General features: G+C 35.8%; 53 protein-coding genes and 1 pseudogene (2 of these 54 cut by a window edge). 27 read left to right on the top strand and 27 right to left on the bottom strand.

What is annotated here, in order from left to right; translation table 11 throughout:
* The 5 genes in view from citC to citX are tightly spaced (at most 21 nt apart) and all read left to right on the top strand, a layout consistent with a single transcriptional unit that may run on beyond the window.
* Positions 1 to 541 carry the 3' portion of a [citrate (pro-3S)-lyase] ligase gene (citC, locus tag GQ596_RS03575; RefSeq protein WP_160400313.1) on the top strand. The gene continues 494 nt to the left of window position 1, outside the view, so the window shows 541 of its 1035 coding nt (coding positions 495-1035); the start codon falls outside the window, past its left edge; the stop codon is at positions 539 to 541.
* Between the two features lie 21 nt (positions 542 to 562).
* The gene (citD, locus tag GQ596_RS03570; protein ID WP_160400312.1) at positions 563 to 853 is read left to right on the top strand and encodes a citrate lyase acyl carrier protein; all 291 of its coding nucleotides are present in this window, start codon (positions 563 to 565) and stop codon (positions 851 to 853) included.
* The gene (gene citE / locus GQ596_RS03565; RefSeq protein ID WP_160400311.1) at positions 850 to 1737 is read left to right on the top strand and encodes a citrate (pro-3S)-lyase subunit beta; all 888 of its coding nucleotides are present in this window, start codon (positions 850 to 852) and stop codon (positions 1735 to 1737) included. Before citD ends, citE begins: the two co-directional genes overlap by 4 nt.
* 10 nt (positions 1738 to 1747) lie before the next feature.
* Positions 1748 to 3277 carry a citrate lyase subunit alpha gene (gene citF / locus GQ596_RS03560; protein WP_237398354.1) on the top strand — a complete coding sequence of 510 codons (1530 nt, stop codon included), beginning with the start codon at positions 1748 to 1750 and terminating at the stop codon, positions 3275 to 3277.
* Positions 3278 to 3293: 16 nt separating this feature from the next.
* Positions 3294 to 3890 carry a citrate lyase holo-[acyl-carrier protein] synthase gene (gene citX, locus GQ596_RS03555; RefSeq protein ID WP_160400310.1) on the top strand — a complete coding sequence of 199 codons (597 nt, stop codon included), beginning with the start codon at positions 3294 to 3296 and terminating at the stop codon, positions 3888 to 3890.
* An 89-nt stretch (positions 3891 to 3979) separates the two neighbouring features.
* On the opposite strand, the gene metB is transcribed toward citX, so the two are convergent.
* Positions 3980 to 5146 carry a cystathionine gamma-synthase gene (gene metB, locus GQ596_RS03550; protein ID WP_160400309.1) on the bottom strand — a complete coding sequence of 389 codons (1167 nt, stop codon included), beginning with the start codon at positions 5144 to 5146 and terminating at the stop codon, positions 3980 to 3982.
* A gap of 177 nt (positions 5147 to 5323) precedes the next feature.
* On the opposite strand from metB, the gene metJ reads away from it, so the two are divergent.
* Positions 5324 to 5638: a met regulon transcriptional regulator MetJ gene (gene metJ, locus GQ596_RS03545; RefSeq protein ID WP_202112447.1), complete on the top strand. Its 315-nt coding sequence runs from the start codon at positions 5324 to 5326 to the stop codon at positions 5636 to 5638.
* Between the two features lie 80 nt (positions 5639 to 5718).
* Here metJ and rpmE read toward each other — a convergent pair whose 3' ends face one another.
* The 5 genes from rpmE to GQ596_RS03520 form a co-directional block, all read right to left on the bottom strand.
* On the bottom strand, positions 5719 to 5934 hold the full coding sequence (gene rpmE, locus GQ596_RS03540) for a 50S ribosomal protein L31 (protein WP_065636780.1): 216 nt from the start codon (positions 5932 to 5934) through the stop codon (positions 5719 to 5721).
* 141 nt (positions 5935 to 6075) lie between these two features.
* Positions 6076 to 7128: an outer membrane-stress sensor serine endopeptidase DegS gene (degS, locus tag GQ596_RS03535; protein ID WP_160400308.1), complete on the bottom strand. Its 1053-nt coding sequence runs from the start codon at positions 7126 to 7128 to the stop codon at positions 6076 to 6078.
* 112 nt (positions 7129 to 7240) lie between these two features.
* On the bottom strand, positions 7241 to 8614 hold the full coding sequence (locus GQ596_RS03530) for a Do family serine endopeptidase (protein ID WP_160400307.1): 1374 nt from the start codon (positions 8612 to 8614) through the stop codon (positions 7241 to 7243).
* A gap of 92 nt (positions 8615 to 8706) precedes the next feature.
* A complete protein-coding gene (locus GQ596_RS03525) occupies positions 8707 to 9111 on the bottom strand; it encodes a YhcB family protein (RefSeq protein WP_160400306.1) in 405 nt (134 codons plus the stop codon).
* Between the two features lie 62 nt (positions 9112 to 9173).
* A complete protein-coding gene (locus GQ596_RS03520) occupies positions 9174 to 9614 on the bottom strand; it encodes a DUF721 domain-containing protein (RefSeq protein WP_160400305.1) in 441 nt (146 codons plus the stop codon).
* Between the two features lie 372 nt (positions 9615 to 9986).
* Between GQ596_RS03520 and GQ596_RS03515 the strand changes: the two genes are divergently transcribed.
* On the top strand, positions 9987 to 10748 hold the full coding sequence (locus GQ596_RS03515) for an FCD domain-containing protein (RefSeq protein ID WP_160400304.1): 762 nt from the start codon (positions 9987 to 9989) through the stop codon (positions 10746 to 10748).
* Between the two features lie 140 nt (positions 10749 to 10888).
* On the opposite strand, the gene GQ596_RS03510 is transcribed toward GQ596_RS03515, so the two are convergent.
* From GQ596_RS03510 to GQ596_RS03500, 3 genes are read right to left on the bottom strand one after another with little or no spacing between them, the layout of a single operon-like run.
* Positions 10889 to 12169 carry an MFS transporter gene (locus tag GQ596_RS03510; protein ID WP_160400303.1) on the bottom strand — a complete coding sequence of 427 codons (1281 nt, stop codon included), beginning with the start codon at positions 12167 to 12169 and terminating at the stop codon, positions 10889 to 10891.
* A gap of 33 nt (positions 12170 to 12202) precedes the next feature.
* Positions 12203 to 13621, bottom strand: coding sequence for a glucuronate isomerase (uxaC, locus tag GQ596_RS03505; RefSeq protein ID WP_160400302.1), 1419 nt, complete (start codon positions 13619 to 13621; stop codon positions 12203 to 12205).
* 16 nt (positions 13622 to 13637) lie between these two features.
* The gene (locus GQ596_RS03500) at positions 13638 to 15113 is read right to left on the bottom strand and encodes a mannitol dehydrogenase family protein (RefSeq protein ID WP_370516481.1); all 1476 of its coding nucleotides are present in this window, start codon (positions 15111 to 15113) and stop codon (positions 13638 to 13640) included.
* A 220-nt stretch (positions 15114 to 15333) separates the two neighbouring features.
* On the opposite strand from GQ596_RS03500, the pseudogene GQ596_RS11160 reads away from it, so the two are divergent.
* The 3 genes and pseudogenes from GQ596_RS11160 to GQ596_RS03490 all read left to right on the top strand — a co-directional run.
* A pseudogene (locus tag GQ596_RS11160) lies at positions 15334 to 15501 on the top strand (GntR family transcriptional regulator); the annotation flags it as partial.
* A gap of 78 nt (positions 15502 to 15579) precedes the next feature.
* A complete protein-coding gene (gene uxuA / locus GQ596_RS03495) occupies positions 15580 to 16761 on the top strand; it encodes a mannonate dehydratase (RefSeq protein WP_160400300.1) in 1182 nt (393 codons plus the stop codon).
* Positions 16762 to 17019: 258 nt separating this feature from the next.
* On the top strand, positions 17020 to 17451 hold the full coding sequence (locus GQ596_RS03490) for a DUF3597 domain-containing protein (RefSeq protein WP_160400299.1): 432 nt from the start codon (positions 17020 to 17022) through the stop codon (positions 17449 to 17451).
* Between the two features lie 58 nt (positions 17452 to 17509).
* Here GQ596_RS03490 and pth read toward each other — a convergent pair whose 3' ends face one another.
* Positions 17510 to 18097, bottom strand: coding sequence for an aminoacyl-tRNA hydrolase (gene pth / locus GQ596_RS03485; protein WP_160400298.1), 588 nt, complete (start codon positions 18095 to 18097; stop codon positions 17510 to 17512).
* A gap of 75 nt (positions 18098 to 18172) precedes the next feature.
* Positions 18173 to 19120, bottom strand: coding sequence for a ribose-phosphate pyrophosphokinase (locus GQ596_RS03480; RefSeq protein ID WP_160400297.1), 948 nt, complete (start codon positions 19118 to 19120; stop codon positions 18173 to 18175).
* Positions 19121 to 19383: 263 nt separating this feature from the next.
* Between GQ596_RS03480 and trmB the strand changes: the two genes are divergently transcribed.
* The 7 genes from trmB to relA all read left to right on the top strand — a co-directional run bounded on the left by trmB (position 19384) and on the right by relA (position 27865).
* Complete coding sequence (trmB, locus tag GQ596_RS03475) at positions 19384 to 20085, top strand: tRNA (guanosine(46)-N7)-methyltransferase TrmB (protein WP_160400296.1); 702 nt, start codon at positions 19384 to 19386, stop codon at positions 20083 to 20085.
* 31 nt (positions 20086 to 20116) lie between these two features.
* Positions 20117 to 20842, top strand: coding sequence for an oxygen-insensitive NADPH nitroreductase (gene nfsA / locus GQ596_RS03470; protein WP_160400295.1), 726 nt, complete (start codon positions 20117 to 20119; stop codon positions 20840 to 20842).
* On the top strand, positions 20839 to 22002 hold the full coding sequence (locus GQ596_RS03465; RefSeq protein WP_160400294.1) for a histidine-type phosphatase: 1164 nt from the start codon (positions 20839 to 20841) through the stop codon (positions 22000 to 22002). The genes nfsA and GQ596_RS03465 overlap by 4 nt, the downstream gene beginning before the upstream one ends.
* 246 nt (positions 22003 to 22248) lie before the next feature.
* Positions 22249 to 23265: a UDP-glucose 4-epimerase GalE gene (gene galE / locus GQ596_RS03460; RefSeq protein ID WP_160400293.1), complete on the top strand. Its 1017-nt coding sequence runs from the start codon at positions 22249 to 22251 to the stop codon at positions 23263 to 23265.
* 493 nt (positions 23266 to 23758) lie between these two features.
* Positions 23759 to 24247: a pantetheine-phosphate adenylyltransferase gene (coaD, locus tag GQ596_RS03455; protein ID WP_160400292.1), complete on the top strand. Its 489-nt coding sequence runs from the start codon at positions 23759 to 23761 to the stop codon at positions 24245 to 24247.
* Positions 24248 to 24265: 18 nt separating this feature from the next.
* A complete protein-coding gene (rlmD, locus tag GQ596_RS03450; RefSeq protein ID WP_160400291.1) occupies positions 24266 to 25603 on the top strand; it encodes a 23S rRNA (uracil(1939)-C(5))-methyltransferase RlmD in 1338 nt (445 codons plus the stop codon).
* Between the two features lie 3 nt (positions 25604 to 25606).
* Positions 25607 to 27865, top strand: a complete 2259-nt coding sequence (gene relA / locus GQ596_RS03445) for a GTP diphosphokinase (protein WP_160400290.1) — start codon at positions 25607 to 25609, stop codon at positions 27863 to 27865.
* A gap of 48 nt (positions 27866 to 27913) precedes the next feature.
* Here relA and folA read toward each other — a convergent pair whose 3' ends face one another.
* Complete coding sequence (gene folA / locus GQ596_RS03440; RefSeq protein WP_160400289.1) at positions 27914 to 28423, bottom strand: type 3 dihydrofolate reductase; 510 nt, start codon at positions 28421 to 28423, stop codon at positions 27914 to 27916.
* 10 nt (positions 28424 to 28433) lie between these two features.
* Entirely contained in the window at positions 28434 to 29516 is a 1083-nt protein-coding gene (locus GQ596_RS03435) for an MJ1255/VC2487 family glycosyltransferase (protein WP_202113733.1), read from the bottom strand.
* A gap of 705 nt (positions 29517 to 30221) precedes the next feature.
* On the opposite strand from GQ596_RS03435, the gene GQ596_RS03430 reads away from it, so the two are divergent.
* From GQ596_RS03430 to mutT, 4 genes are all read left to right on the top strand, one after another.
* Entirely contained in the window at positions 30222 to 31760 is a 1539-nt protein-coding gene (locus GQ596_RS03430) for a multicopper oxidase family protein (RefSeq protein ID WP_160400288.1), read from the top strand.
* Between the two features lie 203 nt (positions 31761 to 31963).
* A complete protein-coding gene (locus GQ596_RS03425) occupies positions 31964 to 32308 on the top strand; it encodes a hypothetical protein (protein ID WP_160400287.1) in 345 nt (114 codons plus the stop codon).
* Positions 32309 to 32385: 77 nt separating this feature from the next.
* Positions 32386 to 35115, top strand: a complete 2730-nt coding sequence (gene secA, locus GQ596_RS03420) for a preprotein translocase subunit SecA (protein WP_160400286.1) — start codon at positions 32386 to 32388, stop codon at positions 35113 to 35115.
* Positions 35116 to 35232: 117 nt separating this feature from the next.
* Positions 35233 to 35637 carry an 8-oxo-dGTP diphosphatase MutT gene (mutT, locus tag GQ596_RS03415; protein ID WP_065635591.1) on the top strand — a complete coding sequence of 135 codons (405 nt, stop codon included), beginning with the start codon at positions 35233 to 35235 and terminating at the stop codon, positions 35635 to 35637.
* A gap of 1095 nt (positions 35638 to 36732) precedes the next feature.
* Here mutT and GQ596_RS03410 read toward each other — a convergent pair.
* Both GQ596_RS03410 and GQ596_RS03405 read right to left on the bottom strand, forming a co-directional pair.
* Positions 36733 to 37278 carry a hypothetical protein gene (locus GQ596_RS03410; RefSeq protein WP_160400285.1) on the bottom strand — a complete coding sequence of 182 codons (546 nt, stop codon included), beginning with the start codon at positions 37276 to 37278 and terminating at the stop codon, positions 36733 to 36735.
* Between the two features lie 235 nt (positions 37279 to 37513).
* The gene (locus GQ596_RS03405; protein WP_160400284.1) at positions 37514 to 39181 is read right to left on the bottom strand and encodes a hypothetical protein; all 1668 of its coding nucleotides are present in this window, start codon (positions 39179 to 39181) and stop codon (positions 37514 to 37516) included.
* A gap of 566 nt (positions 39182 to 39747) precedes the next feature.
* Between GQ596_RS03405 and GQ596_RS03400 the strand changes: the two genes are divergently transcribed.
* Positions 39748 to 39963 carry a DUF4177 domain-containing protein gene (locus GQ596_RS03400; RefSeq protein WP_160400283.1) on the top strand — a complete coding sequence of 72 codons (216 nt, stop codon included), beginning with the start codon at positions 39748 to 39750 and terminating at the stop codon, positions 39961 to 39963.
* 227 nt (positions 39964 to 40190) lie between these two features.
* Here the strand turns inward: GQ596_RS03400 and GQ596_RS03395 are convergent, their stop codons facing one another.
* The 5 genes from GQ596_RS03395 to GQ596_RS03375 are packed head-to-tail and all read right to left on the bottom strand — an operon-like array spanning position 40191 to position 42110.
* Positions 40191 to 40574, bottom strand: a complete 384-nt coding sequence (locus tag GQ596_RS03395; RefSeq protein WP_160400282.1) for a multidrug efflux SMR transporter — start codon at positions 40572 to 40574, stop codon at positions 40191 to 40193.
* Positions 40574 to 40930: an EamA family transporter gene (locus GQ596_RS03390; protein WP_160400281.1), complete on the bottom strand. Its 357-nt coding sequence runs from the start codon at positions 40928 to 40930 to the stop codon at positions 40574 to 40576. Before GQ596_RS03390 ends, GQ596_RS03395 begins: the two co-directional genes overlap by 1 nt.
* Positions 40918 to 41352, bottom strand: a complete 435-nt coding sequence (gene zur / locus GQ596_RS03385) for a zinc uptake transcriptional repressor Zur (RefSeq protein ID WP_160400280.1) — start codon at positions 41350 to 41352, stop codon at positions 40918 to 40920. The genes GQ596_RS03390 and zur overlap by 13 nt, the downstream gene beginning before the upstream one ends.
* 16 nt (positions 41353 to 41368) lie before the next feature.
* On the bottom strand, positions 41369 to 41647 hold the full coding sequence (locus tag GQ596_RS03380; RefSeq protein WP_160400279.1) for an RnfH family protein: 279 nt from the start codon (positions 41645 to 41647) through the stop codon (positions 41369 to 41371).
* A 1-nt stretch (position 41648) separates the two neighbouring features.
* Complete coding sequence (locus GQ596_RS03375) at positions 41649 to 42110, bottom strand: type II toxin-antitoxin system RatA family toxin (protein ID WP_160400278.1); 462 nt, start codon at positions 42108 to 42110, stop codon at positions 41649 to 41651.
* Positions 42111 to 42143: 33 nt separating this feature from the next.
* Between GQ596_RS03375 and smpB the strand changes: the two genes are divergently transcribed.
* A complete protein-coding gene (smpB, locus tag GQ596_RS03370; protein ID WP_160400277.1) occupies positions 42144 to 42626 on the top strand; it encodes an SsrA-binding protein SmpB in 483 nt (160 codons plus the stop codon).
* A 90-nt stretch (positions 42627 to 42716) separates the two neighbouring features.
* On the opposite strand, the gene GQ596_RS03365 is transcribed toward smpB, so the two are convergent.
* From GQ596_RS03365 to GQ596_RS03340, 6 genes are all read right to left on the bottom strand, one after another.
* The gene (locus tag GQ596_RS03365; protein ID WP_160400276.1) at positions 42717 to 44039 is read right to left on the bottom strand and encodes a glycoside hydrolase family 28 protein; all 1323 of its coding nucleotides are present in this window, start codon (positions 44037 to 44039) and stop codon (positions 42717 to 42719) included.
* Positions 44040 to 44166: 127 nt separating this feature from the next.
* Entirely contained in the window at positions 44167 to 45669 is a 1503-nt protein-coding gene (locus tag GQ596_RS03360; protein ID WP_160400275.1) for an MFS transporter, read from the bottom strand.
* A 95-nt stretch (positions 45670 to 45764) separates the two neighbouring features.
* Positions 45765 to 47264, bottom strand: a complete 1500-nt coding sequence (locus tag GQ596_RS03355; RefSeq protein ID WP_160400274.1) for a UxaA family hydrolase — start codon at positions 47262 to 47264, stop codon at positions 45765 to 45767.
* 13 nt (positions 47265 to 47277) lie between these two features.
* Entirely contained in the window at positions 47278 to 48741 is a 1464-nt protein-coding gene (locus GQ596_RS03350; RefSeq protein WP_160400273.1) for a tagaturonate reductase, read from the bottom strand.
* A 41-nt stretch (positions 48742 to 48782) separates the two neighbouring features.
* Complete coding sequence (gene uxaC / locus GQ596_RS03345; protein ID WP_160400272.1) at positions 48783 to 50195, bottom strand: glucuronate isomerase; 1413 nt, start codon at positions 50193 to 50195, stop codon at positions 48783 to 48785.
* 70 nt (positions 50196 to 50265) lie between these two features.
* Positions 50266 to 51531, bottom strand: a complete 1266-nt coding sequence (locus GQ596_RS03340) for an MFS transporter (protein WP_160400271.1) — start codon at positions 51529 to 51531, stop codon at positions 50266 to 50268.
* Between the two features lie 236 nt (positions 51532 to 51767).
* On the opposite strand from GQ596_RS03340, the gene exuR reads away from it, so the two are divergent.
* A complete protein-coding gene (gene exuR, locus GQ596_RS03335) occupies positions 51768 to 52547 on the top strand; it encodes a transcriptional regulator ExuR (RefSeq protein WP_160400270.1) in 780 nt (259 codons plus the stop codon).
* 134 nt (positions 52548 to 52681) lie between these two features.
* Here exuR and lolA read toward each other — a convergent pair whose 3' ends face one another.
* Positions 52682 to 53275: an outer membrane lipoprotein chaperone LolA gene (gene lolA, locus GQ596_RS03330; protein ID WP_160400269.1), complete on the bottom strand. Its 594-nt coding sequence runs from the start codon at positions 53273 to 53275 to the stop codon at positions 52682 to 52684.
* Positions 53276 to 53454: 179 nt separating this feature from the next.
* On the opposite strand from lolA, the gene GQ596_RS03325 reads away from it, so the two are divergent.
* The 3 genes from GQ596_RS03325 to nrdB all read left to right on the top strand — a co-directional run.
* Positions 53455 to 54783, top strand: coding sequence for a replication-associated recombination protein A (locus GQ596_RS03325; protein WP_370516480.1), 1329 nt, complete (start codon positions 53455 to 53457; stop codon positions 54781 to 54783).
* Between the two features lie 346 nt (positions 54784 to 55129).
* Positions 55130 to 57415, top strand: coding sequence for a class 1a ribonucleoside-diphosphate reductase subunit alpha (gene nrdA, locus GQ596_RS03320; RefSeq protein ID WP_160400267.1), 2286 nt, complete (start codon positions 55130 to 55132; stop codon positions 57413 to 57415).
* Positions 57416 to 57546: 131 nt separating this feature from the next.
* Positions 57547 to 57671, top strand: the start of a protein-coding gene (gene nrdB / locus GQ596_RS03315; RefSeq protein WP_160400464.1) for a class Ia ribonucleoside-diphosphate reductase subunit beta. 1006 nt of this gene lie beyond the right edge of the window; the window shows 125 of its 1131 coding nt (coding positions 1-125); the start codon lies at positions 57547 to 57549; its stop codon lies beyond the right edge, outside the window.

Here is a 57671-nt window from a genome sequence, read left to right as displayed (position 1 = left end):
TATACAGTACGCAGCTAGCCAGTGTGACTGGTTGCACGTTTTTGTTGTTAATGAAAATGCGTCGCTATTTTCGTTTGAGACTCGTTTACAATTAGTCAAAGATGGATCTAAACACATAAAAAATGTTACAGTACACGCAAGCTCGCCTTATATTATTTCAAGAGCAACGTTTCCTACTTATTTTCTAAAAGATAAGGCAAAAATAGATCGAGCTTATATGGGCATCGATCTGCTTATATTCCGAAACTATATCGCGCCAGCACTGAATATCACCTATCGCTTTGTTGGAACTGAACCATATGATGAAGTCACTAAAGCTTATAACGAAGCAATGTCTTATTGGCTTGAAGATAAAGCTATCAGTGTACAATCAGCGATTACTGTTGTTGAGGTTCCACGAATAACCGAAGGGGATACTATTGTATCAGCCTCATTAGTGAGGAAATTATTAGCATCTGAGCAATATGAACAGGTAAAAAAGCTAGTTCCACCAACAACGTGGAATTACCTTTCAGCTAATTTAGATAAATTTAAAATTTAATACATTTTAAAAGGTAAAAAAATGAAAATACAAAAAGAAGCCATGGCAGGGACTCTCGAATCAAGTGATTTGTTAGTCAAAGTCATGCCTAATACCGGGATTGAAATTGTTATTAATAGCGATGTTAATAAACAATTTGGTGATCAAATTCGCGCTGTGGTTGAGCAAACATTACAAGATCTGAACGTAACAGATGGCTTAATTATTATTGATGATAAAGGCGCACTTGATTGTGCTATCAAAGCAAGAATTCAATGTGCAGTATTACGTGGCGCAGAAGAAGAAAACTTAGATTGGAGTAAATTACTATGAAAAAATTACGTCGAAGTATGCTATTTCTTCCGGGCGCAAATGCGGCAATGCTATCAACCTCTTTTGTTTATAAACCCGATTCAATTATGTTTGACCTTGAAGATGCGGTTTCAATTAAAGAAAAAGATTCAGCTCGTTTATTAGTAGCACAAACGTTACGTCTTCCTGTTTATAAAGAGCATGGAATTGAAACAGTGGTACGAATCAATGCACTTAATACTCCATTTGGTTTAAAAGACCTTGAAGCCGTAGTAAGAGCTGGTGTTGATGTTATACGTTTACCAATGACCAACTGTGCTGAAGATATTCACGAACTAGAAGCACATGTAGAACGAATTGAAAAAGAGTGTGGACGTGAAGTAGGCAGCACTAAACTGATGGCCGCTGTTGAATCTGCTCAAGGCGTTGTGAATGCGGTTTCTATCGCTAAATCTTCACCTCGTTTAATTGGTATTGCTCTAGCTGCATTTGACTATCTTGTCGATATGCAAACTGAACGTGGCGATGGTACTGAGTTATTTTATGCTCGCTGTGCTGTTTTACATGCCGCGCGAGTGGCTGGCATTGATGCTTTTGATGTGGTGTATTCAAATGTTAATGACGATGAAGGCTTCTTAAAAGAAGTCAGCCTAATCAAGAAACTTGGATATAACGGTAAATCACTTATTAATCCAAGACAAATTGAACTGTTACACAATGCTTATGCACCAACCGCTGCTGAAGTTGAAAACGCCCAAAAAGTGGTTGAAGCTGCTGAAGAAGGTGAAAGAAAAGGCCTTGGTGTTATTTCTCTAAATGGCAAAATGATTGATGCACCGATTATTGCTCGTGCTAGAAAAGTGATTGAGTTAGCAAAATATTCCGGTGTACGTAAAGAAATTTGATAGGATTAAAATGATGACTTCTATAAATAAAAAAATTGATGATTTGCTTAAACAGCATCCAGATCTCAAGAATATCACGCCATTTATTGACGCTAACGCTACGACTCCTTATTTAAAAGATGAGTCTAAATATACGCGTAAATTGTGTGACTCTATTGAACAAGCGATTCATAAATGTGAATTGCGTGATGGTATGACAATTTCTTTCCATCATGCATTTCGTGAAGGCGATAAAGTTATCAATAAAGTCGTTGAAACAATTAGCAAATTAGGCATTAAAAACTTAACATTAGCATCAAGCTCACTATTAAGTTGTAATTCAGCACTTATCCCTCATATCGAATCGGGTGTGATTACAAAAATCTATACATCGGGTTTACGTGGTAAATTAGCTGATGCCATTTCACATGGTTTGATGGATAACCCTGTTCATATCCATTCTCACGGCGGACGTGTAAAATTGATTCAAAGTGGCGAAATTAATATTGATATTGCATTTTTGGCGGTTTCAACTGCTGATGAACAAGGTAATGCTAATGGTGTATCTGGTAAATCACAATGTGGTGCATTAGGTTATGCTATGGTTGATGCTCAATTTGCTAAGAAAGTCGTATTACTTACTGAAGATATTGTTGGTTACCCAAATCATCCAGCAAGTATTCGCCAAGATCAAGTTGACTATATTGTTAAAGTTGATGAGGTTGGTGATCCAACTAAGATCAGCGTTGGTGCTGCACGTATCACTAGTAACCCTCGTGAACTGATGATTGCGCGTTATGCAGCAGATGTTATTGAGTATTCAGGCTATTTTAAAGATGGTTTTTCTATTCAAACTGGTTCTGGTGCGTCTTCAACCGCAGCAACACGTTTCCTAGAAAATCGTATGCGTGCTAAAAATATCACCGCATCATTTGCTTTAGGTGGTATTACGGCTAGTATTGTTGATCTTCATGAAAAAGGTTTAGTAAAACGTTTACTTGATACTCAAAGCTTTGATGGTACAGCTGGACAATCTTTAGGTCGAAATAAAGATCATATTGAAGTTTCAACTAATGTCTATGCAAATCCAGCCTCTAAAGGTGCTAGTGTCGATGAGTTAGATATTGTGATCCTTAGTGCGTTAGAAATTGACCTTGATTATAACGTTAACGTGTTAACCGGTTCTGACGGTGTTATGCGTGGCGCATCAGGTGGTCACTGTGATACAGCTGCTGGTGCAAATTTAACTATTATTGTTGCGCCACTCATTCGTAGCCGAATCCCTACTGTAATTAAGAAAGTTACAACGGTTGTGACACCGGGTGAAAGTGTCGATGTTCTTGTTACTGACCATGGTATAGCGGTTAACCCTGCTCGTCCTGAAATTGCAGAACGATTAAAAGCGGCTAATTTACCAGTCATGAGTATTGAAGAGCTATATCAACGTGCTGTTTCGTTAACGGGTGAACCAAAACCAATTGAATTTAATGATAAAATCGTTGGTGTTGTTCATTTCCGTGATGGTTCAATCATTGATGTGGTTCGTCAAGTTAAGGACTAATTAACCACAAAGTAGCATGACATTAGCTGATGCCATGCTACTTATCTTTTTCATTATGAATGATATATTAATTAAATTTGATGATGGCACCCCTATCACACTTGAACAGATGTTATTGGCTAAAGAAAAACGTGTACAAAGCCAACAAGAAGCAATAAAACGTTATCATTATCCACTTATTTCGTTAAGTTTAGTTATCCCCGGACCAATAAAAAATAGTAGTGGCGCGAATCGATTATTTAAAGAGGCCATTGCCACTATACACAGTACCCTATCAAAAAATGATATTTCATTAATACATGAAACCCATTTTCATCACATTACTGGCTGTGAAGCCATTATTGTCGCAAAATGCTCAGCCGATATACTAAAGCAATGCTGTATTAATATAGAAGATAATCATCCTTTAGGTCGCCTATGGGATATTGATGTTATTGACCCAATAACCCAACAAAGTATTTCTCGCGCTAAATTTGATCACCACTCAAGGCAATGTTTAGTCTGCCAACAAATGGCCAAAGTATGTAGTCGAAGCAGAAAACATACTATTGATGAGGTCTTTTCTGCCATTAAAAAAATAACAAACGACTATTTTAGCTTGCCAATGTATTAAGGAATATAAAAACTAATAGGATTAACGAAATAAATCTATTTCATTAATCCAAATAGCTAAATCTAAATATAGATGCGCTAAAATAGACACTACACTTTTGCCAATGCTTGTTCTAAATCAGCAAGTAAATCGGCAATATCTTCCAAGCCGACAGAAATACGCAATAACTGATCTGAAATCCCTGCTGTTTTTCGAGCCTCAGCACTAATGCCTGAGTGAGTCATCGTTGCAGGATGGCATACAAGGCTTTCAACACCACCAAGTGATTGAGCTAAGGTGAAAATTTTAAGCGATTCTAAAAACGTTGGCATGGTATCAGCATCACCTACTAATTCAAAACTAAGTAATGAGCCAAAGCCTTTTTGCTGTTTTTGGGCGATATCGTGCCCAAGGTTTGACGGTAAAGATGGATGATAGACTTTAGCTATTTTTGGATGATTAGCTAAGTATTGAACAACTTTTTGTGCATTGTCCTGCTGTAATTTTACTCGCGCTGAAAGTGTTCTTAATCCACGCAACAGAAGATAGCTATCAAATGATGACGTCATCGTACCAATATTATTAGCCCACCATAAAACATCTGTAGCTAGTTGCTGATCTTTAAAGACTAAAATTCCCGCTAATAAATCTGAATGTCCGTTTAAAAATTTAGTACAAGAATGGCTAACAATATCGGCACCAAGTTCTAGCGGTTTTTGTAATATCGGGGTCATAAAGGTGTTATCAACTAAAACTAAAGCCCCAACTTGATGAGCTTGCTCTGCAATTTTTTGAATATCAACAACACGTAATAAAGGATTACTTGGTGTTTCAATTAATACTAATTTTGGGCGTAAACTAAGCGCTTCTTTTAATGCAACAGGATCGGATTGATCAACAAATTTGGCTTTAAAATAACCACGTTGACTTAAGCTATTAAAAAGGCGATAGCTACCTCCATAGCAATCATGTGGTGCAACAACTAAATCATTAGGAGCTAATAATGCAACACTGATCAAATGAATTGCCGACATACCACAATTAGTTAATATGGCATCAATGCCTCCTTCTAATTTAGCAATCGTTTGCTCTACCAAGCGACGGCTAGGATTGGCTTTTCGACCGTAGTCAAACTCTCTTGGTTTTGCAAAAGCCTCATAGCGATAACAAGTAGATGGTGTGATAACTGGAACAACACTGCCATATTGATCGTCGGTATTTAATCCACCGCGAACAGCAATCGTCCCTTGACTTAAGTTTTCAGTTTGAATAGTCATGATAATGCCCTCAAACAATATTTTATTTAATATAAGATTAGTCTTGTAAGCATAACATATAAAAAAAAGACGTCAACATGTCTAGACGTCTAACTGTCTTGATGTGTAGATTGCAGTAATATGAAAAAAAAGATAAAATTAACCACATTATTTGTGATGTAATTTTGGTGAACAATAATGGAATGGAACGGCGAATACATAAGCCCTTATGCAGAGCATGGTAAAAAAAGTGAGCAAGTAAAAAAAATCACAGTATCAATTCCACTTAAAGTATTAAAAATACTAACTGATGAGCGTACTCGCAGACAAGTGAATAATTTGCGTCATGCCACAAATAGTGAATTATTGTGCGAAGCTTTTCTTCATGCTTACACAGGTCAACCTTTACCATGTGATGAAGATTTGCAAAAAGACCGAGAAGATGGTATCCCAATAAAAACACAAAAAATGATGCGAAAATTAGGCATCGATCCAGATTTAATTGATGAGTAAAAAATTATTTTTCAATATTAATTTTTCTTAAATAATAAAAAGGCGCACTAAGCGCCTTTTTATTATTGCTTATCGCAATATTATTTTTTACCACCAACCATAGCAAAACGTTGTTTAAATTTATCTACACGTCCGCCAGTTGCAACATCACGTTGTTTACCTGTATAAAACGGATGGCATTCACCACATACGTCAAGATGAATATCATGGCCAATAGTTGAATGCGTTTTAATTACGTTACCGCAAGAGCAAGTTGCATTAATTGCAGTATATTCTGGATGGATACCTTCTTTCATAATAAACCTCTAAAGTTTGTTCGTATCGCTATATAAACGGCTATAAAAGCAAAATCTATACACCATACGAGTGTTAAAAAACATGATAAGGTTGCGAATTATATGCCTTAAAGCTTAAATAATCAAGCGACAAAAAACTAATTAAACAGGTAACAACCCTATTGTTACTTGTAACTCAACCTTTTCACCATTTCGCAATACAATAATGGGGACAGTCGTACCCGGTTTCAACTCAGCAATTTGATCCATTGTTTCAACTATTGATTTAACAGGCTTATTATTTACCATAATCAAGATATCATTAGTTTGTATGCCCGCCTGTAATGAAGGACCTTCAGTATTGGTAACTAAAATACCTAATACCACGGGTATATCACTTGGATTTTGAGTTGGCGCAAACTCTAAACCATCAATCCCAATATAACCACGAATAACTTTTCCATCCTGAATTAATTTATTCATAATTTTTACAGCCAAAGAAGTTGGAATTGCAAATCCAATGCCTTCAGGAACATCATTACCTAAATTTTTTGCAAAAGTGAGTGTATTAATTCCCATCAATTCACCTTTAGTATTAACGAGTGCTCCACCAGAATTACCATGATTTATTGATGCATCAGTTTGAATAAAATTTTGTCGTCGATAAGGACTTAACCCATCACGACCAGTAGCACTAATAATACCTTGTGTAATGGTTTGACCTATATTGTAAGGATTACCAATTGCTAAAACTACATCACCAATTTGGGGCTCACGATTTGGGTTTATGGATATAGTTGGAAGATTAGTTGCTTCAATTTTTAAGACTGCAATATCCACTAACTTATCAGAACCAACAGGCAGCGCTTCAAAAATCCGCCCGTCTTGTAATGCAACAATAATTTGTTCTGCACCGTCAACAACATGATAATTAGTAACAATATAACCTTGCTCACTCATAATTACTCCTGAACCAAGCGGAGTTATTGCGCTAGCTTGTGATTCTTTAGATAAAGAATTAATTGAGCGACTATAAATATTAACCACTGCAGGAGCTGCTATTTTAACTGCACTAGAATAACTTAATGGGTTATCACTAAAAATTGAACTTGGAAAATTTGATTGATTCCCTTTTTGCAAAGAAGGAAAAATAATCAATAAAACAATAGCTAAAACCGTACCAATTAATATTGGCCATAAAATTTTTTTAAGCATTAATTTTAGGATTATAATAAAAAGAATGGTTAAGATTTTAGCACATCTGTATAAAGGTTAAAATTGGAGTTTTTGCCGATGCCAAGGCATCGACAATATAAAGATAAACTAATTAACGTAATATTAGATATAAACGACTATCACCACGAATTATATTCAACGCAATTACTGATGGGCTACTATCAATAATTTTACGAAGATCTGTAATACTCGTTACTCGTTCTTTATTAACGCCTGTAATAAGATCGCCCTCTTGTAGGCTAAGTCTAGACGCAGGCGAATTTTTGGCAATATTTTCGATTAAAACACCTTTTTGTCCTTTTATTTCACCATTGATAAGCGTTGCCCCATCAAGAGCTGAATGCAATGATTTTGCATCAGTTGTTGTCTCATCACTATTTTTCAATTTAACATCGACGGTTATTTGTTTACCATCTCGAATTAACCCTAATTTTACTGTTCGTCCTGCACCCGTTGTTGCAATTTTAGCTCGTAGTTCAGCAAAACTATCTACTGGTTTACCATCCATTGAGATGATAACGTCTCCTGACTTAATTCCAGCCGCTTTTGCCGCAGAATCATCAAGCACTTCACTAACAAATGCACCTTTTTGAATATCTAAATCGAATGCTTTTGCAATATCAGAAGTTAACTCGTTACCCTTTATACCAAGCACACCGCGTTTAACTTCACCATATTCAATAAGTTGAGAAGTTAAGTTTTTTACCATATTACTTGGAATTGCAAAACCGATACCAACATTTCCTCCGCTAGGTGCAATAATTGCAGTATTTACACCGACTAATTCACCATTCAAATTAACCAGTGCCCCACCGGAGTTACCCTGATTAATTGATGCATCAGTTTGGATAAAATTCTCAAAACCATTCATATTAAGGCCAGTTCGAGCAAGTGCTGAAATAATTCCTGAAGTGACAGTTTGCCCAATGCCAAATGGATTTCCAATTGCAACCACATAATCACCAACACGTAGCTTATCTGAATCAGCAAGCTTAATTGCGGTTAATTTTTTTGCATCTTCGAGTTTAAGTAAAGCAATATCGCTTTGTGGATCTTTACCAATAAGTTTTGCTTTATACTCATGTCCGTCATTTAATGAAACCGTTATTTTATCAGCATTATCAATAACATGATTATTGGTGACAACATACCCTTTTTCAGCATCAATAATTACACCTGACCCCAAACCTGAAAAAGCTCTTGATTGACTATCAGGGTAACCAAAAAATCGCCTAAACTCTTCAGGCATATTGTTTTGCATTTGTGCAGTACCTTCAACTTTAATACTGACAACTGAAGGTAATACTGTTTCAAGCATAGGGGCTAAACTTGGTTGTTGTGTATTACTATCAGTTGGGATAGAAGGAAAAGAAGCATAAACTTTTGGAAAAGTAGATAAACTCAAACCTAAACTTAATGCTAAAATACTTAACAATTTTTTTTGTTTTTTTAATGAATCAATCATCTTATAACTCTCGCTTTTACAAAAAGTTAATTTCTATAAAAAAATTTGCCATTAATTAATGGCAAATAAAACTATAAATAAAATTATAACAGTTAAGATTTATTTTCATCTGTTTTAAATAGGCCAGATGAATTATCAGAATAATCCCTTGGTTGTTCATCAAACATAATTTCTTTTGGCTCATCTGAATCAAGAACAGAATTAAAATCCAAAGAAGAAACACTGTCGTTATCTATAAATTGACTAGAATTTTCAGCCATATGTTGATAAAGACGACGAAAATCCTTCGCCATATTATCTAATATCTCTGCACTATGTGAAAAGTGTTTAGCAATCATTTGTTTTTGTGCTACTAATTCATCTTTCGTTTGCTCTAACTCTTGTTTAACTTTGGCATATTTACGAGCTTTAGGGCTAATAATGCTCGTAAAAATAAAACCAATAACAAAACCAATTGCTAACCCAATTATAAGATAAATCAACATATCTTTATCCATAATCCACTCCTTGTATTTTTAAGATATATAATTTTATAAAATTGAAACTCGATTATCAGTATTTATTTTGCATGGTTAGCAAGTTTTATCAATTGTTTTTTCAATTTATCTGGCGCATTTTCTGCTAACTCATATAAAAACATTGCACTTTTTTCGGTCATCAAACTTGAGCCTAAAGGTAATTTAGAAACATTAAAATGGCACTGTGACAATGTTACCGAAATGTTTGGATTAATCCGATATTGGATAGAGGATAGTGACGGTAAAATGTTTTTCCGTATCTCAGAGATTAAATTGCTTTGTTCATATTTCAATCTAGTTAACCAACTTGCTGAACTAACTTCAAGAACAAGAACCCCTTGGCGATAATTAGCCACTCGGCACTGTTGTTTCAATGGCGATGGTAACAACTCATTGATAACATGACTTAATTTACTCAATGCAAATGTTCTATCTTTTATCTCAGATAAACACGATTCCTGAGATAATATTGATGATAACATTTGAGGCTCATTATAGCGCATATTTTGTTTTTACCTTTACTTCTTAATAAAAATAGGTCAATTAATTCGGTATAAATGAACAATTCAATATTAAATAATTTACCTCATTTCATTAAAAATGTCCTGTTTAAAAAAATATATTTACAGTTTGATAAAGGTTTTTAAAATAAATAAAAAAAAATTTCATTTTTATTACAAAAAACAGGAAATTTTTAGCGATAATAATGAAAATATTGGTGATGGTTAGAATTGGAATTTAACCTTAACAGTATAATTAAAGAGGCTAATATATTAAATATTCTGCTAAACTAGATAACTAGCGTATAATTTACCATATTAATTAAATAGTATTTGTTTAAAAAGGGCAATCAAATGCAATCATCTAGTCGTCTTTATCAAGAAATTGGTAATGAACTAAAGTTTTTATTAAAAAATGGGACTTATAAAATTGGTGATCGATTACCACCAGAAAGAGATATTGCAGAAACCTTTAGCGTAAGTCGAACAATAGTACGCGAAGCATTAATAATGCTAGAACTTGAAAATTTGATTACAGTAAAAAAAGGATCTGGCATTTATGTAATAGGTTTACCAAATACAACTTTATCTGAGCAAGAAAAACAGATAGAAGAAAATGATTTTGGTCCATTTGAACTATTACAAGCAAGACAATTAATTGAAAGTAATATTGCAGCATTTGCAGCCTCTCAAATAGTAAAAGCAGATATAGTAAAACTTAGATCGATTTTAGAACAAGAACGACAGATTTTAGAAAATGGTGTTCTTAACGATTATAGTGCAGATGAAATGTTTCATATTACGATAGCAAAGGCGACAAAAAATTCCGTATTAGAAAATTTACTAAATGACTTATGGCAAAAACGCCATACAAGTAAAATGTGGGATCAACTCCATAATCGAATTACCGATAACAGTTACCGAAAAAAATGGCTTGATGATCACGAAAAAATATTGCAAGCATTACAAGTAAAAGACGCAAAAGCGGCACGGCAGGCTATGTGGCAACATTTAGAAAATGTTAAACAAACATTAATGACAGTATCTGACAGTGAAGATCCTAACTTTGATGGTTATTTATTTGACTCTATACCTGTTACTATTGTTAACCAATAGAAATGTCATCATTATTTGTCAATTTTTAAACAAACTAATTAAATCTTACAATACAATTCAATTCATTCGTAAAAGATAAAACTGACAAATACAGTTGCTTTTTTGTATTTGTCAGTTTAACAATATAGGGAGGAATATAATTAATTTTTTTCTAATTGGATGTTACCGTGCTGAGTTTTATTCTCTCTAATAAAAGTCCATAAAACGACAGCCCCTATTATGTCAAAAAATGCTAGTGCGATAAAAAATGGCCCAAATCCAATAATGCCAACAAATGCACCAATAAATAAATTGAAAATTAACTGTCCTGACCATGCACATGCCCCTGCCATTCCAACGGCTGTTGCGACCTGATTTTTCTTGAACAAATCACCCCCAAGCGTTGAAGCTACAGTAGAAAGTAACTGATGAGAAAATCCTCCAAGGCTTATTAAGAAAACAGCAAGATAAGGATTTTCAACAATACTTACAAATCCAATTGTCATCATAAGAACAGCACCAATGGTAAAGGTAATAAGTCTTGAGTTGATTAATGAAAAACCTCTATCATTGAAAAATTTAGCAACAAAACCACTAGCTAAACAGCCTAAGTCAGCCATTAAAAACGGTAACCATACAAACATTGCAATTTCTTTTAAACTAAAATGCAGTGTTTCTACAAAAAAGATTGGTACCCAAAAGTTGATTGTTCCCCATGCAGGATCTGCAAGAAAACGTGCAATACCAATACCCCAAAAATTACGTTGCGTAAGAATTGAAACAAAAGAAACTTTTTCTTTGCTATTTATTTCTAAATGTTCTTCTTTACCTGATTCTATGTATTCCTTCTCCTCAGAAGATAATTTTTTGGAATCTTTAGGATCACGATAAAAAATAAACCAAATTATAGCGGCGATTAGAGCCAAAGACCCAGAAACAATAAAAGCAAATTGCCAGCCTTGGAATAAAATACACCACGCAATTAAAGGGGGAGCTAACATAGCACCAAATGAAGTTCCCATATTAAATATGCCGGCAGCAATCCCCCTCTCTTTAGCCGGAAACCAAATTGATGCAGTTTTGATACCTACAGGAATTGCAGAAGCTTCACTAAATCCCATGATTCCACGCATAAAAGCTAATCCTTGCCATGTACCTGTTAGTGCATGCCCCATAGTAGCGAGCCCCCAAATAACAGCACAGACAGCAAACCCAATTCGTAACCCGATGGTATCAATAAAAAATCCCATGATTGGTTGACCAATTGTATAAGCTAATTGGAAGGTACTTACTATCCAAGAATATTGCTCTTTAGATATACCTGTTGTATCTAAAATAGTTGGTGCTGCGATACCTAATGCAGTTCTATCAAGGTAATTGACAATTGTGATAATACAAACAAGTAATATCATATACCATCGCAAATGTTTTATTTTTTTCATCATTTTTCCTTTTATAATAATATTGAAAGTTAACTAGTTTTGTTGATGCTTAGGAAAATAACGGTTAGCATTGTTAAAACAAATATCACTAATCATCGCTCCCACCAAATCAAAGTCTGCGGGTATTTCACCATTTTCCATCCAATTACCAACCATATTGCATAGAATCCGCCTAAAATACTCATGCCTTGTAAATGATAAGAAACTACGTGAATCTGTTAACATACCAATAAATTGGCTCAATAATCCCATCTGTGAGAGTTGCATTAGCTGACGTTCCATACCATCTTTTTGATCATTGAACCACCAACCTGAACCAAATTGGATTTTTCCTGCAATACCAGAACCTTGAAAATTACCGGCCATGGTAGCAAGTACTTCGTTATCTCTAGGATTTAAACAATATAAAATCGTTTTAGGTAATTGATTTGTTAGTTCTAAAGCATTTAATAAAGATGATAATGGCTCTGCAATAGGTCTATCGCCAATTGAGTCAAAACCTGCATCAGGACCTAACAACTTGAACATACGCTGGTTATTATTGCGTAATGCGCCTAAATGTAATTGCATAACCCAATTACGCTTGTGATACTGCTGACCAAGCCAAATAAGAATTGCGGTACTAAACTGAGCAACGTCTAACTCAGAAATTTCTTTATTATTTAATCTATTAATTAATATTTCATTAAGTTTTTTTTCTGTTGGAATATCAGCATATCGTAATATTTCTATACCATGATCTGATGCTTCACAGCCATGAAGTTCAAAATAGTCTAATCTTTTAGTTAGTGCTAAAAGTAATGCATCAAATGAGTTTATTTCAATATCAGTAACATTACCTAATTGCCTTATATAATCGGCAAAACCAGACAATTCAATCTTGAATACTTTATCAGGTCGCCAACTTGGTTTTACTTTTGTTTTGAAGGTTGTATCTAAGCTGATTTGCTTGTGGTATTCCAATGAATCAATAGGATCATCAGTTGTACCTACCGTATTGACCTTCATTTGAGTTAAGATTCCACGAGTTGAAAACTCTGGTGTAGCCAATTGTTCGTTAGCTTGATGCCAAATTTTTTCCGCTGTCTGTTCATTAAAGAGTATATTTTTTATTCCAAACGGACGGCGTAACTCTAAATGAGTCCAATGATAAATTGGATTACCAAGTGTTAGTGGTACAACTTTAGCCCAAGTTCGGTACTTATCATAATCAGGAGCATCACCTGTAATAAGTTTTTCATCAATACCAGCTGTACGAAGCACTCGCCACTTATAATGATCACCTGCTAACCAAATTTCAGTCAAATTACGAAAATTTTTATTTTCAGCTATATCTTTAGGAGGCAAATGACAATGATAATCGTATATAGGTTGATCTTTTGCATAATCAAAATAGAGCCTTTGAGCTGCATCGCTTTGTAACAAAAAACTATCATCTAAAAAACTTTTCATAATATCTTATCCAAAGTTAAATTGATAAATCACTAATAGTCTGTTTTGCGCCCTTTTCCATTAAAGAAAGATAATGCTCAGTAACCTTATCTTTAAATAATGAATTAGCAGGTAAATCAGAACCAAATACAGATTCCAAAGTGAATAATTGATTAATACGTTCAATCCCATCAGCACTAGAATTAACAATGCCTTTTAGTTGTTCACTCATTGGATCGCGTATATCTATTGGTTGATTATTATCATCAACACCACCAACATAACGCATCCATCCAGCAACCCCTAATGCCAGTAGTGAAAAATCTGAACCATTTTTAATATGCCAACGAATAGAATCTAACATTCTTTGAGGCAGTTTCTGAGTGCCGTCCATTGCTATTTGCCATGTTTTATGTTTTAAAGACGGATTACTAAAACGTTCAATTAATTTATTTGCATATGCTTGCAAATCAACATGAGTTGGAACATGAAGTGTAGGCGCTTGTTGTGACATCATTAATTGATAAGTCGCTTTTTTATAACGCTCATCATTCATACAGTCATTAATATGCTGATAACCTGCTAAGTAGCCCAAATAAGCTAAAAATGAATGACTACCATTTAGCATACGCAACTTCATTTCTTCATAAGGCACAACATCTTTTACAAATTCGGCACCAACTTCATCCCAATTAGGTCGCCCTGTTACAAAGTTATCCTCAATAACCCATTGAATAAATGGTTCACATGCGATACCACAAGGATCAAACACTCCACCTAATACAGTTTGAATGTCTGTTAATGTTTCAGGTGTTGCAGCTGGCACAATACGATCAACCATTGTGCATGGAAAGGTTGTATTAGACTCAATCCACTGAGCTAATTTGGGATCACGGGATTTAGCTAAATCTAAAATTGCTTTTCTTAAAACTAAACCATTTTCAGGAATATTATCGCAAGATAGTGCAGTAAATGATTTAAGTCCTCGTTGCATTCTTCGGTAAAGAGCTTCAACAATAACACCAGGAGCAGAAGATGGTTTTGTTGGATTGATAAAATCAGCTTTAATCAGTTCATTATTAAGATCCAAACCTGTTCCGCCAGGTAGCATACAATATCCTTTTTCAGTCACTGTTAATGAAACAATTTCAACAACAGGGTTAGCCATTTTTTCCAAAATAGCTTCAATGCCATCAATCGGTGCCAGTAATGATTCTTTTACACTTCCAATAATAAAAACACTTTCTGAAGTAGCACCTTTTTCTAAAACAGTATAAAGGTGATCTTGTTTACGGATATCCTCAATTAATTGTTCACCACCAACAATATTTACCTCACAAATAGCCCAATCGGTTTTTCCTGTATTTAACAACCGATCCATAAATAAAGCTTGGTGAGCACGGTGAAAAGCACCAAATCCTAAATGAACAATTCTAGAAACAATCTCTTTTCTATTATATTTTGGACAGTTTTCTATAGATTGAGGTAAAGCTGAAATTTTTAGCATACTAATATCACCATTTGAAGTTTAATAATAAATTTATTTATTGGTTAGACATATTTTCATTTATAAAATAAATTTTCACTATTATTTTAATAAAAACGTGATCAACATCACTAAAAATGGTTTGTTTTTATTTAATATTGACAATATTAATATTATATCATTTAATTGGCATACCAATTTAAGTGAAAATTAGATCTATTGACTAAAAATCACTTTATAATTACGAAAGCTTGTACAATCATTACAAGTAAAAGAATTAATGTTGGCACGTCATACTATGTGGCAACATTTAGAAAATGTTAAACAAACATTAACAGCAGTATCTGATAGCGAAGATCCAAATTTTGATGGTTATTTATTTGACTCAATTCCGGTTAACATTGTTAATCAATAGGTAATAATAATCAGCATTGTTTATAGATCTTTATTATTTTAAGAAAAATAAATAAATGAAATCGTTAAGGAGATTTATATGGAACAAACGATGCGTTGGTTTGGACCAAATGACCCAGTATCATTAGATGATATCAAACAAGCTGGAGCGACTGGAATTGTTACAGCTTTACACCATATTCCAAATGGTGAAGTGTGGACAATTGAAGAAATTCAAAAACGAAAAAATATTATTGAAGAAAAAGGCCTAACTTGGTCTGTCGTTGAAAGTATTCCTGTTCATGAAGAGATAAAAACACATTCAGGTAACGTTGAACAACATATTGCAAATTACCAACAATCTATTCGCAATTTAGCCGCTTGTGGCATTGACACTGTTTGTTACAATTTTATGCCCGTTTTGGATTGGACTCGTACTGACCTTGCTTATGAGTTACCTGATGGCTCAAGAGCGTTACGTTTTGACCAAACTGCTTTTGCCGCATTTGATCTCTACCTATTACAAAGACCTAATGCAGAAAAAGATTACTCAAAAGAAGATATCGCTTTAGCTAAGTCTTATTTTGAAAAAATGACACAAGCAGAAAAAGATAAGCTTATTGCCAATATCATTGCAGGCTTACCAGGTGCAGAGGAAGGCTATTCTCTCGATCAATTTAGAGCACATCTTGCAACCTATGATGGTATCGATAAGGCTAAATTACGCGAAAATTATGCTTACTTTTTAAAAGCTATTGTCCCAGTTGCTGAAGAGGTTGGTGTAGTGTTAACAGTGCATCCTGATGATCCTCCAAGACCAATTTTAGGTTTACCTCGTATAGTTTCAACTATCGAAGATATGCAATGGATTAAAGATACAGTTGACAGTATTCATAATGGTTTTTGTTTTTGTACTGGCTCTTATGGTGTCCGCAATGATAATGATTTAGCAACAATGGCCGAAAAATTTGCCGACCGCGTTCATTTTATTCACTTACGGGCAACAGTTAGAGAAGACAACCCCCTATCTTTCCATGAAGGCGATCATTTAGCGGGTGATGTCGATATGTATGCAGTAATTAAAGCATTAGTCACAGAAGAAGAACGACGCAAAAAAGCAGGTATTAAACGCTCTATACCAGTTAGACCAGATCATGGACACCAAATGTTAGATGATCTTACCAAGAAAACTAACCCAGGTTATTCTGCAATTGGCCGTTTAAAAGGTTTAGCTGAAATTCGTGGTGTTGAGTATGCAATTCGTCGAGCTTTTTTCAATTAATTGAACGAATATAATCAATTATAATTAATCTAGACAACAATACTAACAGTTTCAATGCCCTTCTAAGGGCATTTTTTTTATAAAAAACCAACCTAACAAGAAGATAAGAGTCACAATAATAATTAATAAATATTACACGGTAATACATAAAATGCTATTGAAGAATAACTGCTTTGACATTTCTAATTTCTAGGCGTTATATATGTATTAGTTTCTACATCGAAATAGTTCAACAATTAAAACAGTGGAGAGTGTAATATGGGTATTTTAAATAATATTTTTTCAAAAGTATTTCCTAGCGCTCAAGCAGCAGTAGGCCATGCCGTTGATACAGTGAAAGATAAAGTTGAAAATATAACCAACTCAGTCAAAGATACAGTATCAAATGGTTCAGAGCAAGTTAAAGAAAAGGTAGAACAAAGCTCATCTGCAGCTAATGTTGATGTGACATCTATTCTTGATGGTTTAGCTAAAAAACATCCTGAGGTTCTCAACTGGAAAACATCTATCGTCGATTTATTGAAATTACTAGGCATTGATAGTAGTTTAGATGCGCGTAAAAAATTGGCTCATGAGCTAAATTATACTGGCAGTACTGATGATACCGCAGCCATGAATACATGGTTAATCAAAGAGGTGATGAAAAAAATAGCTGAAAAAGGTGGTAATGTTACTCATCTATTTTCTTAATATTAAAAACTAAAAGTAGAATAATCCACCTGATTTTCGGGTGGATTTTTTATATAAACTACGCCTTAAAAGCATGTAACTGATTCATCGCAGCTTCAATACCTTGAGAAAACAAAACATTAATAGATCGCACTGATTCGTCAATAGCTTTATCAATTAATTCTTGCTCTGGTTTAGAAGGTTTATTAAGTACATAACCAACAACTTTATTTTTATCGCCAGGATGGCCAATGCCAATTCTTAATCGATAAAAATTCAAATTATTGCCCAATTTATTGGCAATATCTTTTAGCCCATTATGGCCACCATGACTACCACCGAATTTAAACTTGGCTATACCAGGATTAAGATCTAACTCATCATGAACAACTAATATTTCTTCTGGTTTAATTTGGTAAAATGTTGCCATTGCCTGCACAGATTTGCCACTTAAATTCATGAATGTAGTTGGAACTAACAACCGCACATCATGGGCTAAAATATTAACTCTTGATGTATAACCAAAAAACTTAGGCTCATTTTTTAATGGTTGATTATAACGTTCAGCCAATTGTTCAACAAACCATGCACCTGCATTATGTCTTGTTGCAGCATATTCATTTCCTGGATTGGCAAGGCCTACAATAAGTTTTATCGTTGTTGTCATAATAATATGTTTATTGTTAAAGATTTTATTGCAAAAAAGCCCCTAAAAGGGGCATTTAAATCAATAATAAATAGATTATTGGTGAAACATTGCCGAAATTGATTCTTCGTTACTAATTCGACGAATAGCTTCAGCAAGCATGCCTGATAGCGTTAATTGACGCACATTTTTTAATGCTTTTACTTCCGGCGTTAATGGAATAGTGTCACAAACAACAATTTCATCAATAGAACAGTTTTTAATGTTACTAACTGCTTTACCTGAAAAAATTGGATGCGTTGCGTAGGCAAATACTCTTTTTGCTCCACGAGCTTTTAAAGCATCAGCGGCTTTACAAAGCGTTCCTGCTGTATCGATCATATCATCAACTAAAATACAATCTCTATCAGCAACATCTCCAATGATATTCATTACTTCTGCTTCATTAGCACGCTGACGACGTTTATCAATAATCGCCATATCTGTGTCATTAAGAAGTTTGGCTATCGCACGAGCACGTACTACACCACCAATATCAGGAGAGACTACAATTGGTCTCTCAAAATCACGCTGTAACATATCTTCTAAGATCACAGGACTTGCAAATACATTATCCACAGGAACATCAAAAAAGCCCTGAATTTGTTCAGCATGGAGATCAACGGTTAATACCCTATCAACACCAACTGTTGATAAAAAGTCAGCAACAACCTTAGCAGTAATAGGCACACGAGCAGAACGAACTCGACGATCTTGTCTTGCATAACCAAAATAAGGAATAACGGCAGTAATACGACCAGCAGATGCACGGCGCATCGCATCGATCATTACAAGCAATTCCATCAAATTATCGTTAGTCGGAGCACAGGTTGATTGAATAATAAAAACATCTTCACCACGGACATTTTCATTGATTTGGACATTAACTTCACCATCACTAAAACGGCTTACGACAATGTCGCCAAGAGAGGTATAAAGACGATTAGCTATACGTTTTGCTAGCTCCGGTGTGGCATTGCCAGCAAAAAGCTTCATATCAGGCACGAGAAATCCTCAAGCATGTTATCATGATTACTTATAAGTAATCGGTTAAATCGGGGTGACAATTATATAATCATTTACAGATTATGCTCAACAACATTATAGAAATTTATTAAAAATATTTTACATGTATCACAATAATAAATAGAAAATAAACAGATAATATGTTTTTTTGAAGTGGCACAAAAATCGGGTAAACTACTATTCATTATTAGCTATAGTAAACAATTAATTTCACAGATTATTAAACATAAACAGATAACACAATGAACGAACAATTAAAAACTAATGACCCAAATACCAACCCTAAAAGAACCATTCGTAGTTTTGTTTTAAGGCAAGGTCGTTTAACCAAAGGACAAGAGCAAGCATTAATCAATTTATGGCCTATATTTGGTATTGAATATAATGCAAATTCTCCTATTACTTTTGACACTAACACACCAGCAGTGCTAGAAATCGGTTTTGGTATGGGAGCTTCGCTAATTGAAATGGCAAAAAATGCACCTAATAAAAATTTTTTAGGCATTGAAGTACACAAACCAGGGGTTGGCGCTTGTTTAATGGCAATTGAAGAAAACCAATTATCAAACTTAAAAGTAATGTGTCATGATGCAGTGGAAGTATTAGAAAACATGATTCCTAATCATTCACTAGATAAAGTACAAATCTTTTTCCCTGATCCTTGGCATAAGGCAAGACATAACAAGCGTAGAATTATTCAGCCAAAATTTGTGCAATTAATTTACAAAAAATTAAAATTGGGCGGCGTTTTACATCTTGCAACAGATTGGCAACATTACGCAGAACATATGTTAGAGGTTTTAACCCAAGCTGAAGGATTTGAAAATTTATCACCAACGGGAGATTACATACCAAGACCTGATGATAGACCGATTACGAAATTTGAAAAACGAGGGCAAAATCTAGGTCATGGCGTATGGGATTTACAATTTATAAAAAAATAATGGATAAATAACAATCTATTAAGGAGCCATTATGCAAAATGAAATAATTGATTTGATTTGTCGCCACCGTTCTATTCGAGCTTATAAATCAACCCCGTTAACACAGGTACAAATAGAATCTATTATTCAAGCCGCACAATCGGCTTCTAGTTCCAATTTTTTACAATGCACGACAATTATTCGTATTACCGATACAAGTATACGAAAACAACTTGCTCACTATGCAGGCGATCAAAGCTACATAAATCAAGCCCCCGAATTTTGGGTATTTTGTGCTGATTTTAACAGACATTATCAGATTGAACCTAGCATACCACTTGAAAAAGCAGAACAACTTTTAGTCGGTTGTATTGATACAGCAATTATGGCACAAAATACGGTAATTGCAGCGGAATCTTTAGGTTTAGGTACTGTATATATAGGTGGATTACGCAATAATATCGATAAAGTAACTGAATTACTAACGCTACCTAAATATGTTATTCCACTTTTTGGGCTTTGCATTGGTTATCCAGATCAAAATCCTGAAATAAAACCACGATTGCCAAAAGAACTCGTCTTTTTTGAAAATAATTATCAACCGATTAATCATGCGCTACTTGCACAATATGATACTCAAATGAATACTTATTATCGGCAACGCAGTACTCATCCCAAAGCTGGTGGTTGGAGTGACAAAATCGCTCATACCATTATTAAAGGCCAGCGCAGTTTTATTTTAGATTATCTACATAAACAAGGTTGGATCAAAAAATGATAAATAGGCACTACCAATTAGATAAAGTGGTTATATTAAGTCGTCATGGTATTCGCACACCGTTACAAAATACACTTGAGTTTCTTGAACAAGCGACACCTTTTAAATGGCCTAAATGGCGACATCCTTATGGTTATTTAACAACCCGAGGGGGTGCTTTAGAAGTCTATTTTGGACACTATTTATCACAATGGCTTGAAACTCATAATATTAAACCATCGCTAACTACCCCAAAAATATTTGTTTATGCTAATAGCCTACAACGAACTGTCGCAACCGCACAATTTATTATCGCTGGTGCTTATGCAGGTTATGATATAGCAATTAACCACAAATACCCAATCGAAAAGATGGATCCTATTTTTGATCCCAGCCTAAGGGATGATTCACCAGAACTAAAACAAGCGGTATTACATGACATTGAACAAACCAATCAAGCAGAGTCCATTTTTAAAAATTTAGCACCCGCTTATGAAATTTTATCAGATATTTTAGATTATCGACATTCAACGTTATATGCTAAACACCAATGCCCATTAGCTGATATTCCGCTTAAGCTTTATATGGAAAAAAATGAAGAGCCGGCATTACTTGGCGCACTAGCGATAGGCGCATCAGCAGTTGATGCCTTTTTATTACAATATTATTCAGCATTTCCTAAAGAACATATTGCATGGGGTAGAATAAATGACTTAGCGCAGTGGCAACAAATTGTTCAGCTTCGTAATCAATATGTTAATTTGATATGCCACACTAAAACACTGGCAAAACATTCGGCTACCCCCATCATCAATACTATAGACAGTCTTATGCAACAAGATAATACAGTGAACTTACTTGTAGGGCACGATAGCACAATTGCATCATTGCTAGGGGCATTAGAGTTTGAAACTTATCAACTACCAAAACAATTTGAAAGCACACCAATTGGTGGAAAAGTCGCTTTACAACGTTTTCGACACTTATCTACTGGAGAATACTTTTTTAAGGCTGAATATATTTATCAAAGCTTTGAACAACTCCATAACGGACACGTTCTTGATGTTGATAACCCACCAGAACATTATCAACTTCAACTAAAAAATTCGGCTATCAATAGTGATGGTTATCATAATTGGTCAGATTTTGAAAAACGAATAAAATCTTTCAAAATTAACTAATTAACAGTTAAATTATCAATATTACTTGAAATTAAAGCAGTAGTTGAAAATAAATCGAAGCAATAAATTGGGTTTTATATTTATGTCCATATTGGCAGGCTTAATGTATATTAAAATAGGTTTTTGATTTTTTTAATCATTATCATGGCATAAACCATACCTATGGATACATAACGATAGTAAAAATGCTACAGATTAACGGACAATCACATTATTACAACTATTATTAAAAAACGAAGGTTTATTATGAAAATATTAGTAACGGGAGGCTGTGGATATATAGGTAGTCACACCTGTGTCCAATTAATTCAATCAGGTTATACACCAATTGTGATTGATAATTTATTTAATAGCAAAGCATCAGTATTAGATAGAATACAAAAAATTACAGGAAAAAAAGTTGAATTCTACCAAGGTGATGTTTGTGATGCGCAATTATTGGCAAAGATCTTTGCTGAACATAGCATTAGCGCAGTTATTCACTTTGCAGGACTTAAAGCCGTCGGAGAATCAGTACATAAACCCCTTGAATATTATGAAAATAATGTTTACGGCAGTATTGTACTAATGAAAGCAATGCGCAATGCAGGCGTTAAACAGTTAGTATTTAGCTCATCAGCAACAGTTTACGGTGAGCTTGCGCCAGTTCCTTATGTTGAAACATTACCGCAAGGTTTACCAACTAGCCCATATGGTAAAAGTAAGTTAATGGTTGAACAATGCATTATGGATTTAGCGATTGCTGAACCTGATTGGTCATTAACTTTACTTCGTTATTTTAATCCCGTTGGGGCTCATCCTAGTGGTTTAATGGGCGAAGATCCACTTGGTATTCCCAATAATCTTATGCCATATATCACACAAGTTGCTGTTGGCAAACGTGAATCATTAGCCGTTTTTGGTAATGACTATCCAACAACAGATGGAACTTGTGTTCGTGATTTTATCCATGTTGTTGATTTGGCTGATGGACATATTGCCGCACTCAAAGCCGATCATAACCAACATGGCGTACATATTTACAATTTAGGTTCAGGTGTTGGTTACAGTGTATTACAAGTTATCACCGCTTTTGAAAAAGCATCAGGAAAACCACTCAATTGGCACTTTGCGCCAAGACGTGCAGGGGATTTACCCGCTTTTTGGGCTGATGCAAAAAAAGCTGAACAAAAATTGGGTTGGAAAACCAAACTAACACTAGATGATATGGTAAAAGACTCATGGAATTGGCAATCAAATAACCCTCAAGGTTATCCTGATTAAATGATATAAATCAATAAATTTAGCAAGATCAAAAAAGTAAAATGGCGAATTTTGACCTTGCTTATCATCCTCATCGGCGCTGTAACACACTAACTAGCCAAGGGGGGTTAGCCTTACCACACCAAGCTAAACAACCTTGGCAAGGTCAATAAGGCTAGCTATTTTAGATACAAAATACAAAAAGAACTAGTCGAGTTATCTGTTTTTTACCTAATCATAATAAAACATTACCAAAACTTAATTTAACCCTATTGAATAAATTACTAGCGGTTAAAATCATCAAAAAAACACCAAACAAAAAAGTTCAATAAAATCAATACCTTTCCTGACTAATTTTTTATGTAACTGTTTTTATATAATCAATTTTTTCATAAAAATCTTTAAAAAGTAGGCGTTTAAAAACAAAACAATGCGGAATTTATAAGGTTGAACTAACATTCATTTATAAAATTAGGTATCATATAAAAATCAAACCTAATGGATAACATCACTCATGAAAAGTAAAGCTTTAACCGCAATATTTCCTGGCACGTTCGATCCCATCACGAATGGGCATATCGATCTTATTGCTCGTGCTTCGTTACTCTTTCCTCGCTTGATTATTGCCGTTGCTGAAAATCCTAATAAAAATACACTTTTTACATTAGAAAAACGAGTTAACTTAGCTTCAACTGCTGTTGAACATTTACTTAACGTTGAAGTTATTGGTTTTAACAATTTAATGGCCAATTTTGCGTTGGCACACAATGCCACGGTTATCGTTCGTGGCGTACGCACCACAAATGACTTTGAATATGAACGACAACTGGCTGAAATGAATCGCGCGTTAAAATCAGATTTAGATACGATATTTTTAATGCCATCAATCGCAATGGGATTTATTTCATCAACAATAGTTAAGGATGTTGCTTACCATGGTGGTGACATTTCAAACTTAGTTCCTTTGCATGTACAAACAGAACTATTAAAGCGCTTAGCTTAACATAAATTTAAAACGTATATGGTTAATTTTTATACTCCACAGAAAAAGAAGCTCAAACCACAAAAATTGACAGTAACAGTCTCATCCTTAGATACCTTTGGACAGGGTGTTGCCAATCATAACGGTAAAACAATTTTTGTTAAATCAGCCTTACCTAATGAAACCGTTGATATTGATGTAACTGAAAATAAAAAAAATTATGCTAAAGCCAAAGTTATTAAATATCATAATTTAAGTAAAGACCGTGTTAAACCACAATGTGAATATTATCAAAAATGTGGTGGTTGTGAATTGCAACATATTTCGCCCCTTTTGCAACAACAAGCAAAGTATGATGCATTAATCAAACTGTTACAAAAAGAAACAGGACAACCATTAACCCATATTACTCAAAATACCCCCCTCATTATTGCCGATCAGCCTTACCACTATCGTCGACGGGCGAGACTTTCGATCAATATTGTAAAAGGCGAATTGGTGATTGGGTTCCGTCAAGCTGAATCAAACCAAATAACCAATATTAAGCATTGTCCTGTATTAGTTGTTGAGTTAGATTCCTTGCTAGCCCCCTTACAAAACGTACTAAACCGTATCAAACAGAAAAAAGCGCTTGGTCATATTGAATTAATTTCGGTCGATAGTGGCATAATTATCGTCTTAAGACACACCATGCCATTAACCGATCATGATAGCAATTTATTAAAACAATTCGCTGAAGATAACAATATTTCACTTTATTTTCATGGCAAAGATTTAGTGCATATTACAGGTAATACTGAACATTTTTATTTAATTAATAATCTAAAATTAACGTTTAGTCCTCTCGATTTTATTCAAGTAAATTGTAAAATAAATCAAAAAATGATTAATCAAGCGCTTGAGTGGCTAACGTTAAAGTCAACAGATCAAGTTTTAGATCTTTTTTGTGGTATGGGTAATTTTTCATTACCGATGGCAACATTATGTAAAACTGTAACGGGGGTTGAAGGCGTTGATGCACTGGTTGCAAAAGCGAAATTAAATATTCTATTAAATAATACAAAAATTTGTGCTGAAACCAATTTTTTAACTAGCAACTTAGATGATAACCAACAATTTTCAATATGGTGTCAATCACAATTTAATAAGGTATTATTAGATCCTGCAAGAGCAGGAGCGCTTAATGCAACAATAGAAATTGCAAAATTGGCCCCGACAAAAATTGTTTATATATCGTGTAATCCTGCAACTATTGCCCGAGATAGCAAACAGCTTATCCAAGCAGGATACCAAATAGAGCAAGTTGCAATTTTAGATATGTTTCCACAAACTAAGCACATTGAATCAATGTTGTTGTTAACGAAATCAGGAACATAAATTATGGTATCGATTAGAGGCGCACACCAACATAGCGAAGAACATTATCCACTTACCCAGTTTGATGTTGAACGATGGGCAAAACAAGAATTATTACTAACTAACCCCGCATCTTATACAAAATTTAGAGAAGTCTGGGACTTCTGTTTTGAAAGTAGCGCAGGTGAAGCAGAGCAAGTCTATTGTTTCCAAAATTCAATAGAAATGGTTGAGATATTAACGACACTTAATATGGACATCAATAGCTTATGTGCGGCTTTATTACTTCCTTTTGTTGATAGTAAAATAATTCGCCGAGAAGATATTCCTGAAGATTTCGACCGTGAAATTTCTCATATCATTTCTAGCATTGTCAGAATGAAAGAAATCCGTCAACTCCGCGCAATTCGTAATGGCAGTGCAACCACTGAACAAATTGATAGTATTCGCCGCATGTTATTGGCAATGGCAAATGACTTCCGCAGTGTTATTATAAAATTGGCTGAACGTATTACCTATTTGCGCAATTTAATCAATGCACCGCAAGAAGAACAGGTGCTAGCAGCTAAAGAGTGTTTTAACATCTATGCACCTTTAGCCAATCGCTTAGGTATAGGGCAATTAAAATGGGAGCTAGAGGATTTTTGCTTCCGCTATTTACACCCTAATGAATATCACTTTATTGCTAAAAAATTACAAGAAAAGCGATTAGATCGTGAACTATATATCAACCAATTTGTTCGCCATTTACAGAATCTAATGAATCAAGATCACGTTCGTGCCGAAGTTTATGGTCGCCCTAAACATATTTACAGTATATGGCGAAAAATGGAACGTAAACACCTTAAGTTCGAAGAACTCTATGATATTCGAGCAGTGCGTATTATCAGCGATAGTATTGAAGATTGTTATAATGCATTAGGTATTGTGCACAGTCATTATAAACATATCGCTAAAGAATTTGATGATTATGTTGCTAACCCTAAACCGAATGGTTATCAATCGATCCATACGGTTGTTTATGGTCCGCAAGATAAAACAATCGAAATTCAAATCCGTACTGAACAAATGCACAATGATGCTGAACTAGGCGTTGCCGCTCATTGGAAGTATAAAGAAGGCAGTACTGACAAAATGACCGCCTATGATCAGCGAATCTCTTGGCTGCGTAAATTATTAACATGGCAACAAGAAATGTCAGAAAGTGGCGAAATCCAAGAAGCTGTCCGTAGTCAAATTTTTGATGACCGAGTCTATGTATTTACGCCTAAAGGTGATGTAGTTGACTTACCAGCCGGTTCAACACCGCTTGATTTTGCTTACCATATCCACAGCGATGTTGGACACCGTTGTATTGGTGCGAAAGTAAGTGGACGAATTGTACCATTTACCTACCGTTTAAAAATGGGTGATCAAATCGAAGTTATTACCCAAAAACAGCCCAACCCAAGCCGTGATTGGTTAAATCCTAACACAGGATTTGTAAACAGTAGCCGAGCCAGAGCTAAAATTCAAACTTGGTTTAAAAAACAAGATCGACATAAAAATATCGCCGCCGGTCAACAAATTTTAGAGCATGAGCTTGAACCATTAAATATTAGTATAAAAAGTGTTGAAAAGATCTTAATCAACAAATATAACGCGCATTCGTTTGACGAAGTACTTGCGGGTATTGGTAGTGGTGATGTAAGAATTAATCAATTAATTAACTTCATCAATGCACAATTTAATAAACCCACAGCAGAAGAAGCTGACGAAGCAGTATTAAAACAAATTGCTCAAAAATCAAACACACAAACTAAAAACACCAATAAAACTAATAATAAAAAAGGAAGTGAAATTATTATTGAGGGTGTGGGCAATTTAATGTACACCATTGCAAACTGCTGTCGCCCTATTCCTGGTGATCCCATCGCTGGATTTGTTACCCAAGGACGAGGGATCTCAATTCATCGCGCTGATTGTGAACAGTTACAAGAGCTTAAAAATCATGCTCCTGAGCGTATTACCCATGCCGTTTGGAGTGATAATACCCTTTCAAGCTACACCATGGTAGTGCAAATTATTGCAAACGATCGAAGTGGTTTATTACGAGATATCACGACAATTTTAGCTAATGAAAAGGTAAATGTTCTAGGACTAATTAGTCGCTCAGATACGAAACAACAACTAGCAACAATCGATGTTGATATGGAAATATTTGACCAAGACTCGTTAAATCGAGTACTCAATAAAATCAAACAACTGCCAGATGTTGTTGAAGCAAAACGTTTTCAAGGCTAATAAAAAATCGCCACTTTTATAAAATTAGTGGCGATTTAATTACAATACTTAACCTTTAGGCTTTCTTTCTAAAATTTCAAATCGACATAAATAACGATTTTTATCATCGGGTTGATGACTTTCTTGATGAATAACTTGCCACTGTTCAGGCAAATAATCAGGAAAATAAGTATCGCCCTGCAATTTAGCATCGATATGAGTCAAATAAAGCCGATCGACTAAAGGTAATGCCTGATGATAAATATTCCCACCACCAATAATAAACGCCTCATCAACATGCTGTGTTTGTGCCAACAATATGGCTGCATCTATCGATTGTACCCAACTCACGTTTGGAACTAAATTAGCTTCTGGCGAAGCTTGCCTTGAAATAATAATATTGTGCCGAGCAGGTAACGGACGTCCAATAGACTCAAATGTCTTTCGCCCCATAATAACAGGTTTATTAAGCGTATTTTTTTTAAACCATGCCAAATCTGCGGGTAAATGCCAAGGCATTTGATTATCTAAGCCAATTACACGGTTATCAGCCATGGCTACAATAATACTTAATATCATATTCGTTCCTTTACACATATCCTAAAGATTTTATTTTCTGATTAACATTGTCAGGAAAGATAGTTTGGCTCCAAAGTCGCTCACTTAAAGAAAGCAATGATTCTTTTTGACCGGCAACAATCCAATTAGCGAGCTCAGTTGCTACATCGGGATAGATTATCGGTTTTGGGGACGGCGACTCTAACCAATATTTAAGTTTGATACAGTTCAAATTTTCCATCACAGTGGCCATATCAAGAGATTGCAAACATTGTGCATTATAAATTTGCTCAAATTGCCCCGAAACTGGTTTAGTAAGAATCTTTTTACCAAGCGTTAATGCTTCAGAAATCAATGCAAAACCTGTATTTGAAATAATACCAGAACAACTCACTAACGCTTTGGTAAAATTATCACGACCAAGGGGCTGAAAATGAATATTGCCTTGTTGTGATTCTAACTTTATATCAGGATGAAAACAGATAAATTGATGAGTTTGGAATTGTTTTAACATCGCAATGATTTTATCTAAGCTCTCAAATGGCAAATAAACCACAATATTGCCATCTTCTGTTGGTATTGCTTGGAATGAATCGATCATTGGTGGTAACAACTTATGCCCAAAATGAAACCAGTGTAGACCAATTGGCTTAGTAACAGGCGCATAATATTTCATAATAACATTAGCGACTAATCCATATTCTTTAGGTTTCAGATATTGACACACAGCTTGATTGCTTATACCCAAACATTCACGATGCTGATGATGGGCAGCCCAAGCGCTAACGGGTTCAAAATCACTAATAATACAATCGTATGCTGACAAATTCAGCTCTCGTACATCTTTAATAAGCCGAAATGCACGGATCCTTTGTGCAGTCTTGCGAAAATTAATTTTACCATTAAGTGTAGCAAAAGTGACACCGCGATAAGTCTTATAATCGCCAAAATCTTGCATATCAAAATAGTCTTTAGGGTCACGACCACTAAAAATATAATCAACATCAGCTCCGGCCTTTTTCAGTGCTTTAGCTAAAGTTCTACAACGACTGACATGGCCATTTCCTGTTCCTTGAACACCAAAAAGAATCTTCATATCAATATTATTTGTCAATTATTATTGATAAATATCATACCAGAACACTTTATAATTATCTTATTTTTTTGCCACATAAACTTAAAATTTTAGCATTGCTTAATCTTAATATTGATAGATAAATCGACAAACCGACACAATTAAATTAAACTAGTGACATTAAAGTGATGTTCAAACTTTAAGTAGAACAGTTATTTATTTTACGAAAATAGTGAGAGCTCAAGTGCCCATAAACCTTAAAAATAAATCAATTTGCTTAATAGTTGTATTGGCGTCAATACTATTTTGGTTTATTTACTCTTCATGGCACTTATCTAATTTATCATTATCATCGCCTTTAACTTGTCATACTGCTTGTTCCTCGTCTGTAGTAACGACCAAACACACATCCCTTTCTCACCAACAAGATTTGATTTTGCAAAAAAAACCAGTTATATCGGCTTGTGCTTTATTTTATCAATGTTCAACATGCAGTATTTTAGATTCTAATTTCCCTCTAAAACTTTATATCTCGTCTGGCAGTGAACGATATCTGCCTATAAAGCCTATTCCACAATATAACGAATTTGTTCCAGAGTTAAGACCACCGCAAACTGTTTAATTGGTTTATGTAAATAAAAGCAGTAAGTAACACAACACACAATCACCGAAATGATGTTGATATTTGTTTTATCAACATAATCATTAGGTTATTGTTAAACTTAACTATTTTCGAGGAATATTATGAAACGTCGAAATTTTTTGATGAATATTACCGCGGCTATCGGTGGACTGGTCGCAACTAAAGCTATAGCCAAAATAGATCACAACAACATGCATAACATGGTGTGCGATATTAATTCTGATGAATGTCAAAACGGGGATGGTACGCACCAACACATGAGCATGAATAACAATCAAATGCCACAAAAACTCCTACCGACTTCAGCACTACCACAAGGAATGGATTTACCAACCTTGACCAACTTAAAAAATGACAGCAACCAAAAAGGATTTTTTGAAGCAACATTACATCTAAAACCAACAAAAATAGCCTTAACTCCGAATTTAATCACGGAATTTTGGACCTATAATGGAATGACACCCGGTCCTAAAATCGAAGTATTTGAAGAAGATCATGTCAAAATCACTGTAAAAAATGAACTAACTCAACCAACGACAGTTCATTGGCATGGTTTGCTCATTCCATCCGATCAAGACGGCAACCCACAAAACGAAATTCCAGCAGGAGGCAGTCGAACTTATGAATTTACCATTCCTAAAGGTACTGCAGGCACTTATTGGTACCATCCTCACGGGCACAATACAGTAGCCGAACAAGTTTATCGCGGTTTAGCCGGCACATTTATTGTTCGCAGCAAACACGATCCACTAACATCAATCCCTGAACAAAATTGGTTCTTTTCGGATCTAAAATTAACCGACAAAGGTCAAATTGCTGATAACTCAATGGTCGATTGGATGAATGGACGTGAAGGCCAATTTGTATTGATCAACGGCAGTTACCGACCAAAAATCAAAATAGATTCAGCCACACGTATCCGAGTATGGAATGCGTGTTCAGGTCGATATCTTAATCTTTCTATCCCTAATTGCGATGTCTACTTAGTGGGCACTGATGGCGGACTATTAGCAAAACCTTATCTACTGACCAAACCCTTATTATTAACACCCGCTGAACGTGCTGAATTAGTCATCATGCCAAAACAAACTGGTACTGTCTATCTGCAATCAATCGGATACGATCGCAATAAAATGGGCAATGTACCACCAGAACAAGATATAATACTGGGCGAGTTAGTACTGACTAAATCCGATCCGATCACCTTACCAAACACATTAAACCAACTACCTAACATGGGGCCGGCTGTCGCCCATAAATTACTGGAATACACCGAAGTAATGGACATGAAACAGCCACATGGTGGTATGTTGTTTTTAATTAATGGTAAACGTCATGATATGTCGCGAATTGATCTAAAAAGCAAAATTCACGATATTGAAGAATGGACAATATTCAATAACTCCCATATGGATCACAACTTCCACATCCATGGCGCACAGTTTATTGTACAAACACACGAATTAAATGGTAAAAAAACTCAGCCAGACTATATTGCCTTAAAAGATACCATTAATTTACGACCACACGAAAAACTCACCATCAAAATACAGCAAAACCTTCCTGGGCTTCGCATGTATCACTGTCACATTATTGAACATGAAACACTCGGCATGATGGGGCAATTAATGGTGGAATAATATTCCCCCCTACTTTCTTTCCTTAATTCAACGCTTAATATGATTGGATTAAGGGAAGATAAATGAACAAAAACTCGCTCACTATTACCTAAAAAGAGCGAGTTTTAATAAGCCTATCCACTTATTAAAATTCCTTTTATTAAATTATTCCCCTTGTAATAAAGGTTTTTTATTTTGCTAAAAAATGCTAAAATGCGCGGATTATGATCGTCATTAATTATTGGCAAAAACTCAGCAAACGGTTGATTATCAAAACCGCTTTATCGCACTTATTATTAGGTGTGATTGCTGCTGGATTTGGTTTATGTCAAAACGAAGCGCTGCCGTCAGAATCGGATGTTTCTCAAAGTGGAATCATGACAATTACATCAATTGTACAAGATCACCAAGAAACAGCCCCAAAACAGTCACAAACGCTAGCACATACCCAAAAACAGCATATTACAGCATTTTTAATAACGCCTAATTATGATGATCTTTCCCCTAGCAAAGCAATCCGACTATCTCCTTACAACGGCATACGCGCTGGGCCAAAAACGACCTGTTAGAATTTACACTCAAATAAAACTAATTTTTATACAAGGCGAATGCCTTAAAATCCGTATTAAAAAACAAGAGAAAAGTTATGTTATTAAAGTTATTAACAAAAGTATTTGGTAGCCGCAATGAGCGCGTATTAAAAAACATGCGTAAGCGAGTAGAAAGAATCAACGCCCTTGAACCTGCAATGGAAGCATTATCAGATGCTGAGCTTAGAGCCAAAACCACAGAATTCCAACAAAAGATTGCAGAAGGAACTCAATTAGACGATATTTTAGAAGAAGCCTTTGCCGTAGTACGTGAAGCAAGTAAACGTGTATTTGGTATGCGTCATTTTGATGTACAGCTAATCGGCGGTATGGTATTGAACGAACGTTGCATTGCTGAAATGCGTACTGGTGAAGGTAAAACCTTAACAGCAACATTACCAGCTTATTTAAATGCTTTAACAGGCAAAGGGGTACATGTCATTACCGTTAATGACTATTTAGCACAACGCGATGCTGAAAATAACCGCCCGTTATTCGAATTTTTAGGGTTAACCGTTGGCATCAACCTACCAAACATGCCGCCACACGAAAAACGTGATGCCTACAATGCTGATATCACCTATGGTACCAACAACGAATATGGCTTTGATTACCTACGTGATAACATGGTATTTAACAAAGAATCACGCGTACAGCGCCCACTACATTACGCTTTAGTCGATGAGGTTGACTCAATTCTTATTGACGAAGCCAGAACACCACTGATCATTTCAGGACAAGCTGAAGACAGCTCAGACAAATACATTAGTGTCGACAAAATAATTCCACACCTAGTTCGACAAGAAAAAGAAGATTCTGAACAATTTCAAGGCGATGGCGACTTTTCGATTGACGAAAAATCTCGTCAAGTTAACTTAACAGAGCGTGGATTAATTAAAGTTGAAGAATTGCTCATAAAACAAGGCATCATGAAAGGTGAAGAATCACTTTATGCACCAAGCAACATCGTATTAATGCATCATGTCAATGCCGCCCTACGCGCCCATCACCTATTCCACCGAGACGTTGATTATATTGTTAAAGACAATGAAATTATCATTGTTGACGAACATACTGGCCGGACCATGGATGGTCGTCGTTGGTCTGATGGCTTACACCAAGCGGTTGAAGCCAAAGAGCACGTTAAAATCCAAAACGAAAACCAAACACTGGCTTCAATCACCTTCCAAAACTATTTCCGCTTATACGAAAAACTAGCTGGAATGACAGGTACAGCAGATACTGAAGCATTTGAGTTTAACCAAATTTATGGTTTAGATACCATCGTTATCCCAACCAATCGCCCAATGCAACGAAAAGATCAATCCGATCTTGTCTACATGACCGAAAAAGAAAAAATCAATGCAATTGTGGCTGATGTACAGGAATGTGTAAAACGCGGACAACCTGTCCTTGTTGGTACCGCCTCGATCGAAAAATCAGAGCTCGTATCGCAAGCGTTCAAAAAAGCAGGCATTAAACACAATGTTTTAAATGCTAAATTTCACGCTCAAGAAGCTGAAATTATTGCTAATGCCGGCAGCAAAGGCGCAGTCACCATTGCCACCAATATGGCTGGGCGTGGTACCGACATTATGCTAGGCGGAAACTGGCAAAACGAAATAGCAAAACTAGAAAACCCAACGCCAGAAGACATTGAAAAAGCCAAACAAGCTTGGCAAGCAAGACATGAAGAAGTGATTGCACTAGGTGGGTTATATATTTTAGGTACTGAGCGTCATGAATCACGTCGTATCGACAACCAATTGCGTGGTCGTGCTGGCCGTCAAGGTGACCCTGGGGCTTCACGTTTTTACCTATCGCTTGAAGATCCATTAATGCGAATCTTTGCATCAGACCGCATTGGCGGCATGATGCGCAAACTAGGCATGAAAGAAGGCGAAGCCATTGAACACCCATGGGTAACCAAAGCCATTGCCAACGCACAAAAGAAAGTTGAAAGTCGTAACTTTGATATTCGTAAACAACTTCTAGAATATGACGATGTTGCCAACGATCAACGTAAAGTAATCTACCAAGAGCGAAACGGATTACTTGATAACAGCGACATAAAAGAGACCATAGACTCGATCCGAGGTGATGTATTTAACGCCTTAATCGACCAATACATTCCACCACAATCGATTGAAGAAATGTGGGATATTCCGGGGCTAGAATCGGCACTAAAAACAGACTTTGACTTAGATTTACCTATAGCAAAATGGTTAGATGAAGAGCAAAATCTGCATGAAGAAACCCTGCGTGAACGTATTTTACAAATGGCGCAAGACCGATACCTAGAAAAAGAAAACACCGCAGGCGCTGAAGCATTTAGACATTTTGAAAAAAGCGTCATGCTACAAACCCTTGATACACTATGGAAAGAGCATTTAGCCTCGATGGATTACTTACGCCAAGGTATCCACTTACGCGGTTACGCACAAAAAGATCCAAAACAAGAATATAAACGAGAATCATTTAATATGTTTGCTAGCATGTTAGAATCGTTAAAATATGATGTTATTGGTATTTTAAGCCGTGTACAAATTCGCTCACAAGAAGAAGTCGACGAAGCAGAACGCCAACGCCTTGCCGAAATGGAAAAATTAATGGCTAAACAGCAAGCTAACCATGAATCACTAGCAGGCATGAGTGGTGAAAGTGAAGCGCAGCCAACTGGAGCGCCACAACCCATGGTGCGAGCACAAGCCAAAGTAGGACGCAACGATCCATGTCCTTGCGGTTCAGGTAAAAAATATAAACATTGTCATGGCGCTGTTAATTAAGACAAAAATTTAGTATTATCAAATAAATTGATGTTTAAATCACCGATGAAAGTCGGTGATTTAATAAAAAGGAAAAATGCTCTCTTTCCCTAAATTTATAGATAAACAGACAGGATTATGAAAAAACATACTGAAATTGCTGTAGGTATTATTCGTTCACAAAATTGTCAAATTTTTATTACCCAACGCGGTGAAGATTCTCATCTTGCTGGTTTTTGGGAATTCCCCGGAGGGAAAATAGAAGCCCACGAAACCCCATATCAAACCTTACAACGAGAAATCGCCGAAGAAGTTGACATCCATATTCATCAAGCCCAGTTTTTAAAAGTTTTTGAACACAGTTATGAAGACCGAGATATCACCATTCATGCCTATTTGGTTGAAGAGTGGGATGGTGTGCCATTTGCGAAAGAAGGGCAACCAAGCCGTTGGGTTGATCAAGAAGAGCTAAATGCTGATGAATTTCCTGATGCCAATAGGCCGATTATTGAGATGCTAAAAAATTTAGATAAGCAGATATAGAGGGTTATTTTGTTTTTTTGAAAAAACAAAAACTTTAATAAAATCAATATCTTTTCTGACTGATTTTTTAGTAGAAAATCAGTTTTTTGTTTTGGTGAATATAATAAATTGGGTGCGGTGGTTTCGGACGTTTGAACTTTGGTGATAAAAATAGCTATCGTGACCACGTCCGAGTCAGGGAATTAAAGCGAATTCCCTGACAACCCACGCTTTGGCTGCATAATGTGGCCTTCGGCTACCCTCCGCCGTCGCTCGGTCTTAACGCACCGGCTATGATTCGCTCCCGGCGAAGCATAGCCTCGCCAAACGTCCTGTTTGGCGTGCTAACCTCGCTCTGTTGTCGGCACATTCTGACGCCGTAACAAGACAACAACATAACCCTAACTGTTTTTTGAGGTTGTTTTTGTTTGATAAAAATGCCTTATAAAAACTTTAATAAAATCAGTACCTTTCCTGACCGATTTTTTTGCCGTTAAATGCTGTTATCCTGAGTGTGCTTTTATTGGTTTTGTGGTTTATTAGTTGTTGGTGTTTAACGCTAGTTATGCAAGTGGTTGATTTTGTTTGAAAAGAGTTAAACAAAAACATCAATAAAATCAATACCTTTTCTGACCGTTTTTTTGGAGTTTTTGCGTTTTTTTTATAAAAAAGTGACTCATAAAAGCCACTCAAGATTATGTTGTTGTCTTGTTACGGCGTCAGAATGTGCCGACAACAGAGCGAGGTTAGCACGCCAAACAGGGATGTTTGGCGAGTTTGTGGCGCGCTTGGAGCGCTTCCACAAACGGTGCGTTAAGACCGAGCGTCGGCGTCGGGTAGCCGAAGGCCACATTCTGTAGCCAAAGCGTGGGATTGCAAAGGGAATTCGCTTTAATTCCCTTTGCTCGGACGTGGTCACTGTGGCTATTTTATTCGCAAAAAGTCAAAACGTCCGAAACCACCGCACCTAATCCATTCTATGCACCAACAAAAAAAGACATTATTTTAATAAAAAATCGGTCAGGAAAGGTATTGATTTTATTGAAGTTTTTTCTTGATGTGTTTTTAGCAAAAACACACCCAAAACAATAGCCCCATCGGGCACCGTGTGCGCTGCTATTGGCTGAAATAGTTTTTTAACTCTTGAATAAATGCACTATCCACAATCGGGGGATATTTGTTAGGTTGCCATGATGATAAAAACAGCAAATGTTGTAATGTTAATGTTTTGTTTATGTTGCTCAGTGCGGTTTCGGCTATTGGCTCGGAGTCTGTGAAAATCGATGACTGCGGTGCAGTCACTTCGTTTGTATGAGTGGTGGTTTGCTGTGGTTGGTTTTGTTGGGCTTTTCTTTTTTGGTATAAGTGGCACTGCTGTTGATACCAAGCTTGATAGCCACTTAAATCGTAGTCGCCAAGTAACTTATATCCATAAACAGTCAGTACTGCGTTAGGAACCCGTTTATTGATGACACTTACTGGAAATCCTCCATGTATAATCACTCGGTCGAGCTTTTTTACGTGATCGATTAACGGTTTTAGGTTAAACCCCAATAGCTGATTCAGCACATAAAATGATTGGTTATAGGCCTTTAAAAAAAGACCTTCCTTCAAAAGACTAATCGGGGTTTCACTTAATGCCAGTTTTTCCTCAATTTTCATTGTATGACACCTTATTATTTGCTCCAATTATTGCCCCTGAGGGCCGCCAACCACGCCTTCGGCGCCTTCGGTCGGACTGCGGTTTTTTGACCTTCTGTCATGAAACCGCTGAGTCCGCAGGCTTTGCCTGCTCAAAGCCCCAACTTACGCAGGGGCTTGATTCTTTTTTATATTATCCCCTCAGGCACCATAATCGCCCCCCGCGCCCTAAGGATTAAGAACTAAACGCTAAAAGCTAAGGTGCGGTACAAACAGCGTAATAGCTGCTGCTGGCTCGGACGCTGTAGACGTTGCCGTTGTACGAGGAGACAGTGAACTGGTCGCTACCCGTTGCGTCGCTCGTCCAGGAGTAGTGGCTGACGAAGCCCGCAGCAGCGTAGTGGCTCATGTAGCCCCACTCCGTGAAAAATCCTGCCCCTATGTGACGCTTGTAAGCATTATCACTAGACGACGGCGTAGCGCCTACTGCTCCTTGACAATAACTTCCACTCCACTGCCCAGAACAAACCGCATTGGTTAAATCCCTTACCCGTGGCATACGATAACCCAAACTATTACACCACGCTAATTGGTCTCTATAAGGTTTATATTCATAACCACGACTGACGAACCACTGCCTCAACACAAAGCCATAACGAACCTCATTACCACTTCTATCCCTTCCGACCAACTCGAAGGTCTGTGGCAAAGATGGACGTGTAAGTGGACTAGGATTACCTGAGCTTATTTGACTACCACTTGCCCTAGGACCATGCAACGTTACCCGTGCTACCCGTTTCCCTCTATCAACACTAGGAATCCATCTATCATTAGGTGTAACATTTGTCACCGTAGCCGTTATTCCACCATGAGTGACCGGAGACCAAGTTAACTGAGCTACATCTAACCCCCCTACATCCAAATCAAAATACAAACCATTTCCACCCGTAGTTGGGAAGTTTCGATCGTAAGATGATGGGCTTGTTGATTGAGTTAGAAAGCCCTTAGCGGGAGACCATATGTTAGCAGGACCTGCAAAGTAGGGGCGGTCTAAATCTAAATCGCCCGATGGATAGGTAACATTAACACCAGTGCCGCCCATGTACAAATTCGGCCTGACCGAACAAATACCAGTATACTCATATGGGTTGATATAATAATCCACCGTAGCACCACTGAAACTACTACTCCTTGGGACCCCATACTGCGTGCTTAATGTGCCACCTGTACTTGTTAAAGTTACCTTATAAGGTGCACTACATAGACTTAATGCATCAGTACGATTAACCGTAGTACCGTTTTTATCCCTAAACGCCACCGATATACTCCCCGATGCCGTTACTCCACCTACTCCCTGTCCGTCTCCATCATCATCACCCCAATAACCCTGACTGACCAAATCATTCATCGTGATTGAACTCCTTGATGGCGGTACTATCGTCTCTATATGACTTAAATTACTCCCCACATATGGCAACCTGATTGGATTGCTTGGTGTTGATGGATTGGTTGACCTTGTGTATACCGTTCCATCCTGCAACTTTATTGACAATAAACGGTCTGTATTCGTTAATTTAGTCTGCCCATTATCAAACGTTAAATACGGCGCACTCCCCTCGATAGCCCTTGATGTATAAGCCGTTAACGCCTCTGTATCCTGCGTATATGACAATAACAACAATGGCGCAAAAAACAGTGCCGATTTAGACAATAATGACGGTTTGAATAGCAATGGCGGTTTTAATAACCACTTGGATATCGGCGATAATTTTGCCGAAAATATGGCCGATGACGGCGTCGATTTCGCTACGCGAAATGACTTCGGTGATGAAAATAACTGTGGCGCTCTATTTTGACCACTGTGCGAATCAATAAGATTTAGGGCATAGGTTTGGCAGGCCAGATGCCAGATGCCAGATGCCAACCATGGTAATGCATTTTTATTTCCCTGTCAAGTAATTTATTGTTTTTTCTCGATTTTTCTATCCGTTCGCTTTGTTTTTGAGCGATTCCCTGCTTGAATAAGCCTTAAAATTATAGCTTGATGGCGAATAATCTGCCACTTTTTTTGTTAATTTATTGTAAAGATTTGTTAGAAGGTTGAGTGCGTTGCTTTGGATTTTTGGGGAGTGGCGGTTTTTACGGTTTTTTGGACGGTCGTTTTTAGTCGCTGTTTTAGGTAGCGGTTTTTAATCGCGATTTTGGTAAAAAACACCTCAAAAAAAACTTCAATAAAATCAATACCTTTCCTGACCGTTTTTTTGGGGTGATGTTATTAAATGATAATATCTATGTGCTTTGTCAATTGCTCAAAAACTATTTTTAAATTAGTTAACAATAAACGGCGTAAAAAATGGATTAAAACATCTATTTTTTAAAAATTTATTAAGAAGTTGAGAATAAGAGGCTAAAAAGTATATAATGCCGCCTATTTTTGATGGTGCTTACCATTGAGAATGATGTTAATAAAAAATTAAGGAACTAATTATTATGAAAGAATATAAGGTTATTGTTTTTCAAGAAGGTGCTTTGTCTTCATTGCTTTTGGGTAATGCTAATGTTAATGAAGTTAAATTTACAGAAGCGTTAAATAAGAATGCAGAACAGGGTTGGCGAGTTGTCACGATGGAAAAAGATATGCGTCGCTTATTTTTATTTTGGAAAAGAGAAGCTTATTTAGTGGTACTTGAACGAGAACGAAACTAAATAAAACTGAATTCGCTTATCTATTTTTGTATCTAATTTATCTAACAAAGCAAAAATAGATAAGGGATGTCTGATAGTTAATTTGGCAGTTGCTATAGTGATTTATTAAGTAGGGTCATTAGCTTAGTCAACTCAACGTTCCTCCTCCCTTTTTTATACATAAAATAATATTGCTTATTTTTTGCAATTAAACATAAGTTTCAATACAAAAAGTTAAAAGCGAGAAACTAAGATTTATGCTGTAATCTTTGTTCAGCCAAAGCAAGAAAGACAATGCCAATAATAATACATAATGCCCCTAATAGCCGAGCTATGGTGATTTGTTCTTCAAAAACAATTACCGATACCAGCATAACAGTAACTACCTGTAAATGAGATGCCGCAAATGCAGGACCAACTGGAGCTTTTTTTAATAATACCATCCATGTGATAAACGCCCCTGTATAGCCCAACATGACTAAGTAAGCCCAACCATAAGAAAATATGCGCACTAGCCAATCAAAACTGATTTCAAACGGTAGGGCCGATAGTGCAGTTAATTTAAAGCTAGTTTGCCCAAAAGTATCAAAAAATAGTAGTAAGATAAAACCGATAATGTAAAACTTTTTCATTAAGTTAGCCCCACTAATACTACGCCAGTTGTAATAAAAAGTATCCCTACAATACGAAATAAGGTAAGGTGCTCTTTAAATAGGATGCGCCCTGCTAGCATAACTGTAATGATGTTAAATGATCCTAATAAGATGCCTGCCGATAAAGACACTTCGCTTAAAAATGCTAGCCAAAATATAAAGCCAAGAAAGTAAGAGCCAAAACCAATCCAAAGCCAAATATTGGCAAATAATCTTTGCCAATAATGTAAGCCTTGTTTGTTTTTAGAGGTGATCGCCGCATACTTAAACGCTATTTGCCCGATCGTGTCGCAGGTAAGGTTAATGAGCCAAAGCGCAATAATTAAGGTTGACACTGCTGACAAAGTCCATGTATTTCAAGCACACTGTGCTTTATTAAGTATTGATTGTGGTGTGCGAGTTGTTTTAGCTGTTCTTCGATTTGTTCAGAATGTTTTTCAATAATTTGTTGGCATTTATCACAAATAAATAAAATGGAAATATGTTCAGGATCTTGAAAATGTGGACAGATGATATAGCTATTAGAAGATTCCACTTTGTGGATAAAGCCTTGCTCAAGCAAAAACTCAAGCGCACGATAAATTGTCGGTGGTTTGGCTTGTGGCTCACTGGCTTTGAGTAGATCTAAAAGATCATACGCACTCATCGCTTTATTAGCCGTTAACATAATGTCTAAAACGGTTCGGCGTTGCGTTGTCAGTTTAATGCCACGCTTTTTGCATAAAGTTTCAATTTTTTCAATTAGTAGATTATGCATTTAGTTTCCTTTGCCTTTATCGATTATTTTTTTGTGTCGCTTTTCTTCGTCTTATTTCTTTGGGGTCGTTGATTAATGGCCGATATATTTCAATGCGATCCCCCGCTTTTACCCGTTGAGTCGGTTCACAACGCTTTCCATAAATGCCAATTAGATGTTCATCCAATTTAATCTGACATAATGATAAGATATTGGATTTTGTAATTGCTTGCAAGACATTCGTTTGCTCATCGACATTGCAATCAATGACTGTTGCGTTATTCGGTAACGCATAAACCACTTGAATATTTATCATTTTAATAAATCTGCCTTGCTCGTTTTGAAAACGCATTAACCATACCGTTCATGATCTCTTTAAAGACGGGAGTAAAAGTCATATCCAATAATTTATTTTTGAACTCAAAATCTAAATTAAAGCTGATTTTACTTTTTTGGGGCGCGATTTCAACAAATTGCCATCGACCTGATAATTTTTTAAATGGACCTTCTAATAGCGTCATATCAATTGAGTTAGGTTCGTTAATTTGATTTAATGTGGTGAACGATTTTTTAAAACCGAACTTTTCAACCTCAATAAATGCGGCAATGGTATTATTTTGTTTTCTAATAATACCCGTTGCGATACAATCTGGAATAAATTCTGGATATTTTTCAATATCGTTGACTAAAGCAAACATTTGCTCAATGGTATAAGGTTCAATAACTTCGTGAAAAATATGTGCCATAGTAATAAAATAAAAAGCTAAAATTAGTAGCATATAATATCACGTAACTCTATAATAACGCACATTATGACTAAGAAAAAATCACATAAGCCAGGTTCGGCAACCATTGCATTAAATAAACGTGCACGCCATGAGTACTTCATTGAAGAAGAAATCGAGGCGGGATTATCCCTGCAAGGCTGGGAAGTCAAATCACTGCGCGCAGGTAAAGTCAATATTAGCGATAGCTATGTTCTGCTAAAAGATGGCGAAGCATGGTTATTTGGGGCGACCATTACTCCGTTGAATGTTGCTTCAACCCATGTTATTTGCGAACCTATGCGCAACCGTAAGTTATTGCTAAATGAGCGTGAACTTAATTCATTATTTGGCCAAATCAATCGCCAAGGTTATACCGTTGTTGCCCTTTCTTTATATTGGAAGAATGCATGGGCGAAAGTGAAAATTGGGGTAGCCAAAGGTAAAAAAGAGTACGATAAACGTTCCGATATTAAAGAACGCCAATGGCAAGTTGATAAAGCGCGTATCATGAAGAACGCCAATCGGTAGTTTGACTTTGATATTGGTTTTATCAATATTGATTTAATGATTCTATCAAAAAAATAACCGCTATAAAGCGGTTATTTTTTTGCAATGATTTTAAGCGGTAAGACTTATTAATTTACCCTCTTTTTTTACAAACGATTGATTAACATAAACGTTAGTACTGTTTTTGATATCCAGTGGATCACTGACAATATTATCAATAATTACATTATTAAATAAAATACTATCTGCATTTTCGATAAAAAATCCTTTTCCTGCTTCAGGTTTGACATCTTTGAACATGTCGACTTCGCCGGCTTGGGCATCAATTTGCATTGATATGCGAATATTATCAAACGAGATATTAGATATTGGTGATTCAGGAATGCCATATAAGAATCCCGCGTAAGCTCGGACATTTTTTGCAATAATATTAGAAAAACTGATATTGTTACATGCTGGTGTTGATTCATTAACTTGTAATGCATCTTTATTCCAAACAATAGGATCATTACCTTTAGGTCCACAGTAATAATAGTAGTTCATGACAAATGCTGATAGCACTTCGTCCATAACAATATTACTAAAAGTGATATCCGAAATTGTACCGCCTCGACCACGGCGAGTTTTAAATCTTACACCTCGATCGGTTTTTTGGAACACGCAGTTCGTAATAGTTACATGTCGAATACAACCACTCATTTCACTACCTAATACTACAGCGCCATGACCATGAATCATATTACAATTAGTAATTAAAATGTTTTCACATGGGCTTTTTTCGGCGGTTTCTTCTGTGCCTGCTTTAATTGCGATACAGTCATCACCCACATCAATATAGCAATTTGATATTCTAACATTACGGCAAGATTCAGGGTTTACACCATCTGTATTTGGTGAGTCCGCTGGATTTAAAATCGATACATTATCTACAACCACGTTATTTGATTCCATTGGATGTACTGTCCAGCTTGGTGATTGAGTTAAAAACAGTTTTTCAATCGTTATGCGTTCGCAAAAATCAAATCCAATTAAATAAGGTCTTGGATATTTGAGGTTGCTACGATCATTACGAAAAATATGCCACCATTTTTGACCATTTCCATCAATTTTACCACCACCTGTGATAATTACATTTTCAATGTTTTTTCCATATATACAAGGCATATATACGTCTTGCTTTACCCCTTCCCAACGCGAATTGACAATTGGATAATCATCGAAATTATCAGAAAACAGCAAAGTTGCACCTTGTTCAATAACAAAAGTTAAATTGCTACAAAGTTGAATTGCTCCTGTATAATAAATACCAGCAGGAACTATGAGTTGTCCCCCACCTGATTTTTTAATGTGTTGTATTGCTTTTTCAAAAGCAATGGTATTGATTGATTTCCCATCACCAATAGCGCCAAAATCTATTACTGATACAGTTGTCATTATTTTTCCTTTTTATTTTATGAACGGTAATTTAATGGTTTTCTTTACCGTTCACTAATCAACTAATAACTAAAAGAATTTATAATAATTAATCCTGATAATTTATTTAATAAATTCTATTTTGTCGTTATGCTTTTTGTTTAAAACCAATATTGTTATTGCCAAAGCATTTTTCATAAGCAATACCTGATAGGTCTTCAACGACTTTTTTGGTTTCAGGGGTTACGTCTTCCATTTTTCCACCTTCTCGAATACGTGCCACTTCGTTAATAATGACAGAATGAGTTGCATGATCTAGCTTCATTCGCCATGCAAAGAAGCAACCAATCAATGCCATACCAATAACACCATAAATAATAATGCCATTAATAGCATGAATAGCACTTTGTGGCTGTACATGTGATTTTGATTCAAAACCATATGCGCTTAATACAATACCAAGTATAAACACAATAGATGCCCGAACTAATTTTCCAGCCATTGTCATTGCCCCCGCATAAACACCTTCACGACGTCGGTTGGTTACTACTTCGTCAACATCAGCAAGGAAAACATAAACACTCCATGGAATATAATAAACACCACCCGTTCCTAAACCAAACCAAATAGTAATACCAATAACAATCCAAGTTGCATGAGGAAGATTAAAATAGTAGATCCCTACATAACCAATCATTGATGAAACAACAATCAGTAGCGCAATAATAAACGGTTTTTTAAAGCCTTTTTTCGCACAATACATCATGAAGAAAGCGGTTGAAAGTAACTGGCAAATACTACTTAATGAATTCATTGAAGCAACAAATGATCGCGGTTCACCTAAGCTAAATACAATGAAATAAGTGAATACAGCAGTAAATAACCATTCAGCACCAAAACCAAATAAGTACATTCCTAAATGAGTTCTAAACGTTTTTATACGGAAGGTTGAAAAAATATCGATAAAAAGTTTTTTGATTGCTTCAAAAAAGCTATGTACATATTCATCTTTAACTTCTTCTTTTGGTTTTTCCCAACTGTTACAATAGAGCAAGATTAATGCTGTCATCATAATCGCCGCATAAGTAATACCCGTTAATAAAAACGGGGTTGCTGACTCTTTACTATAAAAATAAAAGAAAATTCCCGGTATTGCAGCGCCTAAGAAATTAGCTACTTTACCAAACATTGCTTTTGAACCAGTTAAATAAGTACGTTGAGAAAAGTTAGATGTCATTTCAACAGGTAAGGTATTAAATGGGATCATAATGCTGGTATAAATAATTTCAAACAAGATATATGTAATAAGGTAATACCAAAAGCCCATTCCATTAATCCATAACATTGGATAAATGGTCATTAATGGAATACCCATTAGTATGAAAAATCGACGTCTACCAAATCGTTGACCTATTTTAGTTTGATAAAAATTGTCGGTAATAAAACCCATTAATGGGTTCAAAATTACATCTAAATAAGTTGCAATTGAGAAAATTAATGCTGCTTGAACAACTGTTAATCCGCAAAATGTAGTATAAAAATAGAGTAACCAAGCCCCACTAATAGCAAGGGCTCCACTCCCGATTAAATTACCACTTCCGTAAGAAAATCTTACTAACCATGTGATTTTTTTATCTTTATTGTTATTCATGTTATGATTCCTATATTATTTTTAAAAAAAAAGTCCCCCTGCATTAAGTCGAAACGACTTAATGACATTATTAACAATTAAATGAATAATTATTTTTAGAGGGTTACGCCACTTTTTAGAATGGCCAAATTCCTGAAATTATTTTTTTCATTGCATGTTTTCTTTCCGTTAGCAATAAGAACGATGTGTTCAATGAATTCAATTAATAATGATTTCATTGAAACGCCTTGGATGAGTTTTCCAGCATTGAAATCAATCCAATTGACTTTTTTATCTGCTAATTGACTGTTAGTCGCAATTTTGACAGTAGGTACAACTCCGCCATAAGGTGTTCCTCTACCTGTTGTAAATAACACCATATGACAACCCGCTGCAGATAAAGCGCCAGTCGCAACCGCATCATTACCTGGGGCGCTGAGTAAATTAAGACCGTGTTTTGTTAACATTTGTCCATATTTAAGGACATCAATCACCTCGCTTCCCCCTGCTTTTTGGGTGCAACCTAGTGATTTTTCTTCAAGTGTGGTGATCCCACCTTCTTTATTACCTGGAGAAGGGTTTTCGTAGATAGGTTGATTGTTTGAAATAAAATATTGTTTAAAATCATTAATCATATGCACTGTTTTGTCAAAGGTAGACTCATCAACACAGTGCGACATTAGAATATTTTCAGCACCAAACATTTCTGGTACTTCAGTAAGTACACTTGTTCCACCATGTGCAATAATATAATCAGAAAATAAACCGAGCATTGGGTTGGCAGTAATACCAGAAAAGCCATCTGAACCTCCGCACTCTAGGCCAAATTTCAATTCACTTAAATGACCTAATTCACGCTTATCATTTTTCATAATGGCGTAAAGTTCTCTTAGGTGATTTAAAGCTGATTCAACTTCGTCTACTTCTTGTTGTGCAACAAGAAATCTGACTCGAGACGCATCGTATTCTCCCAAATCAGCTTTAAACTCCGCTATCTGGTTATTTTCACAACCTAACCCAATGACTAACACGGCTCCAGCATTAGGGTGTTTAACTAAATCTTGTAAAATAATTTTGGTATTATTGTGATCTTGCCCTAATTGAGAGCATCCGTAAGGATGTTCCAATACGGTGATACCATCAATTTCTAATTGATTATTAAGCTCTTCACAAAACTGTTTAACAATTTGCTGTGCAATGCCATTAATACAAGTTACCGTTGGTATAATCCATAACTCATTACGAATACCTACTTCACCATTTTTACGACGGTAAATTTGAACTTCTTTGTCTGGAATTTCGTGTAATGACTCATTTTTTGACAAATTAGGTTGATATTGGTAATCATTAATATCACTTAAATTAGTTTTTAAATTTTGTGAATGAATGTGTTCGCCAACTTTAATAGGGCAAGTTGCATGCCCTATTGGTAGTCCATATTTAATAACGTTTTCGCCTTGCTCAAAGTCTTTAAGAGCAAATTTATGCCCTTGTTTGATTGGTTGTTGTAAATCAATATTATGGCCATCAACCACAATATTGGCTTCATGCGCTTCTAAATCTGATAATGCGACACCAACATTATCTTTATTGTTTATTTTTATAAATTTAATCATTACATTGCTCATTTTATTTGCTACACATAACACATTTTTCAATTGCCTGACGCATACCCTCTTGAGTAATAACCGTTAAATATTGTGTTATTGTTTGGGATAATTGAGGAATAGTTAATAAATCACATTCCCAATGTGAATTATCACTTAATACAACGTCAACCAATTGTGCTAATGTCCATTTACCTTCAGCTATATTTTTCCAACCTAAATCAAAACGCTCTAACCAAATGGCATCATCTTGTAACGGATAACTTTGGTTGTTACGTATACCTCGATAAAAGGCAATTAAAGCAGCAAAAGAGAACACTAAATGTTTAGGTAACATGCCTTTCTCTTTTTGATATGCGATTAATTGAGGCAAGATGCGAGTTTTGAATTTTGTCATGCTATTTAAAGCTATTGACATTAATTGGTGTTCAATAAATGGATTTTTAAAACGGTTAATGACTGATTGAGCAAAATCAACCAATTCTTGATGAGGTAAATTTAAAACAGGAATTATTTCATCAAAAATCGTATCTTTAAGGTAAGATAAGATTTGGGGATCATTCATTGATTCACCCACTGTGTCAATCCCTGCAAGGTAAGCAACAGGCACTAATGCTGTATGTGCACCGTTTAAAATAGCTACTTTTCGCTCTTTATATGGTTTGATATCATCAACAATTTTGATATTAATATCGCACTTATCTAAACAAAGTTTTTCAGCTAACCATTGTGGTCCTTGAATAACAAATAAATAGAAGTACTCGGCTGAATCAATGAAATTATCTTTATATCCTAATTCTGATTCAAGTTCCGCAATTTGCGTTTTTGGATAACCCGGTACAATTCTATCGACTAATGTTGAACAAAATAAGTTATCATTTTCGATCCATGAAATAAATTTATCTGATAACTGCCATTGTTTAGCATAATTAAGTACCAATTTTTTAAGGGCATCACCATTATAATCAATTAATTCACAAGGAATAATGATTAGTCCACTTTCTTTACTACCAGAAAAATAGACGAATCTTTCATATAAGAAAGCCGTTAATTTTGCTGGGTAGCTTGTAGCAGGTTTGTCAGTAAGTTTATCACTTTCTACATAACTGATACCGGCTTCAGTAGTGTTAGAAAAAACAAATTGAATATTAGGATCTTTCGCCAATTCAAGATATTGATCATACTGAGTATAAACATTTATCTCGTTATTGACTGATCGAATTAACCTAAATTCTTTTACTGCTTCGTTTTTTTCATTTAAACCACGAATCAGGGTAGTATATAACCCATCTTGGATATTTAACGGTGGTGGAAAATCTGTATTTAATGGGCGAACAATGACAACGCCGGCATCAAGATCTGTTTTTTCATTAAGGATATCTAATTGCCAATCTAAGAATGCACGTAAAAAATTACCTTCACCAAACTGAACAACTCGTGTGGTATATTTTGCACCAGGAAAATTTTCTCTATTTAATGTTTTCATGAACATAACTCTTTTTTATTAATCTTTTAACTAGTTAATTTTTAACTTAGTTCAATACCAAAATAGTTTTTAGCATTATCAAAACTAATGTTTTTAACCATTTGACCTAATAACTCAATATCACGAGGCGCTTCTCCATCTTCAACCCAACGTCCGATCATGCGGCATAAAATGCGTCTAAAATATTCATGTCGAGTATAAGAAAGAAAACTACGGCTATCAGTCAACATACCAACGAAACGACTTAATAAGCCAAGTTGAGCTAGTTGGGTCATTTGACGAATCATGCCGTCTTTCTGATCGTTAAACCACCATCCTGAACCAAATTGCATTTTTCCACGAATACCTTCTCCTTGAAAATTACCTATCATCGTACCTAGAATTTCATTATCAGAAGGATTTAAACAATAGAGTATTGTTTTAGGTAATGCATTTTGTTTTGCTTGTGCATCTAGTAGTCGTGATAGCGGTTGGGCAATTGGTGAATCGTTAATTGAATCAAAGCCTACATCAGCGCCCATCAGGTTGAACATTCTTGAATTATTATTACGTAGTGCACCAATATGATATTGTTGTACCCAACCGCGTTTGTTATATTCGCTACCTAAAAAGATAAGTACGGCTGTTTTGAATTGCGCTGTTTCTTTAGCACTTAATACAGCGCCAGATAATCGCTTAGTTAAGATAGCATCCAATTCTTTTTCTGAAGCCTCTTCATACACAACTGTATCTAAAGCGTGGTCAGATACTTTACAACCATGTTGTTCAAAATGATCCATTCGTTTTGATAACGCTTGACAAAGTACATGAAAACTCGAAATCGCCATATCGGCAGCCGCAGATAGTTTGTCTAAGTAAGTAACAAAAAATTCGGAATCAATATTAAATGCTTTATCTGGGCGCCAACTTGGTAATACTTTGATATCAAATGAGCTATCTTGTGCAATTGTTTTATGATGAACTAAATCATCAATAGGATCGTCAGTAGTGCCAACCATTTTGACATTCATTTTTTTCATAATGCTACGAGCAGAAAACGCTTTGGTTTCTAGCATTGCATTACATTTATTCCAAATCGTTTCGGCAGTTGATGGAGATAATAAAATATTATCAATACCAAATGGTCGGCGAAGCTCTAAGTGAGTCCAATGATATAAAGGATTACCAATTGTGTGTGGTACAGTTTCAGCCCAAGCCTTAAATTTTTCAAAATCATCTACGTCTGTACCTGTACAAAACTTTTCAGCAACACCATTAGTCCGCATTGCTCGCCACTTATAATGATCACCTTTCAACCAGATGTCATACAAGTTTTTAAATTGATAATCTTGAGCAATTTGCTCAGGAGGTAAATGACAGTGATAGTCAAAAATCGGCTGCTCAGCAGCATAGTTATGATAAAGTTGACGAGAAAATTCAGTATCTAATAAAAAATCTTCAGTTAAAAAATGCATTTGTTTCTCCACAATTTTGTAATATTAACTATTTAATTACACAAGTTAATATCATATTTAATCAAATTAATTATTGTTCGTTAGTTGTCGGTGTTTTTAAAATTGTCCATACTGCAACAGCAGCTAAAAGATCAAGACACGTTAAAATGATAAATAGCGGACTAAAACCAACGGTATCAGCTAAGGCACCAACTATTAACGCAAAAATTGTACTTGCTAACCATGCAGCCATACCTGTAAAACCATTTGCTGTCGCTACTTCATTTCGACCAAAAACATCAGATGATAAGGTAATTAAAGCACCAGATAATGTTTGATGGGCAAACCCTCCTATACAAAATAAGAAGATAGCAACATAAGGGCTTGAGAATAAACCAATTAAACCAGGAGCGATCATCAATACTGAACCAACAGTGACCACTAATTTACGAGAATTAATCAAACTAACATTAAAACGTTTTTGAAAGAATGGAGACATATACCCACCAAGTACACACCCAATATCAGCAAATAGCATTGGCATCCATGCAAATATTGCTATATGTTTTAAATCAAAATCATAGGCAGTAAACATAAATAAAGGAATCCAAGCATTAAACGTTCCCCAAGCTGGTTCAGCTAAAAATCTTGGCAATGCTATCCCCCAAAAACGTCGACTAGTAAGAATTTTACGCGCTGGTAGTTTTTCAACATTAGAAGTTTGATGGCTTATCTCTTGGCCAGATAAAATATATTTTTTTTCTTCTTCAGTTAAATATTTTTGTTTAGTTGGGTGACGATAAAGTATGAACCAGAAAATACCCCAAATAAAACTTAATAAACCACATAATACAAATGCCCATTGCCAACTATGGAACCAAATAGCCCATGCAACTAATGGGGGAGCAATCATAGCACCAAATGATGACCCCAAATTAAACCAACCAACCGCAATTGATCTTTCTTTTGCAGGAAACCATTCACTAGTTGCTTTTAAACCAGCAGGAATCATAGCAGCTTCAGTTGCGCCTACAGCACCACGAGCAAATGCAAGCCCAATCCAACTACCTGAAAATGCAGTACTGATACAAAATACAGACCATAATAAGGCAAAAACAGCATATCCAATCCGTGTACCTAATAGATCCAAAATATATCCTGCCACTGGTTGCATAATAGTATAACATGCTGAATATGCTGCAACGACATATGAATATTGTTTAGTTGTCAGACCCATTACTTCATTCAAGACTGGAGCCGCCACTGCTATCGAATTTCGTGTAAGATAACCTAAGATTGTTCCTACCGTTACTAAAGCTATCATATACCATCGTAAATTTTTAATTTTTTTGTACATATTAATACTCCTAATATGGTAATTCTGGAATTATATTAACATGTATGATAACTAAAAAAGTTGACATACATCACAGAATTAACATTCACAAATCATGTGATAAAATTACTACTTGTAGGCTATCTTTGTGAGGAGAGCATCTTGAATCGAAAAAAATAGAACAATATTATTTAACTCTATTCGATTAGATGTTATTTTAAAATAATGATAAGTTCAGGAGTTAGATAAAAATCACCATGGTTCAAGAACAAAATGAATATCAACGACTTTACCAAGTTATTGCAACAGAATTAAAAAAACGAATTATTGATGGTACTTATCCAGTCGGTTGTAAATTACCATCAGAAAGGTTAATTTGTGAAGAACTTAAAGTCAGTCGTTCTGTTGTCAGAGAAGCAATTATAATGCTTGAAGTTGAAGGTTTTGTTGATGCTAGAAAAGGATCAGGTATTCATGTTATCTCAAATAGTATACAAACCAATATTTTAACAACGTCACAAGGTTTAAATTTTTCGACAACAGGACCATTTGAACTATTACAAGCCCGTCAACTTATTGAAAGTAATATAGCAGAATTTGCTGCAACACAAATTACCAAAGATGATATAGCAAAACTTCTTGAAATTCAACATAATGCACATAAAGAAGACCATTATAGAGACTCTGATTGGGATTTAAAATTCCATACGCAAATTGCGATGATAACTCGAAATACAGCTCTTACAACTATTGTTCAAGAAGCATGGCAACAACGAACCCTAAATCCTTTGTGGAAAAAATTACATGAGCATGTTCCTGAGCAAGATATTGATAGTTGGTGGGATGAACATGACAAAATACTAGAAGCATTAATTAATCGTGACCCTAAGGCCGCCAAATTGGCAATGTGGCAACATTTAGAAAATACAAAAAAAATGCTATTTGATGCCGCAAGTAAAGATTTTGAGACCAAACTCGATCACTATCTATTTTCGGATAATCCAGTCATCAGTATCAATAAAGATAACTATGAGTAAATATCTTCCTAATCGATCATAAAATCACTAAGATAAATAAATTTTTCAAATAGACCTTTCTTGCTCAATTGGTGTTATTGACATGCAACTTAACACCCGTTGAGCTTGAAGTAAGTTAACAATTAAACAGCATACTAACGCTGATCATCAATCATCACACCTGATGGCGGCGTAAATTGGAACTTATCTAGTGATACTTTACCTAATTTTTGTCGAGACAAGTCATAAAAACTGCGTTGGCCATCTTCTTCAATAATCGTAAAGTTAGAAATCATCCCCGTAGGTAATACCGAAATAATAAAATCTTGATTAGATCCATCCGTTGGTTTGAGTGTAAAGGAATCTTGTTTACGCGTTACTTGATAAACATTCCAAATTGGGTTATGACTATCTGTAATAAGTAACATTAAGCGATTATCTACCGCTTTTTTTAAGTCCATCACGCTCACTTGCTCAACTGCAGGGGTATATACCCACATATTTTTGCCATCAGAAATGATTGAGGTTTGGTCTGGTTCATTCATTGTCCAATTAAAATAATAAGGTCGATTAACCCACAAATCCCCCTTACCTTCCTGCACGGGTTGATTGTCTGCCGTTTTTACATTTTGAGAAAAACTAGCATAAAACCCTTCAATTTTATCTAAACGTTGTTGCAATACTTCTTTATCACCAGCCCATACTGATAAACTTGCCAACAATCCAATTAACAATAAACACTTCTTCATGCCCAATCCTTACGTTTCATCTAACAACTTAAATAAAGTCCAATAACTAAATTAGTTTAAAATATTACCGTTTTTATTCTAATGGTAAAAGATATTTTCTTTTCTTTTTTCACTTATTAAATAACGAGTATATAATAGATTCAATTTGCCAATTTGGATAATGACCTGCCATGCCAAGTATGTCTTTTGAATTTACTACCGATGAATTTAAACCATTAGCGGCCAGAATGCGCCCTAGAACCTTATCAGAATACATAGGGCAAACTCATTTGTTAGGTGAAAACAAACCACTCCCAAAAGCCATTGAAGCAGGTAATTTACACTCAATGATTCTTTGGGGACCACCAGGTACAGGCAAAACAACATTGGCCGAAATTATTGCTCACCATGCAAATGCAAAAGTTGAGCGAGTATCTGCCGTGACATCAGGCATTAAAGACATTCGCGAAGCGATTGAAAGGGCAAAAATCAACCAACAAGCTGGTGTTCGTACTATTTTGTTTGTCGACGAAGTTCACCGCTTTAATAAAAGTCAACAAGATGCCTTTTTACCGTATGTTGAAAACGGTACGGTAACGTTTATTGGCGCTACGACTGAAAACCCATCATTTGAACTCAATTCAGCCTTACTATCGCGCGCACGAGTGTATCTGCTTAAGTCATTAACTCAACACGATATTGAGCAAATTTTACAGCAAGCAATGGACGAGCCAAACCGTGGTTACGGTAATCAAAATATCCAACTTCCTGAAGAAACCAAAAAACAGATTGCCGAATTTGTCGGTGGCGATGCAAGGCGTGCGCTTAATACACTTGAACTATTGGTCGATATGTCTGATGGTCAGGCATTAACACCCGAACTACTAAAAGAAGTCATGGGTGAACGAAGTGCTAGGTTTGATAACCAAGGAGACCGTTTTTACGATTTAATTTCAGCCGTCCATAAATCGATTCGAGGATCCGCTCCCGATGCTGCACTTTATTGGTATGCAAGGATAATCTCGGCTGGTGGTGATCCGCTTTATGTTGCTCGTCGGTTATTAGCCATTGCCTCAGAAGATGTCGGTAATGCCGATCCCAGAGCCATGCAAGTGGCGCTATCTGCGTGGGACTGCTTTACCCGCGTAGGTCCTGCCGAAGGTGAACGCGCAATTGCACAAGCGATTATCTACCTTGCTTGCGCACCAAAAAGTAATGCCGTTTACCTTGCTTTTAAACAAGCAATGAGTGACGCTCAATCCAAACCCGATTACGATGTCCCTGAGCATCTGCGTAACGCACCAACTAACTTAATGCAAAAACTCGGCTACGGCGCTGAATATCGCTACGCCCACGACGAACCCAACGCGTTTGCCGCAGGTGAAAACTACTTCCCGAAAGAAATGGCCGACACAAAATACTACCATCCAACACCTCGTGGTGCAGAGAAGAATTACACCGATAAATTAGCATGGCTAGAGGCTCAAAACCAAGCAAGTTCTATTCAACGTTATAAGGATAAAAAATAATCACAATAAGAAATCGGTTTTATTATTGATTATAAAAAACCGTCAGGAAAGGTATTGATTTTATTGAAGTTTTTATTTTCTTTTAATCAACACTTTATTTATCAAAAAACTTAACCGCTAAATTATTATCAAATCCCTTACAACAAAGACAACCTCCCTTTTGCGCAAGAATATCGTTAGTGATTAAAACCAATAATGCTTGATTTTAATTAATAAATTTCAATTATTGATTAATAAAAACACCATATATAGTGACGTATTTGATTGATAGGTACTACATATTGTATATTTTGATAAATATCAATTATCATACTCCCCAACGTATTTAAACAATTGGATAGAAAGAATGAATAAATCAATACTAGTAACCAAACGAGATGGCAAAAAGGAACCCATCAATCTTGATAAAATCCACAAAGTTATTACTTGGGCGGCTGAAGGACTAGACAATGTCTCGGTGTCACAAGTTGAATTACGTTCTCATATTCAATTTTATGATGGTATTCGTACTTCCGATATTCATGAAACGATTATTCGTGCAGCCGCAGATCTTATTTCGCAAGAAACACCCGATTACCAATATTTAGCCGCACGTTTAGCTATTTTCCATTTGCGCAAAAAAGCCTATAACCAGTTTACACCACCGCCACTTTATGAACATGTTAAGAAATTAGTAGCAAGCAAACGATACGATAAACATCTGCTTGAAGATTATACTCAAGAAGATTTTGAACAAATGGATAAGATTATTGATCATTGGCGAGATATGTCTTTTTCGTACGCTGCTGTTAAACAGCTTGAAGGTAAATATTTAGTACAAAATCGTGTTACAGGTGAGATATACGAAAGCGCACAGTTTTTATATATTTTAGTTGCCGCTTGTCTTTTTGCCAATTACCCGAAAGAGACTCGATTGAGCTATATCAAACGTTTTTATGATGCGGTTTCTACCTTCAAAATTTCGCTGCCGACACCCATTATGGCAGGAGTTCGTACCCCTACCCGTCAATTTAGTTCTTGCGTGTTAATTGAGTGTGATGATAGCTTAGATTCAATTAATGCAACGGCAAGTGCCATTGTTAAATACGTATCACAGCGTGCAGGAATTGGGGTCAATGCAGGGCGCATTCGAGCGTTAGGAAGTTCAATTCGTGGTGGCGAAGCATTCCATACTGGCTGTATTCCATTTTATAAATATTTCCAAACTGCTGTAAAATCTTGTTCTCAAGGTGGCGTTCGAGGCGGTGCGGCCACGGTATTTTATCCACTTTGGCATTTAGAAGTGGAAAGCCTGCTCGTATTACGCAATAACCGCGGTGTAGAAGAAAACCGAGTTCGTCATTTAGACTACGGCGTACAAATCAATAAACTGATGTATCAACGTTTAATCAAAAACGAAAATATTACTCTATTTAGTCCATCTGATGTACCTGGGCTTTATGATGCGTTTTTTGCCGATCAAGATAAATTTGAAGCGCTTTATCGTCAATATGAGCAAGATGCCAATATTCGTAAACGTGAAGTTAAAGCGGTTGAATTATTTGCCTTATTAATGCAAGAGCGTGCTTCAACAGGACGTATTTATATCCAAAATGTTGATCACTGTAATACACATAGCCCATTCAATGCTGAACTTGCGCCAGTGCACCAATCTAATTTATGCATGGAAATCGCATTGCCTACTAAGCCACTTTATAATATTAATGATGAAAATGGTGAAATTGCGCTATGTACATTATCAGCCTTTAATTTAGGTGAAATTGAATCACTAGACGATTTTGAGGAATTGGCTGACTTAACGGTTCGCGCCCTTGATTCCTTACTTGATTATCAAGACTACCCTGTACCTGCAGCTAAAAATTCATCAATTAATCGTCGTACTTTGGGGGTTGGTGTTATCAATTATGCCTATTATTTAGCTAAACATGGTGTGAAATATTCCGACGGTAGTGCCAATAATCTAACACACCGCACCTTTGAAGCAATGCAATATTATTTACTAAAAGCATCAAATAACTTAGCCAAAGAAAAAGGCGCTTGTCCATTATTTAATGAGACAACGTATTCGCAAGGCATTTTACCAATTGATACATATAAAAAAGATTTAGATACCATTACTAAAGAGCCATTGCATTATGACTGGGAGTCACTCCGTGAATCCATTAAAACTCATGGTTTACGCAATTCAACACTATCAGCTTTAATGCCATCAGAAACATCATCACAAATTTCAAATGCAACTAATGGCATTGAACCACCACGAGGTTTTGTGAGTGTCAAGGCATCTAAAGACGGCATTTTAAGACAAGTCGTTCCTGATTATAATCATCTTAAAAACTTTTATGAATTGCTTTGGCAAATTCCAAATAACACAGGTTATTTACACTTAGTTGGCATAATGCAAAAGTTTATTGACCAATCTATTTCGGCCAATACCAATTATGATCCAACCAAATTTCCGAATGATAAAGTGCCAATGAAACAACTATTAGCTGATTTACTAACAGCTTATAAATTTGGGGTAAAAACACTCTATTATCATAATACCCGTGATGGTGCCGAAGATCTTCAAGGTGATATTGCACTTGCTGATAGTGAGGGTGGCTGTGAAGGTGGAGCGTGTAAAATCTAATAGCAATTTTAGATAACACGCTAATTTTACAATAACATAATGAGGGAGTGAATGGCTCCCTCTCAGATCCTTTCTTTTTACTACTTTAGGGTAACGAAAAGCAAACAAATCTGTTAGGAGTTTTTATGAGTATGAATTATAGCACTTTTTCGCAAGTCCATAATGACCAATTAAAAGAACCGATGTTCCTTGGTCAATCGGTCAATGTTGCGCGTTATGATCAACAAAAATACGAAATGTTTGAAAAATTAATTGA

Origin of the sequence: Gilliamella sp. Pra-s60 (genome assembly GCF_009795755.1) — a bacterium.
Taxonomy (GTDB): domain Bacteria; phylum Pseudomonadota; class Gammaproteobacteria; order Enterobacterales; family Orbaceae; genus Gilliamella.
Note: the sequence above shows the minus strand (reverse complement) of the source record. Positions and strands in the feature narration are given on the sequence as shown.

Coding starts and splice junctions, on each gene's coding strand:
- citD (WP_160400312.1), top strand. CDS start 563: ATGAAAATACAAAAAGAAGCCATGGCAGGGACTCTCGAATCAAGTGAT.
- citE (WP_160400311.1), top strand. CDS start 850: ATGAAAAAATTACGTCGAAGTATGCTATTTCTTCCGGGCGCAAATGCG.
- citF (WP_237398354.1), top strand. CDS start 1,748: ATGATGACTTCTATAAATAAAAAAATTGATGATTTGCTTAAACAGCAT.
- citX (WP_160400310.1), top strand. CDS start 3,294: ATGACATTAGCTGATGCCATGCTACTTATCTTTTTCATTATGAATGAT.
- metB (WP_160400309.1), bottom strand. CDS start 5,146: ATGACTATTCAAACTGAAAACTTAAGTCAAGGGACGATTGCTGTTCGC.
- metJ (WP_202112447.1), top strand. CDS start 5,324: ATGGAATGGAACGGCGAATACATAAGCCCTTATGCAGAGCATGGTAAA.
- rpmE (WP_065636780.1), bottom strand. CDS start 5,934: ATGAAAGAAGGTATCCATCCAGAATATACTGCAATTAATGCAACTTGC.
- degS (WP_160400308.1), bottom strand. CDS start 7,128: ATGCTTAAAAAAATTTTATGGCCAATATTAATTGGTACGGTTTTAGCT.
- GQ596_RS03530 (WP_160400307.1), bottom strand. CDS start 8,614: ATGATTGATTCATTAAAAAAACAAAAAAAATTGTTAAGTATTTTAGCA.
- GQ596_RS03525 (WP_160400306.1), bottom strand. CDS start 9,111: ATGGATAAAGATATGTTGATTTATCTTATAATTGGGTTAGCAATTGGT.
- GQ596_RS03520 (WP_160400305.1), bottom strand. CDS start 9,614: ATGTTATCATCAATATTATCTCAGGAATCGTGTTTATCTGAGATAAAA.
- GQ596_RS03515 (WP_160400304.1), top strand. CDS start 9,987: ATGCAATCATCTAGTCGTCTTTATCAAGAAATTGGTAATGAACTAAAG.
- GQ596_RS03510 (WP_160400303.1), bottom strand. CDS start 12,169: ATGAAAAAAATAAAACATTTGCGATGGTATATGATATTACTTGTTTGT.
- uxaC (WP_160400302.1), bottom strand. CDS start 13,621: ATGAAAAGTTTTTTAGATGATAGTTTTTTGTTACAAAGCGATGCAGCT.
- uxuA (WP_160400300.1), top strand. CDS start 15,580: ATGGAACAAACGATGCGTTGGTTTGGACCAAATGACCCAGTATCATTA.
- GQ596_RS03490 (WP_160400299.1), top strand. CDS start 17,020: ATGGGTATTTTAAATAATATTTTTTCAAAAGTATTTCCTAGCGCTCAA.
- pth (WP_160400298.1), bottom strand. CDS start 18,097: ATGACAACAACGATAAAACTTATTGTAGGCCTTGCCAATCCAGGAAAT.
- trmB (WP_160400296.1), top strand. CDS start 19,384: ATGAACGAACAATTAAAAACTAATGACCCAAATACCAACCCTAAAAGA.
- nfsA (WP_160400295.1), top strand. CDS start 20,117: ATGCAAAATGAAATAATTGATTTGATTTGTCGCCACCGTTCTATTCGA.
- GQ596_RS03465 (WP_160400294.1), top strand. CDS start 20,839: ATGATAAATAGGCACTACCAATTAGATAAAGTGGTTATATTAAGTCGT.
- galE (WP_160400293.1), top strand. CDS start 22,249: ATGAAAATATTAGTAACGGGAGGCTGTGGATATATAGGTAGTCACACC.
- coaD (WP_160400292.1), top strand. CDS start 23,759: ATGAAAAGTAAAGCTTTAACCGCAATATTTCCTGGCACGTTCGATCCC.
- rlmD (WP_160400291.1), top strand. CDS start 24,266: ATGGTTAATTTTTATACTCCACAGAAAAAGAAGCTCAAACCACAAAAA.
- relA (WP_160400290.1), top strand. CDS start 25,607: ATGGTATCGATTAGAGGCGCACACCAACATAGCGAAGAACATTATCCA.
- folA (WP_160400289.1), bottom strand. CDS start 28,423: ATGATATTAAGTATTATTGTAGCCATGGCTGATAACCGTGTAATTGGC.
- GQ596_RS03430 (WP_160400288.1), top strand. CDS start 30,222: ATGAAACGTCGAAATTTTTTGATGAATATTACCGCGGCTATCGGTGGA.
- GQ596_RS03425 (WP_160400287.1), top strand. CDS start 31,964: ATGATCGTCATTAATTATTGGCAAAAACTCAGCAAACGGTTGATTATC.
- secA (WP_160400286.1), top strand. CDS start 32,386: ATGTTATTAAAGTTATTAACAAAAGTATTTGGTAGCCGCAATGAGCGC.
- mutT (WP_065635591.1), top strand. CDS start 35,233: ATGAAAAAACATACTGAAATTGCTGTAGGTATTATTCGTTCACAAAAT.
- GQ596_RS03410 (WP_160400285.1), bottom strand. CDS start 37,278: ATGAAAATTGAGGAAAAACTGGCATTAAGTGAAACCCCGATTAGTCTT.
- GQ596_RS03400 (WP_160400283.1), top strand. CDS start 39,748: ATGAAAGAATATAAGGTTATTGTTTTTCAAGAAGGTGCTTTGTCTTCA.
- GQ596_RS03395 (WP_160400282.1), bottom strand. CDS start 40,574: ATGAAAAAGTTTTACATTATCGGTTTTATCTTACTACTATTTTTTGAT.
- zur (WP_160400280.1), bottom strand. CDS start 41,352: ATGCATAATCTACTAATTGAAAAAATTGAAACTTTATGCAAAAAGCGT.
- GQ596_RS03380 (WP_160400279.1), bottom strand. CDS start 41,647: ATGATAAATATTCAAGTGGTTTATGCGTTACCGAATAACGCAACAGTC.
- GQ596_RS03375 (WP_160400278.1), bottom strand. CDS start 42,110: ATGCTACTAATTTTAGCTTTTTATTTTATTACTATGGCACATATTTTT.
- smpB (WP_160400277.1), top strand. CDS start 42,144: ATGACTAAGAAAAAATCACATAAGCCAGGTTCGGCAACCATTGCATTA.
- GQ596_RS03365 (WP_160400276.1), bottom strand. CDS start 44,039: ATGACAACTGTATCAGTAATAGATTTTGGCGCTATTGGTGATGGGAAA.
- GQ596_RS03360 (WP_160400275.1), bottom strand. CDS start 45,669: ATGAATAACAATAAAGATAAAAAAATCACATGGTTAGTAAGATTTTCT.
- GQ596_RS03355 (WP_160400274.1), bottom strand. CDS start 47,264: ATGATTAAATTTATAAAAATAAACAATAAAGATAATGTTGGTGTCGCA.
- GQ596_RS03350 (WP_160400273.1), bottom strand. CDS start 48,741: ATGAAAACATTAAATAGAGAAAATTTTCCTGGTGCAAAATATACCACA.
- uxaC (WP_160400272.1), bottom strand. CDS start 50,195: ATGCATTTTTTAACTGAAGATTTTTTATTAGATACTGAATTTTCTCGT.
- GQ596_RS03340 (WP_160400271.1), bottom strand. CDS start 51,531: ATGTACAAAAAAATTAAAAATTTACGATGGTATATGATAGCTTTAGTA.
- exuR (WP_160400270.1), top strand. CDS start 51,768: ATGGTTCAAGAACAAAATGAATATCAACGACTTTACCAAGTTATTGCA.
- lolA (WP_160400269.1), bottom strand. CDS start 53,275: ATGAAGAAGTGTTTATTGTTAATTGGATTGTTGGCAAGTTTATCAGTA.
- GQ596_RS03325 (WP_370516480.1), top strand. CDS start 53,455: ATGTCTTTTGAATTTACTACCGATGAATTTAAACCATTAGCGGCCAGA.
- nrdA (WP_160400267.1), top strand. CDS start 55,130: ATGAATAAATCAATACTAGTAACCAAACGAGATGGCAAAAAGGAACCC.